General features: G+C 37.7%; 62 protein-coding genes, 1 tRNA gene and 1 pseudogene. 23 read left to right on the forward strand and 41 right to left on the reverse strand.

Features of this window, described 5'->3' with window-relative positions; all coding sequences use genetic code 11:
- Positions 1-366 (forward strand): annotated as a pseudogene (locus ASG01_RS09030) (hypothetical protein); the annotation flags it as partial.
- 624 nt (positions 367-990) lie between these two features.
- On the opposite strand, the gene ASG01_RS09035 reads toward ASG01_RS09030, so the two are convergent.
- Positions 991-1,428, reverse strand: a complete 438-nt coding sequence (locus tag ASG01_RS09035) for a carboxymuconolactone decarboxylase family protein (RefSeq protein WP_055862925.1) — start codon at positions 1,426-1,428, stop codon at positions 991-993.
- Positions 1,429-1,493: 65 nt separating this feature from the next.
- Complete coding sequence (locus tag ASG01_RS09040) at positions 1,494-2,066, reverse strand: Crp/Fnr family transcriptional regulator (RefSeq protein ID WP_055862927.1); 573 nt, start codon at positions 2,064-2,066, stop codon at positions 1,494-1,496.
- 64 nt (positions 2,067-2,130) lie between these two features.
- Between ASG01_RS09040 and ASG01_RS09045 the strand changes: the two genes are divergently transcribed.
- The 3 genes from ASG01_RS09045 (at position 2,131) to ASG01_RS09055 (ending at position 4,395) form a co-directional block, all read left to right on the forward strand.
- Entirely contained in the window at positions 2,131-2,349 is a 219-nt protein-coding gene (locus tag ASG01_RS09045; RefSeq protein WP_055862929.1) for a hypothetical protein, read from the forward strand.
- Positions 2,350-2,535: 186 nt separating this feature from the next.
- Positions 2,536-3,438 (forward strand): SDR family oxidoreductase, encoded by a 903-nt coding sequence (locus ASG01_RS09050; protein WP_055862930.1) that lies wholly within the window; start codon positions 2,536-2,538, stop codon positions 3,436-3,438.
- Positions 3,439-3,477: 39 nt separating this feature from the next.
- Entirely contained in the window at positions 3,478-4,395 is a 918-nt protein-coding gene (locus ASG01_RS09055) for a helix-turn-helix domain-containing protein (protein ID WP_055862933.1), read from the forward strand.
- Between the two features lie 258 nt (positions 4,396-4,653).
- On the opposite strand, the gene ASG01_RS09060 is transcribed toward ASG01_RS09055, so the two are convergent.
- The 4 genes from ASG01_RS09060 to ASG01_RS09075 all read right to left on the reverse strand — a co-directional run bounded on the left by ASG01_RS09060 (position 4,654) and on the right by ASG01_RS09075 (position 7,373).
- Entirely contained in the window at positions 4,654-5,136 is a 483-nt protein-coding gene (locus ASG01_RS09060; protein ID WP_055862935.1) for an SgcJ/EcaC family oxidoreductase, read from the reverse strand.
- Positions 5,137-5,250: 114 nt separating this feature from the next.
- Positions 5,251-6,189, reverse strand: coding sequence for a DUF5996 family protein (locus tag ASG01_RS09065; RefSeq protein ID WP_055862937.1), 939 nt, complete (start codon positions 6,187-6,189; stop codon positions 5,251-5,253).
- A gap of 250 nt (positions 6,190-6,439) precedes the next feature.
- Positions 6,440-6,703: a hypothetical protein gene (locus ASG01_RS09070; protein ID WP_055862939.1), complete on the reverse strand. Its 264-nt coding sequence runs from the start codon at positions 6,701-6,703 to the stop codon at positions 6,440-6,442.
- Positions 6,704-6,830: 127 nt separating this feature from the next.
- Complete coding sequence (locus tag ASG01_RS09075; RefSeq protein ID WP_055862942.1) at positions 6,831-7,373, reverse strand: GNAT family N-acetyltransferase; 543 nt, start codon at positions 7,371-7,373, stop codon at positions 6,831-6,833.
- A gap of 428 nt (positions 7,374-7,801) precedes the next feature.
- Between ASG01_RS09075 and ASG01_RS09080 the strand changes: the two genes are divergently transcribed.
- Both ASG01_RS09080 and ASG01_RS09085 read left to right on the forward strand, forming a co-directional pair.
- Complete coding sequence (locus tag ASG01_RS09080) at positions 7,802-8,599, forward strand: alpha/beta fold hydrolase (protein WP_055862944.1); 798 nt, start codon at positions 7,802-7,804, stop codon at positions 8,597-8,599.
- Complete coding sequence (locus ASG01_RS09085; protein WP_055862945.1) at positions 8,589-9,698, forward strand: PAS domain-containing sensor histidine kinase; 1,110 nt, start codon at positions 8,589-8,591, stop codon at positions 9,696-9,698. Before ASG01_RS09080 ends, ASG01_RS09085 begins: the two co-directional genes overlap by 11 nt.
- Before the next feature lie 794 nt (positions 9,699-10,492).
- Here ASG01_RS09085 and mnmE read toward each other — a convergent pair.
- Both mnmE and ASG01_RS09095 read right to left on the reverse strand, forming a co-directional pair.
- Positions 10,493-11,878: a tRNA uridine-5-carboxymethylaminomethyl(34) synthesis GTPase MnmE gene (gene mnmE, locus ASG01_RS09090; RefSeq protein WP_055862947.1), complete on the reverse strand. Its 1,386-nt coding sequence runs from the start codon at positions 11,876-11,878 to the stop codon at positions 10,493-10,495.
- 276 nt (positions 11,879-12,154) lie between these two features.
- On the reverse strand, positions 12,155-13,924 hold the full coding sequence (locus tag ASG01_RS09095; protein WP_055862949.1) for an aminopeptidase P family protein: 1,770 nt from the start codon (positions 13,922-13,924) through the stop codon (positions 12,155-12,157).
- Positions 13,925-14,193: 269 nt separating this feature from the next.
- On the opposite strand from ASG01_RS09095, the gene ASG01_RS09100 reads away from it, so the two are divergent.
- From ASG01_RS09100 to ASG01_RS09125, 6 genes are all read left to right on the forward strand, one after another.
- On the forward strand, positions 14,194-14,631 hold the full coding sequence (locus tag ASG01_RS09100; RefSeq protein WP_055862951.1) for a DUF6526 family protein: 438 nt from the start codon (positions 14,194-14,196) through the stop codon (positions 14,629-14,631).
- A 27-nt stretch (positions 14,632-14,658) separates the two neighbouring features.
- Entirely contained in the window at positions 14,659-14,826 is a 168-nt protein-coding gene (locus ASG01_RS09105) for a hypothetical protein (RefSeq protein ID WP_055862953.1), read from the forward strand.
- A gap of 11 nt (positions 14,827-14,837) precedes the next feature.
- A complete protein-coding gene (locus ASG01_RS09110) occupies positions 14,838-15,941 on the forward strand; it encodes a DNA topoisomerase IB (protein ID WP_055862955.1) in 1,104 nt (367 codons plus the stop codon).
- A gap of 632 nt (positions 15,942-16,573) precedes the next feature.
- On the forward strand, positions 16,574-18,199 hold the full coding sequence (gene pruA / locus ASG01_RS09115; protein ID WP_055862957.1) for an L-glutamate gamma-semialdehyde dehydrogenase: 1,626 nt from the start codon (positions 16,574-16,576) through the stop codon (positions 18,197-18,199).
- Positions 18,200-18,357: 158 nt separating this feature from the next.
- Complete coding sequence (locus ASG01_RS09120; protein WP_055862959.1) at positions 18,358-18,600, forward strand: hypothetical protein; 243 nt, start codon at positions 18,358-18,360, stop codon at positions 18,598-18,600.
- 68 nt (positions 18,601-18,668) lie between these two features.
- Positions 18,669-18,932: a hypothetical protein gene (locus tag ASG01_RS09125; RefSeq protein WP_055862962.1), complete on the forward strand. Its 264-nt coding sequence runs from the start codon at positions 18,669-18,671 to the stop codon at positions 18,930-18,932.
- Between the two features lie 80 nt (positions 18,933-19,012).
- On the opposite strand, the gene ASG01_RS09130 is transcribed toward ASG01_RS09125, so the two are convergent.
- Positions 19,013-21,283, reverse strand: a complete 2,271-nt coding sequence (locus ASG01_RS09130; protein ID WP_055862964.1) for a polyribonucleotide nucleotidyltransferase — start codon at positions 21,281-21,283, stop codon at positions 19,013-19,015.
- Positions 21,284-21,497: 214 nt separating this feature from the next.
- A complete protein-coding gene (rpsO, locus tag ASG01_RS09135; protein ID WP_047442664.1) occupies positions 21,498-21,767 on the reverse strand; it encodes a 30S ribosomal protein S15 in 270 nt (89 codons plus the stop codon).
- Positions 21,768-21,937: 170 nt separating this feature from the next.
- On the opposite strand from rpsO, the gene ASG01_RS09140 reads away from it, so the two are divergent.
- From ASG01_RS09140 to ASG01_RS09150, 3 genes are all read left to right on the forward strand, one after another.
- Positions 21,938-22,492, forward strand: coding sequence for a hypothetical protein (locus ASG01_RS09140; RefSeq protein ID WP_055862966.1), 555 nt, complete (start codon positions 21,938-21,940; stop codon positions 22,490-22,492).
- 84 nt (positions 22,493-22,576) lie between these two features.
- Entirely contained in the window at positions 22,577-23,899 is a 1,323-nt protein-coding gene (gene mgtE, locus ASG01_RS09145) for a magnesium transporter (RefSeq protein WP_055862968.1), read from the forward strand.
- Between the two features lie 181 nt (positions 23,900-24,080).
- Positions 24,081-24,806, forward strand: coding sequence for an ABC transporter substrate-binding protein (locus tag ASG01_RS09150; RefSeq protein ID WP_055862970.1), 726 nt, complete (start codon positions 24,081-24,083; stop codon positions 24,804-24,806).
- Positions 24,807-24,846: 40 nt separating this feature from the next.
- On the opposite strand, the gene ASG01_RS09155 is transcribed toward ASG01_RS09150, so the two are convergent.
- Positions 24,847-25,296, reverse strand: a complete 450-nt coding sequence (locus ASG01_RS09155) for a GAF domain-containing protein (RefSeq protein ID WP_055862972.1) — start codon at positions 25,294-25,296, stop codon at positions 24,847-24,849.
- A gap of 11 nt (positions 25,297-25,307) precedes the next feature.
- Entirely contained in the window at positions 25,308-26,735 is a 1,428-nt protein-coding gene (locus tag ASG01_RS09160; protein ID WP_055862974.1) for a hypothetical protein, read from the reverse strand.
- Positions 26,736-26,789: 54 nt separating this feature from the next.
- Here ASG01_RS09160 and ASG01_RS09165 point away from each other — a divergent pair, with 54 nt between their 5' ends.
- From ASG01_RS09165 to ASG01_RS09175, 3 genes are all read left to right on the forward strand, one after another.
- Entirely contained in the window at positions 26,790-27,557 is a 768-nt protein-coding gene (locus tag ASG01_RS09165; RefSeq protein WP_055862975.1) for an MBL fold metallo-hydrolase, read from the forward strand.
- A 66-nt stretch (positions 27,558-27,623) separates the two neighbouring features.
- Positions 27,624-27,703, forward strand: a tRNA-Leu gene (locus ASG01_RS09170).
- 98 nt (positions 27,704-27,801) lie between these two features.
- Positions 27,802-28,950 (forward strand): tyrosine-type recombinase/integrase, encoded by a 1,149-nt coding sequence (locus ASG01_RS09175; protein WP_055862977.1) that lies wholly within the window; start codon positions 27,802-27,804, stop codon positions 28,948-28,950.
- A 50-nt stretch (positions 28,951-29,000) separates the two neighbouring features.
- On the opposite strand, the gene ASG01_RS09180 is transcribed toward ASG01_RS09175, so the two are convergent.
- From ASG01_RS09180 to ASG01_RS09190, 3 genes are read right to left on the reverse strand one after another with little or no spacing between them, the layout of a single operon-like run.
- The gene (locus tag ASG01_RS09180; RefSeq protein WP_055862979.1) at positions 29,001-29,366 is read right to left on the reverse strand and encodes a hypothetical protein; all 366 of its coding nucleotides are present in this window, start codon (positions 29,364-29,366) and stop codon (positions 29,001-29,003) included.
- On the reverse strand, positions 29,366-30,031 hold the full coding sequence (locus ASG01_RS09185; protein ID WP_055862981.1) for an SOS response-associated peptidase: 666 nt from the start codon (positions 30,029-30,031) through the stop codon (positions 29,366-29,368). The genes ASG01_RS09180 and ASG01_RS09185 overlap by 1 nt, the downstream gene beginning before the upstream one ends.
- A 58-nt stretch (positions 30,032-30,089) precedes the next feature.
- Positions 30,090-30,413 (reverse strand): hypothetical protein, encoded by a 324-nt coding sequence (locus ASG01_RS09190; protein ID WP_055862983.1) that lies wholly within the window; start codon positions 30,411-30,413, stop codon positions 30,090-30,092.
- Positions 30,414-30,576: 163 nt separating this feature from the next.
- On the opposite strand from ASG01_RS09190, the gene ASG01_RS09195 reads away from it, so the two are divergent.
- Together ASG01_RS09195 and ASG01_RS09200 are read left to right on the forward strand one after the other, a co-directional pair.
- Complete coding sequence (locus ASG01_RS09195) at positions 30,577-30,942, forward strand: hypothetical protein (RefSeq protein WP_055862985.1); 366 nt, start codon at positions 30,577-30,579, stop codon at positions 30,940-30,942.
- A gap of 10 nt (positions 30,943-30,952) precedes the next feature.
- Complete coding sequence (locus ASG01_RS09200) at positions 30,953-31,348, forward strand: hypothetical protein (protein ID WP_055862987.1); 396 nt, start codon at positions 30,953-30,955, stop codon at positions 31,346-31,348.
- 110 nt (positions 31,349-31,458) lie between these two features.
- On the opposite strand, the gene ASG01_RS09205 is transcribed toward ASG01_RS09200, so the two are convergent.
- The 7 genes from ASG01_RS09205 to ASG01_RS09235 are packed head-to-tail and all read right to left on the reverse strand — an operon-like array spanning position 31,459 to position 36,543.
- Positions 31,459-32,106 (reverse strand): glycoside hydrolase family 19 protein, encoded by a 648-nt coding sequence (locus ASG01_RS09205; RefSeq protein ID WP_055862989.1) that lies wholly within the window; start codon positions 32,104-32,106, stop codon positions 31,459-31,461.
- 1 nt (position 32,107) lies between these two features.
- A complete protein-coding gene (locus tag ASG01_RS09210) occupies positions 32,108-32,674 on the reverse strand; it encodes a hypothetical protein (protein ID WP_055862991.1) in 567 nt (188 codons plus the stop codon).
- Complete coding sequence (locus tag ASG01_RS09215) at positions 32,649-33,203, reverse strand: hypothetical protein (protein WP_055862994.1); 555 nt, start codon at positions 33,201-33,203, stop codon at positions 32,649-32,651. Before ASG01_RS09215 ends, ASG01_RS09210 begins: the two co-directional genes overlap by 26 nt.
- A 22-nt stretch (positions 33,204-33,225) precedes the next feature.
- On the reverse strand, positions 33,226-33,738 hold the full coding sequence (locus ASG01_RS09220; RefSeq protein WP_082498336.1) for a discoidin domain-containing protein: 513 nt from the start codon (positions 33,736-33,738) through the stop codon (positions 33,226-33,228).
- 4 nt (positions 33,739-33,742) lie between these two features.
- Positions 33,743-34,396, reverse strand: coding sequence for an SGNH/GDSL hydrolase family protein (locus ASG01_RS09225; RefSeq protein WP_157844186.1), 654 nt, complete (start codon positions 34,394-34,396; stop codon positions 33,743-33,745).
- A gap of 2 nt (positions 34,397-34,398) precedes the next feature.
- Entirely contained in the window at positions 34,399-35,676 is a 1,278-nt protein-coding gene (locus ASG01_RS09230; RefSeq protein ID WP_055863000.1) for a hypothetical protein, read from the reverse strand.
- 3 nt (positions 35,677-35,679) lie between these two features.
- Positions 35,680-36,543 (reverse strand): hypothetical protein, encoded by an 864-nt coding sequence (locus tag ASG01_RS09235; protein WP_055863002.1) that lies wholly within the window; start codon positions 36,541-36,543, stop codon positions 35,680-35,682.
- 132 nt (positions 36,544-36,675) lie between these two features.
- Between ASG01_RS09235 and ASG01_RS09240 the strand changes: the two genes are divergently transcribed.
- Genes ASG01_RS09240 through ASG01_RS09250 form a run of 3 tightly spaced genes read left to right on the forward strand, consistent with a single transcriptional unit; the run spans position 36,676 to position 38,501 of the window.
- Positions 36,676-37,443 (forward strand): Bro-N domain-containing protein, encoded by a 768-nt coding sequence (locus ASG01_RS09240; RefSeq protein ID WP_082498337.1) that lies wholly within the window; start codon positions 36,676-36,678, stop codon positions 37,441-37,443.
- Positions 37,444-37,447: 4 nt separating this feature from the next.
- Positions 37,448-37,657: a hypothetical protein gene (locus ASG01_RS09245; protein WP_055863004.1), complete on the forward strand. Its 210-nt coding sequence runs from the start codon at positions 37,448-37,450 to the stop codon at positions 37,655-37,657.
- A gap of 34 nt (positions 37,658-37,691) precedes the next feature.
- On the forward strand, positions 37,692-38,501 hold the full coding sequence (locus tag ASG01_RS09250; RefSeq protein ID WP_055863007.1) for a hypothetical protein: 810 nt from the start codon (positions 37,692-37,694) through the stop codon (positions 38,499-38,501).
- Between the two features lie 41 nt (positions 38,502-38,542).
- Here the strand turns inward: ASG01_RS09250 and ASG01_RS09255 are convergent, their stop codons facing one another.
- The 19 genes from ASG01_RS09255 to ASG01_RS09330 all read right to left on the reverse strand — a co-directional run bounded on the left by ASG01_RS09255 (position 38,543) and on the right by ASG01_RS09330 (position 56,590).
- The gene (locus ASG01_RS09255) at positions 38,543-41,755 is read right to left on the reverse strand and encodes a hypothetical protein (RefSeq protein ID WP_055863009.1); all 3,213 of its coding nucleotides are present in this window, start codon (positions 41,753-41,755) and stop codon (positions 38,543-38,545) included.
- Positions 41,748-45,290 (reverse strand): hypothetical protein, encoded by a 3,543-nt coding sequence (locus tag ASG01_RS09260; RefSeq protein ID WP_055863011.1) that lies wholly within the window; start codon positions 45,288-45,290, stop codon positions 41,748-41,750. The genes ASG01_RS09255 and ASG01_RS09260 overlap by 8 nt, the downstream gene beginning before the upstream one ends.
- Positions 45,283-45,924, reverse strand: coding sequence for a hypothetical protein (locus ASG01_RS09265; RefSeq protein WP_055863013.1), 642 nt, complete (start codon positions 45,922-45,924; stop codon positions 45,283-45,285). The genes ASG01_RS09260 and ASG01_RS09265 overlap by 8 nt, the downstream gene beginning before the upstream one ends.
- Positions 45,917-46,105 (reverse strand): hypothetical protein, encoded by a 189-nt coding sequence (locus tag ASG01_RS09270; protein ID WP_055863015.1) that lies wholly within the window; start codon positions 46,103-46,105, stop codon positions 45,917-45,919. Before ASG01_RS09270 ends, ASG01_RS09265 begins: the two co-directional genes overlap by 8 nt.
- Before the next feature lie 34 nt (positions 46,106-46,139).
- Positions 46,140-46,577, reverse strand: coding sequence for a hypothetical protein (locus ASG01_RS09275; protein ID WP_185097233.1), 438 nt, complete (start codon positions 46,575-46,577; stop codon positions 46,140-46,142).
- The gene (locus tag ASG01_RS15900) at positions 46,507-46,734 is read right to left on the reverse strand and encodes a hypothetical protein (RefSeq protein ID WP_131725355.1); all 228 of its coding nucleotides are present in this window, start codon (positions 46,732-46,734) and stop codon (positions 46,507-46,509) included. Before ASG01_RS15900 ends, ASG01_RS09275 begins: the two co-directional genes overlap by 71 nt.
- Complete coding sequence (locus ASG01_RS09280) at positions 46,734-47,627, reverse strand: hypothetical protein (protein WP_055863020.1); 894 nt, start codon at positions 47,625-47,627, stop codon at positions 46,734-46,736. Before ASG01_RS09280 ends, ASG01_RS15900 begins: the two co-directional genes overlap by 1 nt.
- A gap of 13 nt (positions 47,628-47,640) precedes the next feature.
- Positions 47,641-48,153, reverse strand: coding sequence for a hypothetical protein (locus ASG01_RS09285; protein ID WP_055863021.1), 513 nt, complete (start codon positions 48,151-48,153; stop codon positions 47,641-47,643).
- Positions 48,150-48,809 carry a hypothetical protein gene (locus ASG01_RS09290; RefSeq protein ID WP_055863023.1) on the reverse strand — a complete coding sequence of 220 codons (660 nt, stop codon included), beginning with the start codon at positions 48,807-48,809 and terminating at the stop codon, positions 48,150-48,152. Before ASG01_RS09290 ends, ASG01_RS09285 begins: the two co-directional genes overlap by 4 nt.
- Before the next feature lie 6 nt (positions 48,810-48,815).
- The gene (locus ASG01_RS09295; protein WP_055863024.1) at positions 48,816-49,055 is read right to left on the reverse strand and encodes a hypothetical protein; all 240 of its coding nucleotides are present in this window, start codon (positions 49,053-49,055) and stop codon (positions 48,816-48,818) included.
- Positions 49,055-50,335: a hypothetical protein gene (locus ASG01_RS09300; RefSeq protein WP_055863026.1), complete on the reverse strand. Its 1,281-nt coding sequence runs from the start codon at positions 50,333-50,335 to the stop codon at positions 49,055-49,057. Before ASG01_RS09300 ends, ASG01_RS09295 begins: the two co-directional genes overlap by 1 nt.
- A gap of 1 nt (position 50,336) precedes the next feature.
- Positions 50,337-51,167 (reverse strand): hypothetical protein, encoded by an 831-nt coding sequence (locus ASG01_RS09305; RefSeq protein ID WP_055863028.1) that lies wholly within the window; start codon positions 51,165-51,167, stop codon positions 50,337-50,339.
- On the reverse strand, positions 51,164-51,289 hold the full coding sequence (locus ASG01_RS16305) for a hypothetical protein (protein WP_262483865.1): 126 nt from the start codon (positions 51,287-51,289) through the stop codon (positions 51,164-51,166). Before ASG01_RS16305 ends, ASG01_RS09305 begins: the two co-directional genes overlap by 4 nt.
- Complete coding sequence (locus tag ASG01_RS09310; protein ID WP_055863030.1) at positions 51,286-52,638, reverse strand: phage portal protein; 1,353 nt, start codon at positions 52,636-52,638, stop codon at positions 51,286-51,288. Before ASG01_RS09310 ends, ASG01_RS16305 begins: the two co-directional genes overlap by 4 nt.
- Positions 52,639-52,700: 62 nt before the next feature.
- Positions 52,701-54,221, reverse strand: coding sequence for a phage terminase large subunit (locus ASG01_RS09315; protein WP_055863032.1), 1,521 nt, complete (start codon positions 54,219-54,221; stop codon positions 52,701-52,703).
- Positions 54,193-54,693 (reverse strand): hypothetical protein, encoded by a 501-nt coding sequence (locus ASG01_RS09320; protein ID WP_055863034.1) that lies wholly within the window; start codon positions 54,691-54,693, stop codon positions 54,193-54,195. The genes ASG01_RS09315 and ASG01_RS09320 overlap by 29 nt, the downstream gene beginning before the upstream one ends.
- 142 nt (positions 54,694-54,835) lie before the next feature.
- On the reverse strand, positions 54,836-54,979 hold the full coding sequence (locus tag ASG01_RS16210) for a hypothetical protein (protein ID WP_238584533.1): 144 nt from the start codon (positions 54,977-54,979) through the stop codon (positions 54,836-54,838).
- Between the two features lie 90 nt (positions 54,980-55,069).
- On the reverse strand, positions 55,070-55,996 hold the full coding sequence (locus tag ASG01_RS09325) for a hypothetical protein (protein WP_055863035.1): 927 nt from the start codon (positions 55,994-55,996) through the stop codon (positions 55,070-55,072).
- Positions 55,997-56,017: 21 nt separating this feature from the next.
- Positions 56,018-56,590 (reverse strand): NUMOD4 domain-containing protein, encoded by a 573-nt coding sequence (locus tag ASG01_RS09330; protein WP_055863037.1) that lies wholly within the window; start codon positions 56,588-56,590, stop codon positions 56,018-56,020.
- Between the last annotated feature and the right edge of the window lie 106 nt (positions 56,591-56,696).

A 56,696-nucleotide genomic window follows, 5' to 3' on the forward strand; every position in this document is an offset into this window, starting at 1 on the left:
GACGGTTTTATAGATAAAAACATATCGATGCCGGTACTCGCTATTTGGGAATGCGCGATAGGAATTGGTCTTTTAAGTGGGAGATTCATGAAAATAACACTTTTTTTATTATACCTCCAGATGATCGGTACACTTACACCTTTAATAATTTTCCGAAACGAAACCTGGTCAGGAGTTTTTCTTGTGCCCACACTTTTAGGACAGTATATTATCAAAAATGTAGTGCTGATTTCTGCGGGCATCGTAATAGGAGCGACTACCAACGGAGGAGCTTTGATTTCAAATCCTAATGTTGCTGTAAAGGCAGTTCATCTACAAACTCTAGGGTCTGGAGTTATACCAACGGTCGCCGATTTCAAATCCTAATGTTGCTGTAAAGGCAGTTCATCTACAAACTCTATATTTTAGATACAAACGCCGTTATAATCAAGATCCTAAGTATAAGATTTAGTGTGCCAAACGAATCTGTTATTTCCTACAAAAGGCTATAAGGTTCAATACTAAAAATATCGTTTTTTAAAACTCAGTTTAATGTTTTGGATTTTTCCAAACCGGAGATATTTAGCATTAATCTTCATCAGAAAAACAAAGCATGAATTTGGCACTTCACTGTCCTGAATTACGAATCCCCGCTTCTTCTGTTAGTGGCTCCCTGTTCTTCTCTACTAATCATTTATAAATGATACAGTATATTCCTGAATTTCCTTTCGTTGCTCATCATTAGCATTATCGTCCATTTCATTATGGGTCGTATTTGCTTATTTTACTATTTTTATTTTATTTTTTTTAGTTTCCTTTCTATTCTTTAAAGTGTGAAGCTACGATTAATACTTAAAGTCTCTTCACACTGACTTGTAATTCATCTTAATTTCCGGACGTTTAACAAAGAAGCTGAAGTTCTCACTTCAGCCCTTGCTGCCCTTGCTGCGCTAATTACGTCAAACTGTAAATAGTGATTATCGTACACACTTAAAAAACTTTTGAATTCATCTAATTGATTTGTAAATGTGTTGAAATGGCAATTCTGTTCCACATGTTAATGGTAATGACCGCCATAATAATACTTTTTATCTGCCCTTCATCAAAATATTGAGTCGCTTTCTCATACGTCTCGTCGGTAAGACCTTTCATACTGATCAGGGTGATTTCTTCGGTCATCGCCAGAATTATTTTTTCTTCTTCTGTAAATAAATCAGTCTCTCTCCATGCATTTAGAAGGAACAACCGCTGAGCCGATTCTCCATATTTAAGAGCGTCTTTAGTATGCATATTCAAACAGAATGCACATTGATTAATTTGTGAAGCCCTGGTTTTAATCAGTTCTTTTTGAATATTATTTAAGGAAGTGGTCTGTAAAGTAGCTTCCAGATTCATCATCGCCTGGTAAGAATCAGAATCTGCATTTAAAATTTTGATACGTGTACTCATTTTATTTTGTTTTAAAATTACAGTACAAATTTCTCCTATTGAAACCCAAAAAATCTTAAGCTGGTTTAAGATCGGAGTTTTTTTCTAATTTCGCTGAGATATTCGGGAGTGAAACCTAAGAAAGAAGCAATAAGATATTGGGGTATTCTTTGAATGAACCAGGGATAGAGGGTACTGAAATTAACATATAATTCTTCCCGGGTCATCTCATATAAATACCGTATTCTGCGTTCGGAGGCTGCATATGCCCGTTGATAGACGATTCTGAAATATCGTTCCATAACCGGATGTTTCTGTAATAGCAGCTCCTGCGAGTGAAAATCAATCATCACGAGCGTCGTTTTTTCAACGGCCTGAATATTAAAAGTAGATTTCGCCTGTTGTTCAAATGCAAAATTATCAGCCAGCCACCAGTTTTCGATGGCAAATTCTGTCGTTTGCTCCACACCTTTTTCATTCACGAAAAATTTTCGAAGGCAACCGCTCAGTACGAAATATTTAAATTTACACAATTCACCGTCGGACATCAAATTTTCCCGCTTTTTGACTTCTAACACCTGAAAAAATGCCGATACTGAGGCAGACTCTTCATCGCTGATATTGATTAATTTTTTTAAATGGCTTTTAAAAGCGTCCATATCTATTGATTGAGATTTTTAACTTTTTTATTTCTTATGGGTCTATAACGCTATTGATAAAACCATGAATCCTTTTAAATCAATCCGTCATACTACGGTCAGAATTTATTTTTCGTCTTTTTCCAACATCACAAATAAGATAAACATATTTACCGCTGTTGTTTTTATTATTATCAGGTTGGTGATGGCAAAAACGGGTAAAGCGCCGTTGCTAGACAATATGCAGTTTTCCGGTGATTATAATATGAAGCGGTTTTTAAATATCGGTCGCATGAAAACATAAACTTTTCTTTAATTTTTTTTTAAAGGCCAAGATCGACTGAAACATTTTACAAACATAGTGATTGCCGAAAACACAATCTCGTATGTTATCTGCGAAAGAATTATTTTTTGGATACACATTAAAGACTTTCCGCTACACAGCTTATCGATTATCAACAGATCTTTGTCGTATTAAAATTATTGAAAAATGAAAGTATTTGTTACAGGAGCAACAGGCTTCATCGGCAGCGCAGTCGTGCAAGAATTACTGGAAAATGGTCATCAGGTGCTGGGACTCGCAAGGTCAGAAGAATCTGCTGAAAAACTGACTATGCAAGGAGCTTCTGCCCACAGAGGTGACCTTAATGATGTGCAAAGTTTAAAATCAGGAGCTTCAATCTGTGATGCAGTAATCCACTTGGGATTTGTACACGATTTTTCGAACTTCGCTGAGATGTGCGCTTTAGATCACCGGGTTATCACTGCAATCGGCAGTGAATTGATCGGAAGCGAAAAACCGTTTTTAATTACTTCCGGAACTGCATTATTTGCAAAAGAGGGAATTACGTATGAAAAAGTTCGTTCGGTTAATAATCCACATCCGCGTATTGCGACGGAAAAAGCGGCAGATGAAATGGCTGCAGAAAACGTAAAAGTGGCAGTCATACGACTTTCGCCATCCGTTCATGGTGAAGGGGATTTGATTGGTTTCGTACCGAGTCTAATAAAAATTGCGAGAGAAAAAGGTATGTCGGCGATGATCAGCGACGGCAATAATCACTGGCCGGCGGTGCACCGATCAGACGCGGCAAAATTATACCGCTTAGCGCTTGAGCATTCTTTTGTGCCGGGGACGAGATTCCATGCCGTTGCAGAACAGGGAATTCCATTTAAGGATATTGCCGCTGCAATTGCTCAACAGTTAAGCATTCCCCTGATATCAATTGATCCCGAGGCGGCTGAAGAACATTTCGGTTGGTTTGCCCATTTTGCCAAATTAAACAATGTGAGTTCCAGTCAAGAAACACAGATAAATTTAGAATGGCATCCGGAAAACCCAACGCTTCTGGAAGATTTAAAAGGATCTGTATATTTTCCTCAGAACAAATAATTTATATTTATTGTCTTATTAACCTTTAAAATTAAATCGATGCCTGACAATAAACCTATCCGATTAAAAACGATTTCTGAATTTCATAAATTAAGGGGTTTGCCCATGCCCAAACATCCTTTAATCAGCGTTATTAATTTTGAGGATATGGCAACTACTTCAATAACAGGAAAGCAGGATTTAATTTTTGATTTCTATACCGTTTCTGTTAAACGGGACATGAGTTACCGGTACAGATACGGGCAGCAGGACTACGATTTTGATGAAGGAATACTGTTTTGCATGGCTCCACATCAGATCTTAAGCGTTATAAGAGAAGAGAATGGGAAAAATCCATCCGGATGGATGCTTATGATTCATCCGGATTTTCTTTATGATACATCACTGCTTTCCAAAATTGCACAATATGAGTTTTTTGGTTATTCGGTAAATGAGGCGCTCTTTTTATCACAAGACGAGGAAGATAAAATCGGGCAGATTATAGAAAACATCAAACAGGAGTATCAGACCAATATTGATAATTTCAGTCAGAAGATCATTATATCTCAAATAGAAACGCTTTTAAATTATTCAGAACGTTTTTATCAGCGCCAGTTTATTACCCGTCATAAGACGCATCACCAGTTTTTGGAAAAGCTTGAACGGTGCTTAAATGAATATTTTGCAGGTGAAGAAATTTTAAAAAGCGGATTGCCAACTGTTCAGTATCTATCGGACGTTCTAAAAATGTCGCCACAATATATGCGAAGTCTTTTAAAGTCGGTTACCGGACAAACCACACAGCAGGTAATTCATGAGAAACTGATTCAGAAAGCCAAAGAAAAGCTTTCCATAACCGATTTATCGGTGAGCGAAATTGCTTACGAACTGGGTTTTGAGCATTCGCAGTCTTTCAATAAATTATTTAAAGCAAAAACACAGCTGTCGCCATTAGAATTCAGAAAGTCTTTCAATTAGGAATGATCAAATTGCTTTAATAAACCGGTGAATAATAAATAAAAATGCCGGAATACTCAATTGATGCGTTTACCGTAAAAGTAGGTAAAAGGAAGCGCTCTAATAATTAAAGTTGCAGATAAATTGTTTTGATAGGTGAGAAAACCATTTCTCATCCTCAAAACTTTACAGATCTTCGTGCATATATTTTCACTTACCCATTCTTTTCATTCTTGAATTTTTTTGACAAACCTTTCGCAGAAGTTTGTGTTGAAAAGATTATTTGTTTAGCATAGGATTCATCTGTGTAACCTGCATCGAAACAATTTTCCACGATTCTGCTTCTTTTTGAAATACTGCAGACACAATTTTTTTGTCAACACTCCCTTTTTTGACCGTTGCACCCGGCACCTGATAGTCTTCCTTAGCCGTCAAGGTTTCATTTACGTAAACAATGGCTGTTTTGTCGTTTACTGATTTTATGCTGATTACCTCAAATTTTACTGAGGTCGGTTTGATGCAGCAATCGTTAATATATGAAAACTGTTCCCTGATCATTTTTTTTCCCTCCCAAACGGATCCTAAAAAATTGATCAGAATACCATCCTCTGAAAATGCCTCTGTAAATGATTGCATATCATTTCTGTTCCAGTCGGTTTCCTGCTGTTTGATTATTTTTGATAATTCTCCCGTCTTATCCTGTGCAGAAACTTGTGCTACTGCAAAGACAGTTAAAAAAAGTAAAAAAAGATGTCTTATCATTTTAAAGTTTTAAAAGTTATTTTAGTAATTGATGCATCCGTCAAATATGCGACATTAAAATTATTTTAGTGGTCATTATTAGATTTGCCACGGAACATTGACTAATAACGGTTACTAAAATTTTTCAAATGATTTTAGATTGCATTGCAAACCTTGATCCCAGTTTCCTGTTACTGAGGCTGCCTGGAATGTAGATTCCAGAAAACTGAGTAAATGCTTTTCCGGTTCTTCATTACTCTGTACCGCTTTGTACGGTAATAAAAACTCACCCAGATCTTTGCTGAAAAATGCTTCTTTTGGCAAAACTTCATAATCTGCAAAACCATCCGGCGCGGGATAAACATAAGAGTAAAAAAATGCTTCCGGAAAATCTTTGCTTCCTGCCCAAAAGCCGCAGCTGCTCACTTCGTGGCTATAGGCTTCCTGCATTACTAATTGAGGCATATTCGGGATTACGCTTTCAATTTTTGGTGCTGGTTTGCCTGAAAATCTGCTTACTGCAAGATCAAAAGCACCCCAAAAAAAATGCACAGGGCTAACTTTTCCGGTAAAACCAGATCGGAAACGTGTGAAAACTTCATGAATCTTAATTAAAGCTTTCCAGTATTTTTGAATTTCTTCCTCATTATATTCCCTTTCCTGCTGATCCTGATCAAATGGAATTGCTTCCTGAAGTTCATTTGGTTTAGCAAAGATTTCGACTTCAATTTCCAGAGAACGTAAAATCCCAAATAAAGCCTGGTAAAAATCCGCAATGCTTCCTGACTGAAGTTTTATGCGTTCTACCTGTCCATTACTGGTGGTAATATTTAATTCATGAGAGATAAAATTCAGTACCATTTCAAAAATTCCAAACTTATAAGGAATGCTGCCAGTCGTTAAACCACTGGAAGAAACATACAATGTCACATGCCACGAATGGTTGATCCAGGGCGTTTTTTTCATTCTTATTTTCCCAATGATCTGAGTCCACAACTGCACGGTATTTAAGGTATTCTCAAGTTTATAAAAATCCAGTGCAGGCCATTTACTGTTGTTTAAAATAGGTTCCATGTAATCTTAATTTTATATTGCGTTATTTTTGAAGTTCAAGATTTGGGACTAAAAATTCCTTTTAAGAAATAATAAAAATTGATATCCCGGCAGTCAAAAATATTGTTGTTAATATTTTCTGAATCGACTCTTTGTTTAGCAACAAATCAACTTTAAGACTTTACCAATCATTGACCAGTAATTTTATCTTTTTAATGTTCTAAAAGTTATTGATTTTTGTTCTGACAATTCCTCTTCTATTTTAGCTACATTAGCTTAAATCGTCTAATTCCAAATCTGACATTTTGATCCATAAAGAATTTTTGACAGGATTATGATTTTCAACCCCAAATTCATTCAGATTTTTATCGAATATGACTAAAACTCTTCCGTCAATAATTTCGGTTTGGCCTATAACTTTTCCTTTTTCTCCAATTAATTTCCAATAATTTTCTCTGTCTTCAACTTTCTCTACAGATTTTAATGTCCCTAAAAAACTTTTTATTTTAACTGGTGTATTTTTTCCAAATCGCATTCGGTGTGATTGTTTTATCAGGAACTGCCAAATTTAATCTTTGCGTCAATACAACCTATCTGAAATTCGCAAAAGATAAAACTTTCGGCTACCACTATTCCCTGTCTATTGCAAGAGCTGTTAGTTGCTACGGTTCCTGTCGTTGGTTTTTTGTCAGTTTTAGTTTCATCATAATGTCGGTCTGTTCGTCATTGCCTAGTTTGAAAATGTGTTTGTCAAACTCCACGAAACCGTCTTTCCTGTAGAAATTAATTGCTCTCGGATTTTCTTCCCAAACGCCCAACCAAATATAGTCGGCATTCTTATCTCCTGCAATTGTGATTGCTTTGTCATAAAGCATTTGTCCAACAGCTTTTCCGTGAAATTCTTTAAGCACATAAATTCTTTCAATTTCTAATGCTTTGTCGTCTTGCAACTCTGTCTGTGACTGTCCAAAGTTTACTTTTAAATAACCAATTACGCTGTTATCAAGTGTGGCAAAATAAAATTCAGTGTTCTTATCGTTAAGTTCAGAAGTCAACTTACCTACTGTAAAACCTTCGTTCAGATATTTTTTCATATTCTCTTCGGTGTTGCCTGCTGAAAATGTTTCTAAAAAGGTCTGTCGGCCAATATGTTGTAATTGATCAATGTCATTTACGGTTGCTTTTATAATTTCAATGTTGCTCATTTTGTAAACTTAATTATTGTCAGCCCGATACGTTTACTACTTTCGGGTCGAACTGTTTCTCCTATCGTCAACTAGTTATTCAGTATCAAATTTTACTCTCGTTACTGCTAGCAATGCTGGTGTGATACCGTTCTGCCAAACATCCAGGTTGGGTTATTCGTTTCGGGTTAACCGGCATTTTTTTTCGATATTTCTGCGCGATTTTAAAAGCAATGACCGCTAACGTTCCGGCACTTGACTTAGCGAGGTTAGAATATAAAGATGCGAGATATTTAGGTTAAACACAAATTTTCAAATACAAAATCAACTATAAATTCAGCTTAATCCCCAATCTGGCTAAATTAAATCAGTCAGCCTAACCATTTGATTCCAGAAAGTTTTTTACATTCCCATCTAAAAATTGATAAATTTGCAAAAACTATATTTTAATGAATATCCTTAAGAGGAATAACGTCACAATAAGCGGAAAGGGTGAAAATGTTATATTTTTTGCTCATGGTTTTGGCTGTGATCAAAATATGTGGCGTTATGTTTCCCCTGCATTTGAGGATCATTATACAACTGTTCTTTTCGATCATGTAGGCGCAGGAAACTCAGATCTTTCTTCATATTCATTTGAAAAATATAGTCAGCTTGAAGGCTATGCTGAAGATATTGTTGAAATTGCAAGAGAATTAAAAATTTCCAACGCAGTTTTTGTTGGACATTCTGTAAGTTCAATAATGGGTATTATTGCTGCAAAAAGGGCTCCTGAACTGTTCAAAAAATTAGTTTTGGTATCACCTTCACCGTCATATATCAATGAAGATGATTATGTAGGTGGTTTCAGCAGGTCAGAAATTGATGAGCTCCTTGATTCCTTAAACGACAACCATCTAGGATGGTCAGCAACAATGGCTCCTGTAATTATGGGAAATCCTGACAGACCGGAATTCGGAAAAGAATTAACAAACAGCTTTTGTAAAACTGATCCTGAAATCGCTAAACATTTTGCACGCACTACTTTTTTAACAGATAAGCGGGATATTTTGGGTGATCTGAAAGTTCCTGTTCTGATCCTTCAATGTAGTAATGATGTCATTGCCCCGGTAGAAGTTGGTCATTATATGCACAGGCAGATGGAAGGAAGTCAATTGGTCATTATGAATGCAACTGGGCATTGCCCTAATCTCAGTGCTCCCCAAGAGACAATTGAAGCAATAAGTGTTTTTTTAAATGACTGGTAGCCAATCAAATAAACTGTCAGAGGACTTTGACGACTTTTTCGAATCTTCATTATGCGGATTTGTAATTGCTGATGCAAATGGGAAAATCACCAGAATCAATACTTGTGCAGCCCGTTGGCTTGGCACAAGTCCCGATCACCTTACTGGGAAACGCATATCTGATTTGCTTTCGGTAGGCGGCAAAATATATTTTGAAACCCATTTGTGGCCGTTGCTTCGAATACAGGGACACTTTGACGAAGTATCAGTTGAATTGACAGATACAGGGAAAGGTAAAATTCCTGTTTATATCAATGGATATGAAAGAAGAGATGAAAACAATCATCCTCTTTTTTTACGCTTCACCTTATTTCAGGCAGCAGACCGGCGTTTGTATGAAGAGAACCTACAGATGTCCAAAAAATTAGCCGAAACAAACTTAAATATTGAACAGCAGCAGGCAGTTATTCGTGAGCAATTTATAGCAGTACTTGGGCATGACCTACGAAATCCGCTCGGAGGTATAATGAGCGCTACTCAATTGCTGACAAGATCTGAATTAAGTGATCGCGACAGAAAATTAATGAATATAGTACATTCCAGCTCAAAAAGGATGTATGAGATGATTAACAATATAATGGATTTGGCTCGTGGCCGGCTGGGAGGCGGAATTTCCATAATACCCGTTACTGTTGATTTGGAACAGCTTCTCATTGAAGTCAGCAATGAATTAAAAGTTTCCTGGCCGGGAAGGACTATCGAATCTCATTTTAAAATTAATCGTTTGATAGAATGTGATCCTGGGCGTGTTTCTCAACTGGTTTCTAATCTTCTTGCCAATGCGATTACGCACGGATTATCTGATACTTCTATCACTCTTGGCGCCGAAGCCACTGATGAATTTTGGGAAATTTCTGTTACTAACAGCGGTCAGAAAATACCGGAAAAATCAATGGAAAACCTTTTTAACCCTTTTCAACGCGAAGGCACGGAATCAAATCAAAATGGTCTCGGACTGGGGTTATATATTTCATCAGAAATAGCAAAAGCGCATCACGGGCTACTATCTGTGACTTCAGACGAAAATAAAACATGTTTTACGTTTCGTGCTCCGTTATAAAATTCTTGATGTGTTTTACGCAGCTTTTCGCATAAAGGATCACTTTTAAATGCTGCATGTATGACAATAATGCCTTCATTCGAATGATTATTGGTACACCTTATTAACAGAAAGACCACCGACAGTAAGCCAATAATTTTATCATCATTATCCTTACTAACCATTATACCTTAATAAATAAAATTCCTGCTAAATTTAAGATTCACTTTATTATTGTAAGCATCAACTCTTTTAGGATCATTATTTTACTTTCTGTAGTCAAACCCAAGATTATCTTTTCCTAATTTAATTTATGTTGCTAAATTGTATTTTTCTTTCGGTTTTAAAGCTCAATGTTCTAGCGTCCCAATAATGCTATTTCTCAAGCAAATATTGAATTCCGTAGAAAAATTTTAAGCCATCTTCTGCAGGATTTAAAAAGTTGTGACTGTACTTTGTTTGAGTATAAAGTAAGGCCGAGTCAATCATATTTTTAAAATATGGCAAACCGTTAAAGGATTAGGAAGTGATATAGAAATCAAAAAGGCAATTCCATCAACACCTTTTGTGATTTTATTAATTGTTTTGGCATCACCTAAATTCGCCAAAACAGGACTTGTTCCTGCATGTGCTAATTTTTAAAAACTCTTTGCTCAGCTGGTGGCTGCAATTACTTCTGCTCCCTTTTCAACGCTTCTCCAGTACATGAATTTATTTGGTATGTGTTCGCACATATCATGAAGATAACTGCGGCTGAAATTCCAAAAATATACTTCACCATGATGTAAAAATTTAAGTATCAAAGAAAAGCTAATTTATTTCCCGATACAAAACTTGGAAAAAATATTCCCTAAAATCTCATCATTTGTGACCTCACCGGAAATTTCACCAAGATGCTCCAATGCGTTTCGCAGTTCATAAGCGAGGAGTTCGGTAGAAATCCGGAAAGTTATCGCTTCGTTTACTTTATGTACCGCATCCAAAGATTTTTTTAATGCTTCAAAATGCCGCTGATTGGTTATTACGACATTATTTTCAGGCGATTTCAAATGCTCAACAAATGAAGACATTTCATCTTTTAAACTTTGAATATGCTGATTCTCTACTGCTGAAATCGGGATAAAATCAAAGTCTGAAGTTAGTTCATTACGAAGTCTGTCTTCCATTGATTCATATAAATCCGGAATGAATTTATCAATTTTCGTAGCGCAGATAATTACTTTTAAATCATCGCGGATGATTGATTTTAAAACCAATAAGTCATCGTTCAGATCTTTTGTAGAAGCATCAAGGAGATAGACCAAAATCTGGGCATTGGCTACTTTTTCTCTCGCTTTTTTTACGCCAATGGCCTCAATTTCATCTTCTGTTTCGCGCAAACCTGCGGTATCGATCAGGCGGAATGCATGACCTTTGATATGCAGAATTTCTTCGATGGTATCGCGCGTCGTACCGGCAATATTGCTCACAATGGCGCGTTCCTCTTTCAGTAAAGCGTTCAGTAACGTAGATTTTCCAGCATTTGGTTTTCCGATTATGGCGACTGATGTTCCGTTTTTTATCGCATTTCCATACTGGAAACTGTCGATCAGCGAAAGCAGTTTTTCATCTATTCTATTCAACAAACTGGTAAGTGCCGAGCGGTCTGCAAATTCCACATCTTCTTCAGCAAAATCAAGTTCGAGCTCAATGAGCGAAACGAAATTGAGAAGGTCTGTACGGAGGAATGAAATCTCGTTTGTTATCCCTCCTTTTAACTGATTTAAAGCTACTTTTCGCGCTGATTCATTATCGGAAGCGATGAGATCTGCAATGGATTCGGCCTGCGAAAGATCGATACGCCCGTTCAGAAATGCACGCATGGTAAATTCTCCGGCTTTTGCCATTCTCGAGCCGTTCGATGTTAATGTTTCCAATATTCTTTTGGCGATGTGCGGTGACCCGTGAAAAGAAATTTCGGCTGAATCTTCGGCGGTAAATGTTTTTGGTGCCCGAAAGACAGAAACCATCACTTCATCGATTATTTCATCACCGTCTTTTATAAATCCGTAATGTACGGTATGCGAGTCTGCTTTCTCAAGATTTTTACCATCAAAAATTGCATTCACTGCTTTGAAAGACTGATCTCCGGATATTCTGATGATGCCGATGGCACCTGTTCCGTTGGCTGTGGCGAGTGCGCAAATTGTATCGTGATTCATAAGACAAAGATAACGGTTTTGGATTTTTTAATCGGGATTGTTGTCTTGCAATTTTTGGAGTGAATACAAACGATTTCAGATTCTCAATTTCTATTTAATGTTTGGAATCTATTGTTTAAAATCTGCTGTTTCGATCTGCGATGTTTTTAGATTCTTTGTTTAGGGGCGGCGGCTTCGCCGCCGCCCCTAAACAAAGAATCATGCACCAAATAAAATTGACAGAATCTAAAGCTTTCATGTACAAAAAAACCTCTGAAAATTTCAGAGGTTCATATTTTACAAAGGAGAAGTCAGTCGTAAAAACCATTCTTTAACGTCACCTTCCAGATGCGGACGAAGTTTATCTTCGCACTGCTGATGGTAATCATTCAGCCACTTAATTTCTTCTTCAGAAAGCAGTTCTTTCACGATCGTGTCTTTGAAAAACGGACAGAATGTAAGCGTTTCAAACTCGTAAAAAGTTCCAAAATCTGTTTTTGCAGCTTCTTTCACAGCGATCAGATTCTCGTGACGGATTCCGTATTCACCTTCCACATAGAAGCCGGGCTCGTTCGAACAAACCATCCCGACCATCAGTTCCTGCGGATTCATATCTTTTCTGATATTCTGCGGACCTTCGTGCACATTCATAAAACTTCCCACGCCGTGGCCGGTTCCGTGGTTATAATCTTTACCCTCCATCCAGAGCGGCAGACGTGCAATCGCATCCAGCTGTACACCGCGTGTTCCTTTTGGGAATTTTACCATTGACAGCTGAATCAAGCCTTTCAGAACCAAAGTTGAATTTCTTTTAAATTCTTCCGAAGGCGTTCCCAATGCAAAAGTTCGGGTTATATCTGTCGTTCCTTCCAAATACTGTCCGCCTGAGTCAACCAAAATGGTGTCTACATTCGTCACTTCTTTGCTGCCTTCTTTTTTGGCCGAATAATGCATGATCGCCCCATTATCTCTGTAGCCGACGATGCTTCCGAAACTTTCCCCGACAAAATTTTCGCCTTCTGCACGGAAGTCTCTGAGCTTTTCCCCGATCGAATATTCTGTCAGAGGTTCTTTTCCGGCGGTATGTTTCAGCCAGTAAAGAAATTTCACCATTGCCACACCGTCGCGCACCATTACTTTTCTGAAACCTTCCAGTTCAGTTTTATTTTTCTGCGCCTTCATCAGATTTCCGGGAACAGGCGCTTTGATGAACTCGTTTCCGATTTTTAATGATTCAAAAATCTGCTGATTGCTGTTTGGGGAAACGAGTATTTTTTCGTTGCTAATGGTTTTAAGGTGATTATAAAACTCTTCGTACGGCATCATTTTCACCCAGGCTTCATCCAGCTGCCGACGGGATTCTACATCAAGCTTTTCAAGATTTGTAAACAGGAAAGCGTCATTTTTTGTGATAATAACGTATCCCATAAAAACAGGATTACTTTCCACATCGCTTCCACGGAGATTTAAAGTCCAGGCTACATCATCGAGACTTGAAATGATATGATATGACGCGCCAAGATCATCCATTTTCTGACGGATTGCACCTAGTTTTTCGTTGACAGACTGCCCTGCACGTTCTTCAGGATGTGTATAAATAGGATTTTGAGAAGGCGCGCCACGCTCTTTCCAGACATATTTCAGCAGAGGAAGATCGATGAGTGTGATATTCTTTTTGGAAAACTTTTCATACATCATTTCCCAGTTTGAATGGGAAGTTGCCAAAGCATTTACAGCCACTTTTCCATTTTCCGGGATTTCAGAAATGATCCAGTCGGTATAAATTGGCGTATCTTCCATTCCGTCTTTAAAAAGATCGATTCCTGAGCCGGCCAATTCAATAGGCGCCTGTGTAAAATATCTTCCATCGGTCCACAGTCCGGCTTTGTCTTTGGTAATAACCACGAGTCCTGCTGAGCCCATAAAACCCGAAAGCCACGCTCTCTCCTGCCACTCTGCAGGCAGATATTCACTCATGTGCGGATCTGCTGAATAAATAATAAATGCGTCGACATTATTTTTCTGCATCTCGTCGCGTAATGCAGCCACTTTTTCCTGTGCGGTCATTGTATTTGATATTTTGTATAAGATAAAGGTACAATTTTTTTGTGCTGCAGTGGTGTTTGGTACCTGTAAAATTTCGCTGAATCTCTCACTAGCCCCGATAGGAGCGGCTACCCCGCAGTGAAGCGTCTGATATCGAATTTTAGATATCAGCCGCCGAAACAAGGAGTAATAGAGAATAGCGGGAACAAGCTCCTGAAAAATAGTTTCTGCCTATAGATTTTGAATCTGACCATTTTTCGGTTTGGAAAGATTATTGATATTAATCGAATATGAACGCGCAAAACTACAAGAATCACCGAAAATTCTATGCTCCGCACCACTTTATCTATCTGCCGGCTTTGCTGGTTTTGTTCGGATACGGAATTTACAAGCGAAGTGCCGACGAAGAAAATGAGCTTCTCTGGACGCTTTTTTCGGGAATTATTTTTCTGATTCTCTATCTCGCTATCATGGTACGACAACATTACGCACTGGTCTTGCAGGATAGAATGGTAGTTATTGAATTCAGACAGCGTTATTTTGAGCTTTTCGGTAAGCGATCTGATGATATCGTTTCGCAACTGAATTTCTCACAGATTGCAGCGCTGCGTTTTGCTTACGATGATGAGTTTAAAACACTTATTGAACGCGCATTAAATGAAAATATTTCAGGCGACGAGATTAAAAAATCGATTACCAACTGGCGCCCGGATCTCAGCAGAGTTTAAAAAATCAACCTTAAAAATTATATTATTATGAAAAAACTGACATTATTCGGTATCACGATGTTTTCTGCAATGATGCTGACCAGCTGTTCTGCAATCGAAACAATTTTCAAAGCCGGTATGTGGTGGGGATTTATTTTGGTAGGTCTTGTAATCGCAGCGATTATCTGGATTTTCTCCAGAAACCGTAATTCATAGATAAACAGAGAATGGATCAGCCCGAACTTGAAATTATTTCTCATCTTAAGCCTTCGAAGATCATCAAGATCATGAAAGATCCTGTGGCGTCTGCGAAGGCTGTTAATCTCATTTATACCTCTGACACCGAGGTTTCCGGGATTACCAGAAAGCGCAGGGGAAAGAAATTTACCTATTATAAAGAAGGTGAGAAAATCAGTGATAAAAACGAGATTTCCAGAATTAATAAGCTGGTCATTCCTCCTGCATGGGAAAATGTGTGGATTTGTGCGATTGATAACGGCCATCTTCAGGCCACCGGCATCGATGTAAAACAGCGTAAACAGTATCGCTATCATCCGCTTTGGAGTGCATTGAGAAATCACACAAAGTTTTACCGAATGCTGAAATTTGGTTATGCTTTGCCTGAAATGCGTCTGCAGCTGGAAAAAGATCTTTCACTCAAAAATTTTGAGAAGAGAAAAATTCTTGCGCTGATCGTAAGTCTGATGCAGCGTACCAACATCCGTATAGGGAATTCCATTTACGAAAAGCTGTACGGATCTTTTGGTCTGACTACTTTAAAGGAAAAGCATGTGAAAGTGGAAGGACAGAAAATCCGGTTTACATTTAAAGGTAAAAAGGGCGTGATGCATGATGTTGATCTTAAAAGCAAACGTCTTTCTAAACTGATTGTAAAATGCAAAGAGATTCCGGGGAAAGAACTTTTCCAGTTTTATGATGACGAAGGAAACCGTCATGGTGTCGATTCCGGAATGGTAAATGATTATATTAAGGAACTTAGCGGAGAAGATTTTACTGCAAAAGATTTCAGAACATGGTCTGGTACTGTGAATGCACTTATTGCTTTTAAAGAAATAGGTTATGCCGAAAACAGCACGCAGTATAAAAAGAAGGTAAAACAGGCTTTGGATATTGTCGCTTCGCATCTCGGAAACACAAGTACGGTTTGCAGGAAATATTACGTTCATCCTTTGGTGATCAATCTTTACGAAAATAATTCCATTAAAAAATATCTGGACGAACTGGAAGATATTGAAAAAGATGACGGAAAAGCTGGACTTACCCATGAAGAAAGGCTGGTTCTGAAAATTCTTGAAACGGAAAAAATGTGAGAATATGAAAAATTTTATTTATTTTCGATTCAAATAAGTTTATGAAATATTTCTGAAAAGTAAAATGTAACAGAGTATTGTAGGCTAAACTACAGTATTCAAAATTTATGAAAATTAGTATTGGCAGGCCTAAACTATTTGCAGCAACATTATGTTTGCTTATCATTTCTGCAATTACAACCTTTACCTATATACCCAATGAGTTTAAAAATCAAGGAGGTTCATGTTATCAGGGAATTGTAATTTTCTTCACAAATATTATTATGATATTTTGCTTAGCGTCTTTTATCATCGCATTTATCCTAACATTTCTTAGTAAATATAAATTTTCAATCTTAATTTCTTCATTATCATTTTTCCTGTGGATATTTTGGGCTTTTGCCAGCTCAATTGATTTCCCCATTGATGGCTTACGCTATTTCTCACTTTTTACTATTGCAAGCTTTCTTTGCGTATTTTATATATTTAAAGTACAGGGTATAAGGACAATTAAAAATGTCTAACAATTTTATTATACTTCGAAAAAATTCACTATTAACTGGCAAAGCAAAATTCACTATTCACATCTCTCTTACCATAAATTTTAAAAGTTGTAAATTTGTAAAACAGCAAAATAAAACAATACAACTTATATGTCAAAAGCAATTTCGCAAGTACCATTTGCAGTAAATGAGCCGGTAACTTCTTACGAACCGGGATCAGCAGAAGTAAAATCTCTTCTTGCAACTTACAAAAAAATGTGGGCAGAAAAGACAGAGATCCCAATGATTATCAACGGTAAAGAAGTAAAAACAGGCGATACTGTTCAGCTTCAGTCACCACAGGATCATGCGCATGATTTCGGTTTTTATCATAAAGGAACAATGCAGCATGTAGATGATGCCATCAACACAGCATTAGCCGCAAAAAAACAGTGGAACGACCTTGGATGGGAGCACCGTGCAGCGATTTTCTTAAAAGCAGCAGATCTTCTGGCGGGTCCTTACAGAGACGTGATCAATGCCGCAACTATGATCGGACAGTCTAAAAATGTTCATCAGACTGAAATTGATGCAGCTTGTGAATTCATCGATTTCTTGAGATTCAACGTTGAGTTTATGACAGAAATGTATTCTGAGCAACCGGTTTCTGACGCAGGAATCTGGAACAGAGTAGAATACAGACCTTTGGAAGGATTCTGTTTTGCAGTTACACCTTTCAACTTTACAGCGATTTCAGGAAACCTGCCGACCTGTATGGCAATGCTTGGAAACGTGGTGGTTTGGAAACCTTCAGACAAACAAATCTATTCAGCTAAAGTAATCATGGATGTTTTAATCGAAGCGGGACTTCCTGCAGGTGTTATCAACATGATTTTTACAGACGGAAAAGAAACTGCCGAAAAAGTAATGGCTCACAGAGATTTTGCGGGACTTCACTTTACAGGATCTACCAAAGTTTTCCAGGGAATGTGGAAAATGATTGGTGACAATATTCACAACTACAGAACGTACCCGAGAATCGTTGGTGAAACTGGTGGAAAAGATTTCGTTATCGCTCACCCTTCAGCAAATGTAGAAGCTGTTGCAACAGGTTTAGTAAGAGGTTCTTTTGAGTATCAGGGACAAAAATGTTCTGCGGCTTCAAGAGCTTATATCCCTAAATCTCTTTGGGCTGATGTAAAAAAAGTAATGGAAACTCAGATTGCTTCAATCAAAGTAGGTTCTCCTGAAGATCCTTCAAACTTTGTAAACGCAGTAATCGATAAAAATTCTTTCGAAAAATGTAAAGGATATATCGACAGAGCAAACGCTTCAGATGTTGCCAACGTTGTAATAGGTGGTAAAACTGATGATTCCAAAGGCTGGTTTGTACATCCAACTGTTATAGAAACTACAGATTCTCAGTACGAAAGTATGGTTGAAGAAATATTCGGTCCTATTTTGTCAGTTTTCGTTTATGAAGACGCTGACTGGGCAGAAACTTTAAAGGTGGTGGATTCTTCTTCGCCTTATTCATTGACGGGTTCAGTTTTCGCACAAGACAGATATGCTGTAAATGAAGCTTTCAAAGCATTGGAAAACGCATCAGGAAATTTCTATATCAACGACAAACCAACTGGCGCAGTTGTGGGTCAACAACCTTTTGGTGGCGGCAGAGCTTCAGGAACCAACGATAAGGCAGGTTCTAAAATGAACTTACTGAGATGGACTTCGGTGAGATCTATCAAAGAAACTTTTGTTTCGCCTAAAGATTATAAGTATCCTTATTTGGGATAATATTTTTTGACGATAAATGTAAACAGCTTTGATATTTTCAAGGCTGTTTTTTTTTAATAAATATCGCAAAAGCCTTTATTAATCAGTATTAACATTAGAAATATTTTTTCGGAATAATATTTGATTGCTCAGCTTCACACCCAAAAATTTTACATATAATGAAAAAGTTATTGTTATTAAGCTTCGCTGTTGGCGCTATTGCTACAAGTTGCGGAACGAAGGAGGCGCAAATGTCAAACAGCACAGATTCTACATCTACTGATGCTGCTATGTCTGAAGCACAGCCAATGACTACTGACACCATGAAGATGTCTACACCAGACACCATGAAAATGAAAATGGATACGATGACTCCTGCAACAGGGACAGCGACTCCAATGAACAATTCTACTACAAAGTAGAATTAAAAATAAAATCTGCTGTTTTTTCAGCAGATTTTATTTTACTAATTAAAAAAACATTAAACACTATGAAAATACTTTTGACATCAGCAGTTGCCGGACTTCTTTTTTTAGGAAGCTGCGCACAGAAAAAAGAAAACCGCGAGGAATATAAAGCTGAACACGATAAAGAATACATGAAAAATTCGCTCGGAGATACGGCAGTGAATCACTCAGAACCCGTTCCTCCAGGTTCGGTTGGTGCGACAGTGCAGCCTAAAGATACGATGACTGAAAAGTCGGTGAATCAGAACAAACAGGTGCCGGACACGGAACGTGGCGGTTACAGATAAATTCCTTTTTACCTTTTTATAATTAATGAAAACAGTCCTGAGAAATTTCTCAGGACTGTTTGTTTATAAATAAATATTGATTAAGCTTCGTTCAAAGGCTTGTGCTCGCCCGGTTGATCTCTTCCCTCAGGATTTACGTTTCCTTCCGGTCTCGCAGGACGGTCTTGTCTGTTGTCCTGTCTGTTTCCTTCCGGTCTTGGACCTCTCTGCTCTCCTTCAGGTCTAGCCGGTCTTTCTGGTCTTGGCAACAAAACTTTTCTTGAGAGTTTCATTTTTTTACGGTCATCATAACCCATAAATTTCACCTCAACCTGATCGCCTTCATTGTAAGGAACTTTATCCAGACGTGCCCATTCGATCTCCGAGATATGAAGAAGACCTTCGGTACCCTTAGCAATTGCTACGAATGCTCCGAAATCCATTACTTTCACTACTCTACCCTGATACACTTCACCTACAGTCGGTACAAAAGTGATCTCGTTGATCCTTGCGATTGCTTCATTGATTTTCTCTCTGCTGACACCGGAAATCTCGATTCTTCCGATTTCTCCAACTTCTTCAATGGCAATAACCGTATCCGTATCTTTCTGCATCTGCTGAATGATTTTTCCACCAGGTCCTATAACAGCACCGATGAAATCTTTAGAGATCTCCAACATCACCATTTTCGGAGCGTGAGGTTTCACATCTTCTCTTGGAGCAGAAATAGTTTCGTTTAATTTATCAAGAATATGAAGTCTGCCTTCTTTAGCCTGAAGCAGTGCTTTCTCCATAATTTCCATAGAAAGTCCCTGAACTTTAATATCCATCTGGCAAGCGGTGATTCCGTCTGCAGTTCCTGTTACTTTAAAGTCCATATCACCTAAATGATCTTCATCACCCAAGATATCAGAAAGAACGGTATATTTTCCGGTTTTAACGTCCGTTACCAATCCCATTGCAATACCTGAAACCGGTTTCGTAATCTGAATACCGGCGTCCATCAGAGCTAAAGTTCCTGCACAGACAGTTGCCATAGAAGATGAACCGTTTGATTCTAAAATATCAGAAACGATACGGATGGTATAAGGATTTTCTTCCGGGATCATGTTTGCCAAAGCTCTCTGAGCCAGGTTTCCGTGACCAACTTCTCTTCTTGAAGTTCCTCTCAAAGGTCTTGCTTCACCAGTTGAGAATGGCGGGAAGTTATAATGTAAGAAAAATCTCTCGTCGTAGTTTACCATTACGCTGTCTACCATGTTCGCATCTTTTACTGAACCTAAAGTTACAGCCGTTAAAGACTGAGTTTCACCTCTTGTGAAGATTGCAGAACCGTGAGCTCCAGGTAAATAATCGATTTCTGACCAGATCGGACGGATTGTTTCAGGATCACGACCGTCAAGACGGATTTTATCATTGATAATCATCTGACGCATCGCCTCTTTTTCCACATCGTGGAAGTACACTTTCACGAAAGGAGTTACTCTTTCAAGCTCTTCAACATTTTCAACATACTGAGCTAAAAATTCGTCACGTACTGCTCTGAATTTTTCACCTCTTTCTTCTTTTCCTGAAGGAGTTTTTGCTACTTCGTATACTTTATCATACGTTTCTTTCCACACTTTCTCACGAATGGCTTCGTCGTGATTTTCGTGGCTGTATTCTCTTTTTGGTAATGATTTGCCTACTTTTTCAGCCAATCTTTCCTGAGCTTCAACTTGTTTTTTGATTTCAACGTGAGCGAACTGAATGGCTTCAAGCATTTCTGCCTCAGAAATTTCTTTCATCTCACCTTCCACCATGACGATAGAATCCTTCGTTGCACCCACCATGATGTCAAGGTCAGCCAATTTAAGATCTGCATAATTAGGGTTTACGGCTAATTTTCCGTCGATTCTCACTACTCGTACTTCAGACATTGGTCCGTTGAAAGGGATATCTGTAATTGCAATTGCTGCAGAAGCTGCCAAACCTGCTAAATCGTCAGGAATTGAAAGTCCGTCATAAGAAATCAATGAAATCATTACCTGAACTTCCGCATGGAAATCTTCCGGGAATAATGGTCTAAGAACTCTGTCTACCAAACGCATCGTCAGGATTTCCTGATCAGATGGTCTCGCTTCTCTTCTAAAAAAGTTTCCGGGGATTTTTCCACCTGCGTAGAATTTTTCTCTGTAATCTACTGTCAATGGCAAGAAATCTACACCATCTTTTGCTTCTTTGCTGGCTACAACAGTTGCTAAAAGCATTGTTCCGCCGATTTTTACGACAACAGAACCGTCAGCCTGTTTCGCCAGTTTTCCTGTTTCGATTGTGATTTCTCTGCCGTCTGCAAGAATAATCGTTTCTGTAATTGCTTGAGGTATACTCATAAATTGTTTTGTGTTGCACTCCGTATTGAGTGCTTTTAATTGTTGTATTTCGTCTAAAAATTCGTTTGCAAAGATACGCTATTCTGATGGTTTTGTGAAAGATTTGCTTTGTTTTCTGATTATAAGGCTAATACATCTTTCAATTCTTATCAATAAAACAAAAAAAAGCAGCTTTCACATGAAAGCTGCTTCCTTATTTTTTCCGAAAAGCTGATTATTTTCTCAAACCCAGTTCGGCAATAATCGCTCTGTATCTTGCGATATCTTTTTTCTTAAGATAATCTAAAAGGCTTTTTCTTTTACCTACCAATTTTACCAAAGATCTCTCTGTGTTGAAATCGTGACGGTTTGCCTTCAAATGCTGAGAAAGGTGGTTGATTCTGTAAGTGAATAGAGCAACCTGTCCTTCAGCGCTTCCTGTGTCCTGTGCAGATTTTCCGTGTTTTGCGAAAATCTCTGATTTTTTTTCTGTTGTTAAGTACATTCCAATATTGTTTAATGATTATTATGTAACGGGTGCAAAATTACAAAAAATTTCCAAACGGCAAAGACTTTTATGGCTTATATATTGATATACAAATCCTGATGTTAAAATTTCTTAAAATATTTTCAGCTATTATTTAAAAAGAATGTAATTTTACCGTCACAATTCCGATGAAAAAAAATCAACTCTTTCTACTGTCTGCCAGCCTCTTACTTCTGGGTTTTACTGCTTTGAAAGCACAAAAAAAACCGGTTGAAAATCAGGTTAAAAAAATCCTATACTTCAATCCGGAAGTAGAACCAAATCTTGAAGAAATAAAGGAACCTACCAATAATGCATTCTTTGGTGCCGTTTCAGACAAAATCAGCAGCCGGCGAAACCGTCTGATGCGTACCGAAACGCAGATGCCCTATGACAGCATTGACACTAAAACCATTATAGAATATGGCAAAAACAATGATGCCGATTTTATTGTCGTTCCGAAAATTAAATATTTTAAAGTCGGACTTGGCAAATACGTATTTTCCAATCAGGTTTTGGTGAGCATGAAAGTTTTTGATGCCAACGGAAATCTTCTTACTTCTTCACAATACGACACATACCGTAAAAATATGCGGCTTTTGGGTTCTACCGAAAATTCAATAAAAATCGGAACCAATGGCGCGATGAAAACCATTTTTCAGGAGCTTAAAAAACTGAAAACGGTCTCTGAAAATACTTTTTAAACTTTAATTATATCTTAAATCTCGGCTCTTCCCACGTTTCCCTGACATTTTTAATTTATTTTTGCATCTGAAAAAAATGAAGGGTTGAAACATCAGGACGAATTTATCTTCAACGATGCCGATATTGCAGAACGTCTCAGCGAATTACCTGCAGATGAACGTTTGCTTGCTTTTCTGAAAGTTCCGAAAGAATTCAAAGCTGAAGTTTTTTCCCACCTCGACCCTGATTTTCAGGAGGAAACCATCCGAAGCATTGGCAGCGATGAAGTTTCTGAAATCCTCAATGCGATGACGCCTGATGACCGTACGGCACTTTTTGAAGACTTTCCGGACGAGCTTATCAAATACTCCATCAATCATCTGAATCCGCAGGAACGGAGAGTCGCCCTGAAACTTCTTGGCTACGATTCAAATTCCATCGCACGACTGATGACGCCTTATTACATCCAAATCCGAAAAGAATGGACCGTCAAAAGATGTCTTCAACAGATCAAAAAAGTTGGAAAACGCGTTGAAACTATCAATCATTTATATGTCGTTGATGAAAGAAACCGCCTGATCGACGATCTTGCGTTAGGAAGTTTACTGCTTGTCGATGACGATACTTTGGTATCTGATCTTACCGATAATCAGTTTGTTGCGATCAGTACAATGACTTCGAAAGAAGATGCAGTAACCTACTTTGAAAAGTACGACCGCACAGCTCTTCCGATTGTCACCGAAGCCGGTGTTCTTGTTGGAATTGTGACGATTGATGATATTTTAGATCAGATCGAATCTCAAAATACAGAAGACATTCAGAAATTCGGTGGTGTGGAGGCACTCGATGACCCATATATTCAGACGCACTGGTGGGAAATGATCAAAAAACGCGGTCTCTGGCTGATCGTTTTATTTTTCCTGCAGCTCATCACCGCTTCTGTGATGGGATTTTATGAAAATGAGATTGAAAAAGCTGTTGTTTTGGCTCTATTTATTCCGTTAATTATTTCGAGTGGAGGAAATTCCGGTTCACAGGCTGCAACATTGATTATCCGTGCGATGGCTCTTCAGGAAATTACAATAAAAGACTGGTGGACGGTGATGAAAAAAGAAATTATTACGGGTGTTATTCTCGGAACTTTTCTCGGCGTCATCGGTTTTTTCAGAATCATGATCTGGCATGAAATCGGTTGGTTCGATTATGGCGATTACTGGTTTTTCATTGGCATCAGCGCCGGAATTTCTTTAGCCATGATTGTACTTTGGGGAACAATTTCGGGTTCGATGGTTCCATTTATTCTCAAAAAATTCAATCTTGATCCTGCGACTTCTTCGGCACCATTTGTTGCGACTTTGGTTGATGTAACCGGTTTAATTATCTATTTTACTATTGCCGCGATGTTTCTGACCGGTAAACTTTTGTAACTCTTTTTTTATTAAAAATACCGTGAAATCAATCTTCCTTTTTTTAATGATTATTATTTTTAATCTTAATTTTTCACAGACATTTAATGAAAGGGAAGGTTCTGCACTCTTTTTTATCATATCGGGAAAAGAAAAAAAAGAAATTGACGAGCTGGTAACACTTTACAACAACCAGTATTAAATGAAAATTATTTCTCTCGTTCCATCCATCACAGAAACTTTATTTGATCTTGGTCTTACCGAAAATGAAGTGATCGGGCGCACAAAATTCTGCATTCATCCTTCAGAGAAGGTGAAAAAAATCGAGATTATTGGTGGTACAAAAAATCTGAATATTGATAAAATAAAAAGTCTGAAGCCGGATATTATTTTAGCCAATAAAGAAGAAAATGTAAAAGATCAGGTTGAATCTCTAATGCAGGATTTCCGCGTGGAAGTTTTTGATACAGAAACTCTTAAAGATAATTATCAGCTCGTAAAAACGCTGGGCAGTCTTTTCGGAAAACAGGAAGCTGCACAGATTTTTAACGAGAAAATTAAAAACGTTTTAGATCAGTTTAAAATAAAATCTCCCATAAAAGCCGCTTATCTGATCTGGAAAAACCCTTACATGACAGTCGGCTCAGACACTTTTATTCATCATGTTCTTGCGGAAATCGGTTTTGAAAACCTTTTTAAAGATCAAACACGCTATCCTGAAATTACAGCTGATGATTTAGCTGATGCTGGTGTGATTATGCTTTCGTCCGAACCTTTTCCGTTTAAAGAAAAACATATTGACGAACTTAGAACGATGTTTCCTGAGAAAAAAATCATGATTGTGGATGGTGAAGCTTTTTCCTGGTACGGAACGCATATCGCAAAATGCGAAGATTATTTTAGAAATCTCATTGCTGAATTTGCATAAAAAACTCCGACATCTGCCGGAGTTGATTCATTATTCTTAATTATAAAATCTTGGAAACTTCATTGCAAAGCCATTCCAGAAGTTCTAAATCTTCTTTCGTAAAAGGATCCACCGTATGAGAATCAATATCGATCTGACCGATGTTTTCTCCGTTTTTAAAGATCGGAACCACGATTTCAGCTTTGGTATCAATCGAACAGCTTAAATAATTATCCTCCAGTTTCACATCAGGAACCACGAATGTTTCGTTTGAAACCGCCACCTGACCGCAAATTCCTTTTCCGTAAGGAATGATGGTATGATCAGTTTCCGCACCGACATACGGCCCGAGTTTAAGCTCATTTTTATCACCGTTTTTAAAGTAAAATCCCGTCCAGTTGTAGTAAGAAATTTCCTGATCAAGCAGTGAGCAGACTTTTTGAAGTTTTTCTTCGGTATTATCTTTCGGACTTTCAAGGATGAAAGAAAGCCTTTTTTTCAGTTCAGACATTTTTTTATTTTTTAAGAAAATTGTTTTAGAGAAAGTTCCTGCTTGTAGCCAAACATTCCTCTTTCTTTTATCATTTCTGCTACACCATTAGGCAGCTGATTTTCCCAGCCGCTGATATTGCAGGTAATTTTACGTAAAATTTCACGAGAATAGATTTCCAGAAATTCCGGATTATAGTTTCTGATATCTACAATACGGTTATTCAGTTTAAAATATTTGTACAGTTCTTTAAGATTTTCCTGCACTTTAAGATTGGATGAATCAAGAAGTTCATGCGTCTCAGGATCTTTGTAAGGATAAAGGTAGACGCGCATTCCGTTTCTGAAAAACTTACCAAAAGCTTCCAGAATTCCACCTGAAAGATCATTGTAATATTTCTCATCAAAAACCATTAAAAGATTGTTTACGCCCATCGCCACTCCGATATTTCCGTTTGTATAATGGGAGAAATAATCGATTAGACGGTAATATTCAGAGAAATTTGAAATAATTACAGTATACCCGAGTTTTCCGAGAACATCCACTCTGTCGAGAAAATCCCGCTCATCAATATCGCCGTCGGCCCGAAGGTTTGAAATGGTGATTTCTATTAAAATTTCGGTCTCTTCGGCAGTACAGATCGCATCTTTCATAAACATATCGATGCCGTTTTTAAGCATATCAATATTTACGTTCGTCACCGGCCTGAAACTTCCACGCACCGCGAAAATATTTTTTTTATACAGAACATCAGCCGGAAGCATATTATTTCCTTTTGAATTAAAAATAACCGCATCTGTCATGTTATTTTTTACCAGCTGCAGCGACATTAAACGGTTGTCGACATATTCAAAAGCCGGACCGCTGAAGTCGATCATATCGATCTCCAGATTGTCTGTTGCGACGTCATCATAAAGAGATTCAATTAATCTTCGTGGATTATCAAAATAGGTAAATGCGCCATATATCAGGTTAACACCAAGATTTCCGAGGGTTTCCTGCTGAAGTGTAGCATCGTTTTCTTTAAATTTAACATGAATAACAACCTCATTGTAATCTTCATTTTCTTTCACCTGAAAACGTAGTCCTACCCAACCGTGACCTTTTACTGTTTTATCAAAGTTAATCGTTGTAACCGTGTTTGCGTAAGAAAAGAACTTCCTGTCTGGGCTGTTTTCTCTGGAAATACGCTCCTCGATAAGAGAAACTTCATAACGAAGCATTTTACGAAGTCTGTTTTGCGTCACGTAGCGGTTTTTAACCTCTTTTCCGTAGATCGCATCACTGAAGTCCTTATCGTATGCAGACATCGCTTTGGCTATCGTACCGGAAGCGCCGCCCGCTCTGAAGAAGTGCCGCACTGTTTCCTGACCTGCTCCAATCTCTGCGAAAGTACCGTAAATACTGGGATCGAGATTAATGGTTAATGCTTTCTGTTTAGGAGTGAGTTTCTGATACATTAGGGCACAAAATTTTTCGTAAATTTACCAAAATTAAAACAACCTCAAAAGAAAATGAAGTTGAAATTTTTGGGGACAGGTACGTCCCAAGGTGTTCCGGTAATAGGTTGTACATGTGAAGTTTGTCTCTCAAAAGATCCGAAAGACAAGCGTTTGCGGGCTTCTGTTATGATAACAGCAGATTCAGGAAAAAAAATCCTGATCGACTGCGGACCAGATTTCCGGCAACAGATGCTGAATAATGACGAACGAGATGTTGCTGTCACACTTCTTACCCACGAGCATAATGACCACGTCATCGGTCTTGATGATATGCGCCCACTGATCTTTAAAAGCGGAAAAAATATGCCGCTGTACTGCAGCGAGAAAGTTGGCAGTGAAGTAAGAAAGAGATTTGCTTATGCTTTTGCGGACGAAAAATATCCCGGAGCGCCCGCTTTTGATCTGAATATTATTACTGACAAACCCTTTACAGCAGCGGAAACATACATAATTCCGGTCGAGGTAAGTCATTATAAAACGATGGCTTTCGGATATAAATTTAAAAATCTTGCATACATCACCGACGCCAGCGAAATTTCACAGGAAGAAAAAGAGAAACTCAAGAATCTTGATGTTCTTATTTTAAACTGTATCCGGAAAACCGATCCGCATCCGGCGCATTTTATTTTGCCGGATATTTTTAAACTTCAGGAAGAACTAAAACCAAAAAAAATATTTCTTACGCATATAAGTCACCACTTTGGTTTGCATGAGATAGAAAATCAGCAGCTTCCGCGGGGAATCGAGCTTGCCTTCGACGGTTTGGAGCTTGAATTTTAGATTAATTTTAAAAAATAATTTTGAAGGAACAGAAAAGTTCTTATATTTGCACACCGATTTACACAAGCCCAGGTGGCGGAATTGGTAGACGCGCTGGTCTCAAACACCAGTTCTTAGGAGTACCGGTTCGATCCCGGTCCTGGGTACAAACTTCTGCAAACGCACATCCACACTGCGTTTGCAGATTTTAATTTTCTTTTTCCTCTGCGCTTGATTTTACAAAACGTGTAAAAAAAAGTGTAAAATGAAAACATATTCCGAAATCAAGGTTACACCGCGTACGTGGGAGAAAAACCTTAAATCCAACCTAAATAAGACGTGGGAAGTATATTACACGTTTTACGACAAAAATCACCGAGACGGTACTGTAATTCGCTTCAAAGGCATGAATCGCTGTAAAACTCTTCATGAGAAGCAGCAAACAACACGCTTTTTGATTGAGGAAGAAATCAGAAATCTAAATCGTGGCTTCAATCCCATCACAAAAATATTTGAAATTGAAGATGAAAATCTAATTACAGATTTTACTCCCTTCCTTACTGCGTGTAAAATAGCTTTTAAATCTTTCAAAGGTGTTTCTTCGACCTTATCTGACGTAGAAAACAGCATGAAGCATATTACCAAGTATGCTGAAAAGCTCCGTATTGAAAATAAAGAAATAAAAAGCATCAGCAAGGGCGACATGAAACAGCTTTTACTCCGGATGAGCGCTGATGGACATTCTAATTACAGAATAAATAAAACTCGCGCCCATCTTTCCCGGTTCTTTTCGCATTTTACTGAGCTTGATATTTTCGACGTTAATTTTATTGAAGGTATCAAAAAGCTTGAACACACATCGGCGGCTAAAACTATAATCAGAAGCGATGATGACTGGAAGAAATTCCATAAAATCAAAGATCTAAATTACGACGTTTATATTTTCCTGCAAATATTTCTTTATTCCGGATCTCGTTTTACGGAATTGGCGGCAGTGAAAAGAGAAGATGTAAATCTTGAGAAAAGCTTCTTTTGGATAAATCTGAAAAAAGGTGGAAAACACAGCCGTGCAATGCGGCCTATCAATATGAGTGTATGGAATTTCTGGAAAAGCCTTTATGACCGTGCATTAAACGATCAATATTTATTCAGCTTCAATTGCCTTCCTAATGATGAGCCAATACAGCCAAATAGCATGTATGATCTATCTGCGAAGTATTTAAAATTGGCTGGCTTAGAAATGACCGGTTATGGCTTAAAACATACATTTTTAAATTTAGTATCAAAACAGTTCGGAATTTCCAAAGCTGCAGAGATCGCCGGACATACCAATACAAAAACAACGGAGCGTTACGCGATTGATTGGCAGGAGCATCAGGTAGAACGAAATATAAAAATTGATATTAGTATTTAAAATTTATTCCCCGCCAAACAGTGGGGATTTTTTTGTGCAGTACCTAAATATTAAAATGTAACGCCTTTTTCTTCCAATAAATATATTTCGCGGCTCAAAATATTGTCTGTAAAAATCTCACTGTAAACGTTTCTCCATACATACTCCAGCATTTCCCGAATTTCCTCATTTACTTCTGCAGCTAAATACACATAGAGATTTTGCCGGTCTTTTTCATCAAAATATTCACAGTCGAACTCCAGACCGTTGTACGTCATTTCATATTCGCACTTTGCTTTATAATATCCCTGAAAATCAATATTTCTTTCGGTTGTGGCAAATCGTAGAAACTCCATCGCATCGTCGAAAAATCCTGCCATATCATGATCTCTGTTGTCAAGATATTCTCCCAATATTTGATTTTCAAAGGCAGTCATCAGAACAAAGTATTTGGCGTTTTCTCCGGTTCTAAGTTTTCCAATACGAGATTTACATCGTAATTCGGATGTGCAAATTCAAGATAATTTGTATCATTAAGCCATCGCGAATGATCTCTCTCATTCAATACAACCGGCATACGTTTTTTTGAGTTGTGAATATCTGCCATTAAAGTATTTGCTTTCGTGGTGCAGATCGAAAATGTGGTAATGTTATTCCAAACGCTGTAAATTCCGGCCATTGCAAAAGGCTTGTCTCCGTTATCCAGTTGAATACGGTGAAGCTGCTTTACTTTCCCTTCAGGATCCGGATTTCCAAACTTATCGAGTGAGCGCCATTCGTAGAAACCATTCACCAAAACAAGACACCTTTTGTTGATGCTGTTTTTGTAACTGTTTTTAATTTCCAGTTCTTCGATAACAGCATTCAAAGTATTCTTCTGAAACGTCCGGTCTTTTGAGAAGAAAGGAAGTAAACCCCAGTCGCCGATAACTGCAGTGTCCGGATTTTCATCAGTGATGATCGGCATTGGCTTATCGAACGTTCCTTTTGCGCGGAAACCTGCCAACATTTTTTCACCTTTCCATTGTCCGAAATCAGTTTCGACATTAAAAATCTCGCGGACTTCTTTGGCTGTCAGTTTCGAATCTACGTAGTAGCACATATTTTAGTTTATACTCAAACTTACAAAATTTGTGCAATAGAATTTTATGTTTTCAATCTCACAGCTTTGAGGCTTTTTTGCTTTTGTATAAAACTTTCATTAATTCAGCAACCCGATAAGCGGCAGGAAAGCAACTGTTTTCGGGATTCATAATCGGCGGACTTAGGATGTAAAGGAACCAGAGTTTCGCAAATTTATATCCGTCCTTTTCGTATTCTTCCGGCTCAACCTGTATCGTAGTTCCCATGTGTGGCTCATAACGCGCCTTCATCGCTTCCATCTTACTTTCAGGAAAAAAGATGTCGATCTCCTGTCTTTTGCTTACGGTTTTAATTCTTAAAAATTCATCAGTGATCTTTACAACATTTCCGGTGATTTGCATATCATTTAGTTTTTTTCAAAGTTGTTTATTTTCTTAACAATTAAAAAATAAATGCTGTTACAAATTATAACAATATTATTTTTGCGAAAATTGAATGCTTGGTGCGACAAAACTTGACGTAGCAAATACTTTCGTAATTTTGTAAATTAAAAATAATAAGATAATGGAAAGATCGACAATTATTAGATACACCAATACATTTCGGAAAATAATAAGCCAATACTTAAAAAATTCTATAGGCATAAAAATCGAAATTTATAATTGTGGGAACGAAGGTGCTGTATTAAATATTAAGCTTCAATCAAATCAGCTATCAGGGGATGTAGAAAAAGGAAATTACAACAATATACTTTACGTTCTCAATCTACTTGATCAGAGACATATTACAGGAGATTTGTCTAATGTTAGTTTTAAAGGTACAAACACAATGATGGAGCGGGATCGAGTGATAATAATAAAAGACTGCTCAAATTCTGAATGGTCAGAATTTGCCGCTAAAAAAGATGTCATGAAACTTGTAAACGCTTAATGAATTTGATATGAAAATTGGATCTTTTGAGGGAACACCACAGGAGTTGAAGGACATTTGCGAAAATCATGGATTTAAACCAGAAGATTTTTTTGAAAAACCTAACAAAAAAGATAAGCCATATCTAGTTTATATTTTTGTATTATCTAGTATTTTGACCGCTTTATTCACAATTTTATGGACCGCTGGATTAAATGAAATTTATTCTAAAATATTAATAATCATATCTTTGATTTTATTAATATTTCTCGTGATTATATGTCACTTAAGATTCAATAATATTTATATTACTGTGATAATATTATTAAGCGGGATCACAATTTTATCGTTATCAGTAAATCTTATCACTATCCAAGAAGCGTTGAAAGAAATGAGAGATTTGCGCTCTCATCCACTCACTAAATAACTGTGATATTTATATTTTTATACATGTTAACAAAAAATCCCACGATCAGATCGCGGGATAAGTAAAACTAATGTTATGAAAAATATTTTGAATAACAAATATATAAAATTCTACGTTTGCGCAACATTCACATTCTTCAATTTATTATACCAGGTTTGCACTTCATGAAATCCAAACGGACTTGCAGAATAATTTCCGGCAATTACCTGACGAGTGGCGAGCAGTGAAGGTTTTGCAGACAGTTTATGCGTTTTCCAAAAATCGAGTGCAGAAATAAATTTATACTGATCAGATTCCAGCCATTGCGGATTTTTAATGAAATCAATTCCGGTTCTTCTGGAAAGCTGCGCGTAATTATTACGTCCTGTTACTTGAATGGCGCCACGCCCTTTAAAATTCCAGCCGTCACCGTCGTAAAGATTTCCCAGACCTTTTTTAAATTTCCGGTCATCATAAACCAGGTTAAAAAGTTTCTTTTCGTTTCGCAGATATTCTGCCGGATTATATTTTCCTTTCGTTCCTACTCTACCGAATGCAGATGGGAAAACCTCCTGCAGTCTTTTTGCGGTGGTATAATTTCCGTTTTCAGCAAAACGGGTAAATCCACCGGTTTCATTCAGGCAATTCGCTAAAAACCGTTTACAATCTTCGACAGCAATCACGCCGTATTTTTCCATTGTTTCGGCAAGGTTTTTCGGAACGCGCGACGCAGCAACTCCGGCACCGATCAGCATTTTATTTAAATCTGGCTGCTTCATCTTACTTTCTTTTAAAATAGATTAATAATGCGATTAAAACCAGCGCGACTGCCCCCAGCCCGCCGATCAAACCGAAACTCCAAAACGTACCGGTTCGTGTCGTGACTTCTTTTGCGCTTTTTTTTATTTCCTTTCCTGTTTTTTTCAGGTTTTCTTCCTTCACAATATTTCGGGCAAACTCTTCTACTTTGTTGGTGAATACAGAAATATTATTTTCCTTTTTTATCTGCTCCGATTTTGACGTTTTAGCTCTGATCGATACATCTGCATTACCGGTAATTTTAATAGCCTGCAGAGTGTCGCCGTTTTCAATATTGTAGACTTCAAGTGGTTTATCAGTTTCAGCCTTACCCTTAATTTCAATGTCGGTCTGGCTTTCTTTTTTCTGATCAACCTGATCTCTCTTTTTTTCTTCCTGCTTTTGTGTAGATTGTTCAACTTGTTTTTCTTCTGTTTTTTCGGCGGAAATTTGTACAATTTCAGTTTCCGTTGCCGTCGATTTTAAAACTTTTTTTGTTTTGCAGCCACAGACGACTAAAAAACTAAGGATTATCAGTAGTGCTTTCATCTTCTTTATTTTTAAATTGGTTTACATCTAAATTTTCCTGAAACCTTTCCAGCTTTCGCATCCAACCAATCGGCGGAAACTTGCCACCGGTGAGAATACTCATGTTTCCCATTGCGGAGCCTGCCGGCCAGATAAATACAATGAATTGAATAAGAATTTTAAAGTAGTCAGGAATGAATGGTACACCTTTCAAAATCTCGTGTATCATTACAAAAAGAGAATATCCAGCGATGCACATTCCTACCTTCATTACAATTCCTTTGATGTTTTTTTTGAAAGTAAAATCTTTTTTAACAAAAGCGTGAACTATAGTTCCAAGAATATGATCAATGGCAATAGCAGAAAAAACAAAGATCATAAATGATTGATTTACGATATACCATTTACCTAATCCTTCAAAGATCGTTACGAAAACAGCTGGTACCGTCGCAATTTTTACCGCTGCAAATATTTTATCAGCATACACACCATTATGCAAAACTTGCATATTATTAACGATGAATCTGCATATGTTGAGAATTGTTTTCATCTGTATAGAGTGATGTTGTTCATTATAAAGTTATTTCGTGACCTTGCGGTGTTTCTGAGTACCCGCCACTGATCGCGCTATCAAATACCGTTACCCAATTTACACCGTCTGCGGAAACTTGTGTTTTTGTTCCGTGATAGGTTCGCCCATCGCCGTAATAATGCCAAACTTTTACGCTGTCGATTTCGTACAGTGCGCCTAAATCAACCAATATAAATTCGCCGATATTACCGGCGCCTTCATAATAATCGTATGTGTTAGGGTCTCCGTCAGTTAATTGAGCGTTAATTGGTTTTTCTCCCGTGACAGCTTTATTAAAAGCGACGTTTTGCCCCGCAGAAAATGCCATTATTTCAACCCAATGATTGCCGGGGTTCGCCGTACTTCCGCTAAGAAAATCACGGATATATCTATATTTCGGTGCGGTTGGCGGCGTACTGCCTTCCTCGAAGATCACATTTCGGTACGACTTGCCATTGTACATGACCTTGCTGTATGTTTTGCCTCTTCTAATAGCTTTATTGTATGTGGGCATGGCTTTAAAAAATAATGTTTCTAATTCCCTGAATTATTATATCTGCCCCAGCTTGATTTTGGTGAATGTAATCCCCACAATCATAAATCGGATTCAAATTTCCGTTTACATCCGCTAATAAAGTCACATGGTAATCATTTCTAAAATCAACGCCCGAAATATTCGGAAGCGATGAATTTTGATTCATAATTGCTTTATTTAAGTCTGTCCAAACTTGCTGCGACTGCACCGGGTTATTCGGTAAAATCCCGCTGTCATTCAGATAAGTCCAACGGTACTTGCAAGGGAGCATACAAGAAAGAATGATCTTCGCATCTGCATTCTTCGTTGCATTCACGTCATTCACGTAACTTTGAAGTGCCGCTATCACTACTGATGAATTGCCGTTGGCACAGTTATTTAATCCAACTTGAATGAAAATAAAATCGAAAGATTTTTTTTTATCGGATGTCAGATTGTTCCAAATCGTGTTTTGCTGTTGTATTGTATTTCCGCCGACTGCAATATTTTCAGCAAAATATCCTTCGTTCTTTTCAGAGTCAGTAAAAATAAAATTTGAGATCGGCTCACTCCTACAAGCTTGTGAAGTAATAGTACTATCGCCTGAAATAATAATTCTTTTTGGATTAGAATCGCAACTTATAACCATCAATAGCATAATTATAAATTTAAAAGCGTTAAAGATTCTGTTTGTGTAGGTACGTCTGATACTGAGCATAATTTTATGTATAAATTACCGGATATTGAATTTGAAAAAGTGTAAATATCTGTAAAAACATTACCACTTAATAATTTTTGTAAAGTAACCGAGTTTCCAATTCTATTAAGTCTGTATTTTGTAGCATCTTTGTTTCCTTGTAACATAAGATCAGCCGCCTGCATTCCTGCATAATTTGTGTAAACTTTTCCGTCTGTTGAAAGAAAAACAAAGCATTTATAATTAACGTTTCCACCATTGTCACCGTATGAGTTTGCTGTATTATTTGTATCAAAGCCAAAAATCATAGCTTTGGTAGTATTTGCCCCAAACTCGATATATCCATCACCATTTAATGTTTCGTTGGAAACTGCTCCACTCATTGGTTGTGTGTGTTTGTAAACGCCCGGGCTTATCGTTGAGAATCCCGCCATTGCATTTGTGAAAGTTGGAATAATTGGAAACACAGGCACAGGTAGATTTGACTGCACAACATTCGGATTCACAGAAAACATGATTTGTGTCCCTATAATTACATAACCAATTAGTGTTTTTTTATTGGGATTCAAATTAATATTCAAAACTAAACCCTCCACTGTCAGCGTTCGACCACCAATTGAATCTTGCGTAGCCAATAAATAAGCGTTTTTTATTTCCTGATTTACGCTCATGATTGTGTTTCCAGACAAAGTCAGAAAATTATCGCCATCCCATGATGTTTGGTAAGGTTTGAAATCAATGCCCTCATTTACTTCACCTTCCACAAAATACACCTTATCATTTTCAACATTTCCGGCATTTTCAAGTACTTCATATTCCGCAGCAGTAACAAATTTGCGCTTCGTGTCGATCTCGTTTTTAACAGCCAGCCACGCCGATCCGTCAAAATAAAACAGCGTGTCAAAACCTTGAACAGCTTTCAAGTTTCCTGCGTTTGGGTAATTTGTTCCCGGATCTTCTGAATACGTTGTTGGTTTGTACCAACCCGCAACAGTCGGCGCCGGCGCATCCGGAGCCAAAGGTTTTGCCAATCCACCGATCAGCTGAAAGAAAATATTAATCGGGATTTTCTTCAGATCACCATCTGCATCTTCAAATGGAATAAAGCCGTTTGCCGGATTCATCACGGTAAGTAATTCGCTCACCGATTTTACATTGATGAATGCTAAAAACTTATTCAGTTCTTTAACCTGTGCGTCTGTCAAGCCTAACTGCTGCGCTATCTCTGGTGTTATGATCATGATCTATGCTTTTATTGCATCTACACCTGAAAAGGCGTATATAATTGTTTTTAATTCGTTTCCTAAAACCTGTTTCATCACATCTGCGAAAATCACTTTTTCATCTAAAAAGATGTTCATTCCGTAGCTGTCTTTCTGGTTTGCGAATTTCATCACGACTTTTGCCGAAAACTCTTCAGCTTCCGGTTTCTCTTTTCGTACGCGCTTTGTGCCGTCGATATAAAATTCATTGTTGGTGCTGTGGACCGACAGAAAAGTCAGGATGTTATTGTCACCTTTTAAGTCAAACTCATAACTCACATTTTCTTCAATCCAGGCATCATTGATTATAGAATTACTTCCGTTTTTAGCAATATCCACATCTTCATCAATATCGAATATTCCCATGCAGTACGCAGGTAAATTGGTGATCATCCAATCATAATCATCACCGTAGAAAGTGAAAAGGTTTCGGTTGTAATAATGCTTTGTAGCGATCCGGATATACTTTCGGCCGCAATCATCGGTGCTCTCAAGAAAGCGCACACAGTTAGAATAAAAAAGTGTTTCTCCACCGCTTCTGATTTCGAATCGACCATGTAAAGATTCAAAGGAAATGAAAGTGATTCTGGTGAGTTTATTATCACCAACGCCAAACTGACAGGCAATTTGTGTTTCAGTTTCACCGATCAGCCATAATTCAAGATCTTCACTTTCGATCTCATTCTGGTAATCAGGTATTAAAAAGCGGTGATATTCGTTTACTTCAAGAGGATAAGGAGCATTTGGTGTTCCGAAAAACTGTGTATTTTGCGGATTGGTCATATCCTCCAATTCTTCAATGGTTTTGTAGAATCTAACGGGTGAATGATACCAGAAACGCTGCATAAGATGACATTATGCACAAAAGTAAACCGTGTTTTTTCTGGTCTTGTTGATTATGCCTGATGCAGTAGACTTTTTGTATTGTAATGTTTGTATATTCGGGAAACTAAAATACTAACCATTAAATAATTAAACATGCAATTAGAAATTTTTAAGTTTCAACTTCCTGAAGAAGAAATGTTAAATGAACTAAGAACCATTGAAATCGACGGAGAGATATGGTTTTCGGGTGCTGATGTTGCAAAAACATTGGGTTATTCTAATCCCCGTGATGCTTTGTCTAGACATTGCAAACCGAAGGGTGTCGTAAAACACGACATCCCCACCGCAAGCGGCTTACAGGCCCTTACGTTTATAAATGAATCTAATGTTTACAGACTTGTTATTAAATCTAAGCTACCTGCTGCAGAACGATTTGAGGAATGGATATTTGAGGAAGTTATTCCTTCTATAAGAAAAAAGGGTTTTTACGGAAAAATAGACAGAACCCAAGCTCCAAACTTTTATTTACGATATCAAGAGAACTATCATAAAATAGACAGAAATTATTTTTCTGTGATAAGCGAACTGTTTGTAACCTTGAATGTAGAATTTGAAAAAGTAGGCTATACAATTCCTAACAAAGGAATCGACGATAAAGGTATGTATCCAGATATTTCTGTTGGGAAAATGTTTTCATCATATTTAAAGAAAACCAATTCAGTACATTTAGATACTCATAAAACATATCCTCATTCATTTACTGACGGAAGACCAGATGTTGACGCAAGAATGTATCCATTGGAAGTTTTGCCAGAATTTAGAAAATTTGTTTTTGATGTATGGTTACCGGAACAAGCTCCGAAATACTTTAGGGGTAAAGATCCTATTGCATTGGATTATTTACCTAAATTATTAAATTAAAGAAATGACACACGAAGAAGCTTTACTAGAAAAAAGGAATTTCATGTTGCAAAGTAATGGCCTTGCAAAAGAAAATATGATTTATATAATTCCTGAAATTGTGCAGGAAGGTAACGCGTTTTTGCAATTAGTATTTCGAAATAAAATCAAGTATAGCGATTACTCTTGCAAAGACTTTTCTAGTAATGGACAATTCTTAGTTTTTTACGGATAGAAACTTTCATAAATAAAATTTTTATTAAAAAAGTATGGAGTTAAATTTTGATGAAATTATAAAAATCTGCGGAGGGGTATCAGTTGTTACAGCAGCATTATTCACTGTTTTTTGGCAATTAATACAAAATCGATTAAATGAAAACTGGCGCAGAAAAACTGAGACTAAAATTAAGGTGTTAGAAAATAATCTCAGTGAAAAATCTAATTTACTCAGTAATTTAATTGATGTTCAAAAATCAAATTATAGTTCAAGTCAAGAAAGACGAATTTCTTCTGTTGATAAATCATGGACCCTTTTAGGTCAACTTAAAGTAAGCGTCTCGTCTGCAATCGATTTTATTTACAACAGTTTAACCACAAAAGAAATTGAAGAATTAAATACATCTGAGTCTGACTCTTCACTCTTTTTAGTACCAGAATTAGGCAGGATAAACTATGAAAAGTTTTATACTGATGCTAAAGAATTTGAGCAAATAATCTTTAAAGAGAGACCTTTTTTAGGTGTTGATTTAGCTCTATCATTTACTGTCTATGCAAGATTTTTGGGTAGAATTAATCATCTGACTCAATATGGTATAAAAAAAGGAAATTTAACTCATTGGAAAAATGACAAAGCTATTGTTCACATACTACAAAATTTTCTCAATACAAGTCAGGTCGATGCGATTATAAAGCAGGAGATGCATACTTTTGATATCATATGTCATATGTTTGAAGAAAAAATTATGGAGCAAATCAATGATGTTATATCTGGAAAAACTGCTTCCAATCACTCTTTTGAACATATTAAAACTATTAAAGAAAGTCTTTCAGATATTGATATTTTTAAACAAAATAAATGATTATAACAAAAAAGCCAGACTAATAATCTGGCTTTATTATTTTACACTCCCGAATTTTCTACCGGTTGCGTTGGGTTCGGCGGTCTGTTTAAATACCGCTTCATCGTTTCTGCTGTCAATAAAAAGCTTTTCTGTTCCTGCGAGACCGTTTCTGTAACAATCAATTTCAGCGAAGCGTAAACATAATATTCTGCGTTTCCGGATGTACAGTTCAGAATTTTACCGAGATCCGTTTTATTGCTGTTATTTAACTGAATAGTAATCTGCTTTGTCTCATTGGCAATAGCTAAACTTCCGGTCTGGGTTTCGATATGCTCAAAAGTGTAATCAGGCAGGAATTCAGCATACGTAATATTGGCTGAAACATCTTTTACTTTGGCAGCGCCGCCGCCTGGTTGCGAAATAAAATTGAACTGCAGATCGAAATTTCCGGTTCCTTTAAAATCAATATGCAGATAAGAAAATCCACATTCTATATTTTCAGTCCGGAGAAATTCTTTGATCACATAATCATTAAACTGCCAGAGGACATTTTTGGTATTAGAAATCTTATTATAGAAATCTGCTGTCGTAACAATTACCCGGAAGTAAATCGTTTCTCCGGTCATGATCTCGCCAAAAATATCAGATTCAATCTCCAGTGTTTTTAAATCTGCAATTTCCTGAAGCGTTTGCCAGCTTCCACCATCCAATGAATACTGAAGTTTTGAAATCGGATTGATATATTCTTCGTTGAAATCCCAGACGAAATTCACTTTGGTTTTATCAATCTGGACGACTGAAACCAATGTCGGACTGTCGACTGATTTTCCTTTCACCTTTCCTTTGATCGTTAATACATTTCTACGCTTGCTGTGTGTGAAAGCACCGTCGCCAAATGGGTACACATCAAAAATACCTTCAGGTGTGTTCAACCGGAGAAAACCACGGCTATTCATTCTATTGCCATCGATGCCGTATCGCCAGGCTTCATAAATCGCTATGAACTCACCAAAACTGATTTGAGCATAAGAAATCGTAATCTGATCACCATTAAATAAAGTCGCTTCATACGATCTTAATCTGGAAAGTGGTTCATCCGCTCCCACGGTTACGAGATCGGGCAATTCATTAGACAAGTCAGCAGAATTAATGCGCATCTGAGCTGTTGAATTGTTTTTATAATTCGTGACTTTAATTTTTTCCTGATTGCCTTTCTTCCGCAATCCGGAACCAAACCACGGAAACCATCTTGCCATGTGATATTTGGGATTGTGGCGGATGTTGGTTGACGTCTCAAAATTGCGGATAGCGAAAGGATCTGTAAAGCCGTCATTCGTCCGGTTTTTAATCAGTGATGATATTTTATACCGCAATGGTGTGTCGATAATTCCCTCCTCAATTCCGGAAGATTTATCGAGTTTCATTTTACTGTCAATAATACTTAATACGGTCCACTGCCCGATGTTTTTTCCCTGTGTAATTTCTACGACGGTACCGACTTCGATCATTGTTGTATCAAAGGGTGTAATATTGCATGAAAGAAGTAATTTTCCGGCATCAATTGAATGTACGCAGTTTTCAAAAACTCCCTGATCATACAGATCAGTAACGTTCACCATATCGATCAACACAAGATCATCATCATTATCGCCGGTGGCCGTTGTTTTATCCTCAATAAGTTCCTGTATTTTAAACTCATCAATAATAAGATCCGTTTCCTTATCCAGTTTATTTTTGACCGTTTTTATTGGTGTGGTGAATTCTGCAGATGTCGTGAAGTTCTTAATATCTTCCCGCACATTGGTGGAATACTTTTTTGAACCAAATAACAGGCTGTTGAAAATTACTTCTTTGTCGCTCTGCTGCTGATATTCATCGGTAAGATATAATTTCTGCGAGAGATCATATACCAATAAGTCTTTAAACCAATACTTTAAATCTTCAACAACAACTGAATTATCCACAATATCAAATCCAAGTGTAAGCAATTTTGCGGCACCATCAGCAAATATTTTTTTGAATGATGTTTTTATTTTCTGATTCAGATAAACGGCCGGCAATCCACGCAAATACATTCCGGTAGAAATTGAAGTATTATAATACGTACCTCCTTCCCCTATCACATTGCTGACAACCGACAATCCTGATGCTGTATAATTTTTAGTGATCTGGTCCAGAGCATTGATCAAACGAACGCCTTTTGATTTTACCAAAGGTGATTCCAGATTTGTCGTAATTTCAATACTTGTGTTTGTATTAACAGGAACCGCCGCGATCGGTACATTCTCATCGGAAGAAATATCGAAGGTCAGACTTTCGCCGGCATTCATGTTTCCAAGTTCATATTCTCCATATTCAATCGTGATTATTCCATCAGTACCGCCCGATACAGGATAAGAAACCGTAGATGCGATCTTTACTGTGCGTACCGCCGTTTCACCAACGCGGAAAATGGCATACAAAGAAGCAGCCGGAAATGTGTGCCCGGATTTCGCCACACCCATGCTCAGATTGCTTATTTTAACTTTCATCATTGGCAGACTGATATTCGTAAAGAGGAAATCACCCTGCCATTTTCTTGCAAATGAACTGTAATTTATCCAGCTGGCAAATTTGTTTGTATTATCACCGATTTCGGAATCTTCAGCCTTTAAAAAAGAAAAGAATTTGTTTTTGTAATCAAATGCTATGGCTCCGTATTGTGGCTGCGAGATATCAAAGGTGTAAAAATTAGTTAGTACCTTATCCCCTTTCTTGTAGCCGATATCGAAAGTTTGTACCGGATCGATCTCGTTTTCGTCTATATCTTTTGTCTCAAAAAGATTCACGGTGGTTTCTTCACGCGTGAAAAACTTGTTTTGCGCTTCCGATTTTATAATTTCAATCTCTATTTTGAACATTGATTTACCGAACTCGTGAACGTATTTAGAGAAATTCAGATCGAAATCATCTTTCAATATATCATACTCCACTCCATCTTTTACTCCAATACATTTAAAATGTACCAAGCCGTCGATCTGCTGCTCATTATAAACATCTTTTATAAGTTGATAGGCTTTTACATGCCGGTATTGAGTAAACTTTAATTTCTCGGTATCGCCGATGATAAAGTTTTTAACGAAGAAATGTTCACCATCAACGTTCACAATAGAATCTACTTCATCCCAACCATTAGGCTTTTCAATATCATAAGTTCCCGCGTACGCTCCGAAAGGAACGATCAGCCGGAATATCTCTTTTACTCCCTTTTCGTATAAAATATGTTTAATCATGGCTTCTGTTTTTTTGGTAATCTTCAAAGCTGATTTCTGCACCGGTTGTGATGTCGTAATAACCTATAACTTCCCCGAAATTAGCACCACGGTGACGGATGATCTTGCCGTTTACGCGCTCTGTTACTGGCTTATCGTATTTTTTAAGATACTTTTCAAACTCCTTTCCTACCTTCACCGCAATAGCATCAGAATTATCAACGGTTTTATTGATAACAATCGGCGCTGGTGCCATCAAACTCTGCATGGCAATCTTCTGAAAGATCTTATCACCAACTTTCGGTAATGCGCCCACTCTGCTTAAAATTGCCTTCGTTTCCTTTGCCGTGTGTACATTATCACCTCTGTCAAGAAATGTCAGCGTGTCACCATTATCAGAACCTAAAGATTTGATTTCTCCTTTGCTGTTGGTAATCATTTCGCGGCCGCCGTCCTGGGTGATTGCAAATTCAGATTTTCCCCCTTTTCTACCTACACGATATTTCGGTACCGGATCTTTCGCCATGATGGCGATTGATTGAGCTAAACCAAAACCGAACGCTGCTGCCGCCGGAATTACACCTGCGGGAAATCCTAATTGTGCCATCGTTACAGTAGCCGCTAATGCTCCATTGATTAAAGCCTGATTTGCGGCCGCTTTCTGTTCCGCACGTGCCTTTTGTGCTTCAATAAGTTTTTCGCGTTGGAATTGCTGTTCTTTGTATGTTCTCGCTTCATCTTCCAACCTGTTACGTTCGGCGGCCTGCTCCTCTGTTAATGTTTCCAGAGAATTAAGACGTTCCAAACGCTCATTTATAAATCCGATCTCCTGTTCTGTTGTTTCCTGAGTATATTTCAACTGTTCGTCAAGTGCTGCAAACGTATTTTCTTTCTGGCGGGAATTTATAGCAGTCAAACCATCAGAAATAGCGGAAGCTGCCAAAACCACGGCATCTTTTGCTGAAAAACTTCCGTCGATGATCTTTTTGAACATCTCATCGAACTGATTTGCCACATTGGTCAATCCCAAATCATTTAAACCATTTCCAACGAGATCGCGAAGCGGTTGTAAATCTTCCAGAAAGCGATCGAGTTTTATCTGGTCAAGATTTTTTGCTGTAATATCCAATTGAGAATTAATGCCGGCAACTTTTGATTCAATTTCTGAATATTGCTTCTCCTGATCTTTGGTTAGTTTTCCGGCTTCTTTAAGTGGCTCCAGCTGATTCTTTTTTAATAGTAGATCGTTTCTTTGGTTTAAAAGGCTTATTCTTTCAAATTCCAGATCAAGTTGATTCAAAGCAAACTCACGGTCACGCAAAGACATTTTCTTTTGCAGAATATCCAATCTTATCTTCTCGTAATCTGTATTCTGCATGTTGGCAGAGATTTCCGAAATACGATCTAAGTCTTTATTAAACGCCTCTGGTAAGGCTCCAAGCTTTTTCAGTCTTGCATCTTGAACTTTGCCAACTTCTTCATCACGTTTTCTTTCAATTTCTAATGTTTGCTGATTCGCATTTTTCGCCAAATCGATTTGATCAGAATAGTATGAAGTGAGTTCTTCTATAAGTTTATTATCAGATTCAATTTGCTTGTTTAATCGGTCCGTATCAGTTAGATTTTGATCTTCTGAAATTTCAGCGGAATAGCGATCAAATTCAGTCATTTTAATTTTGTGGTTCTCTTCCCGCTCTTTATAATCTATATCAAAGATTTTCTTTCGTGTATCTTTTACGAGTTTAGCCTGATCTAATTCAGCATCAGCACGCTGCTTTCTTTCTTCCGCATTATTGCCTTTCAGAAGATTCATTTTTTTCACGAAGAATTCAGAATTTATTCTCAGATTTTCTTCAAGGTATGTTCTTTCATTTTGCAGTCCGTCTACGAACATTTTTTCATTCACAGCAAGCATCGTATCTCGGGTTGCTTCCAAATCTTTAATGGCATCTTTTTGCTCCGCTGAAAGTTTCGATGCACCTGGCGTTTTCAATGGTTGGTCTTTTGCTCCAAACTTATCACCTTCATAAGCTAAAACACTTTTGCTATTTTCTAATCTTACTTTCTCATTCAGTAAAGTAGCACTGTCTTTTTCTCCTTTGGTTCGAATATCGTTCAACTGTTTTTGATATCCTGCCTGTAAATTTATGCTGCGACTTAATAAATCAGTTGCCTGAACCTCCTTTAAAATTAAACCACCCTGACCATCGCGGCGATATTCCGTCTGTGTGCCTTGTTTCTGTATTTTTAGGCCATTGGCTTTCTCTTCGTTCAGTCGACGTTGAATTTCCTCTTCTTTCAAAAGTTGCTCTTCCATTCGCTTTTCGAGAATGGTTCCGATGGCTCTAGCGCGGGCAGAATCTAAAATCGCAGCTTTCAATAAAAGATACTGATCCTTAGCCTTACCAACCATAATTGCTTCATCAGAAAGGTTTTTAAAGAATGAAGGATATAAAGACTGTAACTTATTTATCGCACGAATTCTCGCTTCTTTGGATGCATTTTCATTTGTAGCAACACGGTATAAGATTTCAAGCTGTGAGATCTCGGCAGCAGCTGATTTGGCTGCACTTTTCCGTGCTTCATTCAGATCCGTAGTGTTTTTTGTAAGCATCGCTGTGGCAGAACTTCCGGCGAAAAGGTTTTTTAGCCATAAACCGATCTCTTTTCCATAAACAGTAAGCAAAGTGATACCAATTGACATTAAAGTATTCCAGCTGAATAATGCAGCGCCTAACTGTTTCCACACCGGAACAGTAGCCGCGCCTTCAGTTCTCAATCTTACATTTTCCTGTCGCGCAGCTCTCATGCTGTCAAAGAAAATCGGTAAGTTATTGGATATAGCCATGAAACCGGTTTGAACGGAATATGTAAATGCAGGAGCTTCACGCGCCAACTGTGCAACAGACATATTTAATCCATTGTATGCACTCGCATAATTACCAACGTTTCTCTGGTGTCGGCCCATGGAAGCATCAACAGCTTTTAGAGTTGAATCATATCGCTGTATTGCACGTTCAAGCCTTTGCATTCTCGCGATCTCAGCTTCAGTGAGATTCATTCCTAACTGCTTTGCGGTAGCTAAATTTCGATATTCAGCCTGTAATCGATTTAATTTTTGCTGTACGGAATTATAGATTTGCATTGTATTGCCAAGTCTTGAACGCTCACGATCACTTAATTGCGCTAATCTTTGTTCTGTATTTGCACGCTCTCTTTGGGCAGCTGTAAGCATTCTGGTTTGAGCAGAAACATTTGCAATCTGGCCAGCTTGATCAGACTGAGCAATAGCAAGCTGACGTTCCACGGCAATTAATCTACGTTCAGCATCCGACAACTGATTTGTAACATCGCGCAAACCGGACTGTGCAGTTTGTGCCTGCTGCATTCCTCGAATGAACTCTCTCGGTGTTCCACGATTAAAAGCTGTTGATGCTTGATTTACTACTCCCATAAGTTCACGAAACTTAGTGATGGTAATATCTAAATCCGTATTCACCGCGCGAAGTCCGGCAACCGTTTTTTCTTCGTCGTATATCGCTAACTTTTCAGCCATTTTTATTCAATTTGTTGATTTGTTCAATCTTATTTAAAAGTGCTTTGATGTAAAGCTGGTATTGGTGTAGTGAAGTCGTTTTTTCGTCAAAATCGATCTCCAAACCTATTTTCACATTGATAATCTGTTCGTCAATATCGAAATCCTCGCTCTCCGGATCTTCTTTTTCCATATTCTGAAGACTGCTTTGCATGTCGTTTTCAAGCTTTTGAATCTTTTCCAGAATAATTTCCTTTTGCTTTTCCAGATCATCGCCTTTCGGCATTCTTATCTCTGATAAAAGAGAATTGAGATCATCATTATTGAAATCAATATTTAGCTGATCACAGAGTGTTTTTTGCTTTTGTTTAGTCTGAATCACTGAGATAAGGCTTGCATAAAGTGAGATTTGGATTTTACACCGTTCAATATGTGAATGCTTTATCATATCCTCATTTTTTTCATTGATATCGACCGACATATTAGATTGGATTTCGGCGAATAATTCTTCAAGTGATACATCTTCCGGAAGTTCAATTTGCTCATGGCCGTCGTAATCAGATATCATGTAAAAAAAATTCCCTGTCTGAAGTATTCTTTTATAATTCCAGATAGGGAGTTCTTTATGATCTCGGTAAATTTTCAAGTTATTCATATAAGCAGGGATGTTCTTTTGTTGAAAACCATTCTATTTTTCCATTGGTCATGAAACTGTTTTTAACTGCGATATCGTTAGGGTTTTCGCCTTTCGGAACTATCGCTGCACGTAATCCGTTTTCGTTGATATGGTAAATAAAGAATCGCTTTTCAGGATCAGCATTTAGTTCGCGGAGCATATCGCATTCGCTTTGTGTTATTGGTTTGCTACAGTTACACATTTTTACCGGCGATTATATCTTCAATTTTCTTTTTGATTTCGGGCCGCTTTTCTTCCAATAATCTCGTTATTTCTTTTTGAGGAATTCCCATCGGTTCGCGGTTGGCAACTTCCATTTTCCGCATGATCGATTCAAATTTTTTCGACCGCAGTTTGTTTTTGAAAGTGACATAGCTTTTGATCTTGTGAGTGAAAATATTCTGATGAAACTGTCCGGTATCTTTCAAATCCCATCGCCCACGGTTCCGCGGATTCCGTTGCCTTTTATTCATACCGTATTCTGATAAAGAATAGAAGGGCATATCATTGCCCTCACTATCCTTTCCCTGCAACAGATTTTCTCTGTTTATTTCTTCAAGTTTAAGATCTTTTACGGTCTTTTCTATCAGTTTGGGCACCGACTGAATTGCTTTCTGAATGTTCTTTTTCACGTTTATCGGATTCATGTTCAATCTGTGGTCTCAAATGTTCTACAATCTCATCACGGCTCAGTTCCGGATGTCTTTCTTGTATAAATTTCACGGCTTCATCATTCGTTTTGAATGGTTTTGGCACATTGAAATTATACGCTCCTACCTCGTAATTCATTACGCTACAACATTTTTAGTGACTGATCTGCCGGCATAATAGTTCGTATCAAGTACGATTACCGGATTTCCGACCGTATTGGTTTTAAAATACACTGACTGATCAGCCGCTAGTGCTGCATGTGTCAGCGTATATACATTTCCAACAGATGACATGCTGGTGATCGCTTCAGGAACTTCATTTCTTACCAATTGGAATTTCGTTGCATCTGTAAGACCTGTCACCGGAGAATCAGCGCATAAATGCGAGATGGTAACAGTCGTAGTAGTTGCACCGGCAGAAAGAATCCCGATTTTTAAGTCTAAAGCTGCGACCGGTTGAATTTCCATGAAATCAATTTCCGGAGATTCATAGATCGCAGATGATCCCTGCCATGCTGCCATTGCAGAACGTGTAACATCAATCATCAGCATTGATCCACCGCCTTCTGTTCCTGTTTTTACTTTCTTCACACCTGTGAACAGTTTCACGTCAAAACCTTTGATTTTTCCATCCTTCAGCTGTTGAGCCAGAAAAGAACCATCTTCATAAACCAAGATGATTCCGTAATTTTCGGATTTATCAAGCTTCTGAATTTGGTTTTGGAAACAGCTTCCCTTGAAGAAAGTAATGTTCCATCCTTTTCTTCCAATTGTATTCTTATTACGGTCGCCATTCTGCAGGTCGGTATATGCCGGATCTACATCAGCATCTTCCGCATTGAAGTCTTTCAGTGTTCCGATGATCTTATTTGAAGCAATCAAACCGTCCAAAGTAGATTTCACGAAGTTTGCAGGATCGATTCTCACGGACCGGTCAACAAGCATAATTCCTAATACCTGTTTTTCGTCGCACATAATACCGCCCAGGTAAGCGACTGCAAGCGCAACTGCGCATTTTTTTAAATTTAACATTTTGTATTATTTTTTATTTGATTAGATATTGAGGATAACAACCATCAGAGATCGTTAATCCTGTTTCGAGCAACAAAGCATCCCATGTATCCGTGACCGTTATTTTCTGCTCCCCTTTGTTGATATCCGTAGAATCATTGTAAGGAAACGTGGTGAAATTGTCTGTGTTGGATGCTGATATTCCCTTAGTTTTCCGAATCAATTCGTCAAACCTTACCAAAAGCGGATATAAAACATCCTGATACGTGCTGTCATAGCGTTTTTCATATCGGTCTATCGTGCTTCCTTTGGTGATAAAGAAGATTTTGCAGCTGTCGATCTTCGTAAGGACCGGCGCGATACTTCTTTCAACACTGTATCCTGATTGTAGCCAGATGATCGGATATTTAGTGGTCGAATCATTCAGTTTCCGGGAAAGTTCCGATAAATCGCCTTCTGTATAATTTACGACCCATTCAGCACCGTTAAAGGTTGCTTTCAAAGTTTTGTCAAGTAAATCGTACAGTAATGTATTATGATTTATCATATCCCGAATTCATTTTGAAACTCACCAAATCTCCTGTAATTAGCATCAACAAGCGGATAAGCATCTTTATTATCCAAAAGAAATTGAACCAAAGAAACTTCGCCATATTTCGCATTTACGCCGTAATAATCTCTGCCACCGCGAACATTCCAGTAAGGTTTTCCTTCCATTGTAAATCCGTTCGGGTTTGATCGTACACCGCCGTGAAGCTTTTCAATAAAGCGGTTCCATACTTTGGTGATCTTTGGTACCGATGATACTTTTCTACCGACTTTAGCATCCAGAATAGTTTCTCCGAATTCTCCGGTCTGAGTTACATTCTCTGTATGGTACACACAGTAAACATAATCAGCTAAAAGGCTTTCCTTTGTATCTTCCTGAATCAGACCTTGCCAGAAGCAATCCTTGCCATCTATCACATAGTCTTTACCTTCGATGATGTCGCGGTAAATTTCAGGTGTCGTATCAGAAATGCCGTTTTCGATGAACGGTTTAAAGTCTCTCCACATTTTAACGCCAAAAGCAAAAGACAGCACTTCCTTCTCTGCTCTGGCAATCATCAAACTCAGAACATTCGCCATTTTTGAATCTGGGTCCGGTTCATTGGTGTTCGCAATGATATTGGAGTTTTGAAAGTATGTGCTGTCGATTAACATTTGATATTATTTATCTGTTAGATACTGTACGAGATCATCTTTTTTCAAAGCCTCCCACTCTTCTTTTGGCAATTCTTTTTCGACTGCCAAAGCTTTCAGTTCATCTACTTTAAAGTCGGACAAACTTCTCTTTTTGTATTCAATCACACCGGCAGCTCCCCAAGCTTCCAAAACGGTTTCGTCAAGGATGTCAAGTTCTGCTCCTTCCGGATGATCTCCTACTTTTCTAAGCAATGTAACTTTCATTATGCTGCAGGTTTTGTAATTGCTGTTTTGATTGTAGAAATGTTATCGTACAAGAATGCCGCTTTATCCAATTCTTTAGTAAATAAGTGAAATCTTGATTCTCCCAATAAAACAAATTGGTTCTTGATGAAATCATCATTTACCCAACCGATTTTAACGGTGTAAGGCAAATAATTTGAAAGCATGATTTTTTTCAAATCTGCAATAAGAATCTTACCTACCGGAATCTCCCAACGTTGCTTAACGATAGTATTTCCAATCACAATTACCCCAAGTGGAGCTGTCGGATATAAAGGTCTTCCATCTTTATCTTTTGCTGCTGTAAATTCTTTGAAGAAATCAATAGGATTTACATACGCAACGTTAGGATTAAACCTTGGAGCTCCAGGATAGTTTGTTCTGCTTCTCACTGAAAGAATTCCAGCAGATATAATATCCATAAAATTAGGATCAGTTACGGAAGCTGCTAGAGTTCCAGCCGTGAAAGGAGTTGCAGTGCCTACGATGCCATCGATGTCATATGTTTCATTTCCGAATACAATAGCCAAAGCTTTATCGTAATCGTGACGGTCTTTAAGATACCCTCTTGCAACTGAAAGCAAACCTTTAACATCCTGAACCGCTTGCTCTGTTAACTTTTCCCATGCTGCAAATGTTTTCACATCTGAACTTCCATTCTTCCATGTGAAATCAATTTGAGCCTTTGTAGCGCCTTCTGATTGGAAATCAAACTTTCCATCCTTTGGAAGTGCATAAGTGTAGGTGTAGATAGCATTGTCGGTCTGAAAGGTTGTAACCTCGCTCTCGATATCCATTACATCTAATTCAATACGCTGTAAAGGGTTTAATTGAGTAGCTAACAAAGCGTCCATTCCGGTAATTGTTCCGCTGGCAGTCGTCATTGTTCCTACGGCCTTGTTCACGTTAGGAACTACCATAATTTCAATTTGTCCGGTACCAGCTTTGTACATTGCTTCGATTTCCTTTTGCTTTTCAGCAATAGTTTCCAAAAGCTTTTCTTCATCGACAACTAAGCCGTTAAATCCTGCTTTCATTTTTTCAGTCATTACACTGATATTCTCTGCAAGATCCTGAATGTCTTTCGTAACATTCTCTTGTTCTTTTTTGATTGCGGTAACGTCGTTTTTAATTCCTTCGGTACCTTTCTCAATTTCTTTCTTTCTCTCTTCGGCTTCATAAGCCTTCATTTCAGCGTGATACTTATTAAGTTCTTCCGCCGACATTTTCTCTAGATCTTCCTGACTTTTGTATTTAAACATTTTAGTAAAAGTTTGGGTTTAATAATTTCTTTGTTTGTTCACTTTTCGGAGTGGCTTCCACCGGGTCCGCTTTCGTTGAAGTGTCGGCGACGGGTTCAACTGATATTGTTGGCGTGGCGGGATTGCTCCCTTTTAATACCGCACTGTTTTCTATAATCTTCTGCTCAATTACTGCGAAGAAATAACCATAGTTATCTACATCATCTTTATTGACAATATCCGGGTAATACTTATCCCAGATTTCTTTTTCTTCTTTTGCCCAATCAGCTTCGCTATTAACAGCCATTTCAATTGATACATACCTAAGTCCGGATGAATGGTTTCTTACTTTTCCTTTGATATATTTACCAAACATGAAAGGATTAGTTTCTTTTTCTACATTCGAATGCATTACCAAACAATTGGTTGATCCTTCGTAATCAAATCCCAGTTCTTTCCATGTCTTTTTCTCTACAGTAAAGAAAACATCATCTGAAATTAACTTGTCAAACCTCATTTGATGCTCCTGTAGGTGGAGTCCATCCTTAGTATTTTTAGCTGTTCTATTCCAGCTTTCAGATATTGAAACATCATTATGAGAATCAAAATAAAAACATGCATTAGAAACAGCTACAACTTTAATTTTACTATAACTTGATAAGTCTATAATTGTATCAGCTTTTACAACTTCTTTATTTTCATTTTCAACCGTACCGAAATATTGAACAGCATCAGCGTATTTGATTGCTGACTTCTTTTTTTCAATAATGAATTTCTTATTTAAAATCAATTCTTTAAACGCTTCTTCTGAAGTGCTAAAGGTTTTATCTGGAAATTCTTTTAACGTGATCATTTTCGTACGGTTTTATCTTTGGAAATAATTTCTTTCTTTTTCTGTAGGTCAGCTTTCAATCGCGGATCGATGTTGTCATCTTCTTTCAGAATCTTCTCAATGTCTTTTACTATATTTTTCATGCTTTAATCATTAAATGGTCATTAAACTGATTTACTCTGATGAACTCTTCCCAGGTTAGTTGTGGTTTGATTAAAATCATTTGATTGAAAACTGTGATCGCTTTCTCCAAGGCTCCGGCTCTCATCAAAAATCCTTCGTTTTCCAACTTCTTTTTCGTTTCGGCTACAGATGGTATGTGATCGTATCTGCCAACAAGTTTTGTTCTGCGAGAAAGGAAATAAGATTCTGCTTTGTTCTCAAGTGAGTTGAGCCAGTTATCAGTAATACTTTTTACACCACCGAGAATCAGCCGTGCTTCGCTGAACTGTTTATTTTCGTAGGTAGAATCGCCGAAAAAATCTTTTGGAATTAAATAGCAGTTTCTAATATCTTCCTTTGCAGATTCTTTCATCTCGATCATCTGCATTTTCTTATTATCGCGGGTAAGATCATGAAGATCTAAAGGTTCAGTGGTCACGACAATATCACCGACTTTACCAGATTTCATTCCGTAGCGACCGTGACCGTTTAATTTATACTCTGTATCATTTTTCTGATCTCCGCTCAGTGGTGCAACCGCTCCGGCTAAAGGCTGTTTTTTCGATAAAACTTTATTAACGTTATTCCCAGTCATGTGTTCCATTGAAGACTGTGCATTCAGCACTGTGTTCACAGATTTAATGATTGAAAAAATTCTGGCCATCGGCTTAAAGAACGTAGATTCGCTGTAACCTTTTTCTCCCCATCCGGCATTTGGTATTGTATCATAGAAAAAAGCAAGATCACCGAATTCGATGTTTCTGTGTTTATTATCAGCGAGATATTCTTTGATCTTTAATTCCTTAATATCTTTTCTTGAAAGGCTGTATTTGTTTTTGATAGCCGGAAAAGAAAGGTTTGTAAATTCCAGATTATACAGCAGTGGATTTACTCTAAGATTGCCGTTTTTAAAGAAATTACCGTGCTGATATACTACACCGGAAGCAAGGCAGTTGATCGTCATTTCCTTTATAAACTCTGTACGGCTCTGGAAAGGGTTCGGATTATTCAGCAATTTGATAAAATCAGAATCTTCTATCTCATTACCCTTTTCGTCTACTTCCATGATTTGCACCTGCGAAGCGAAATCAGCGTACAGGTTAATACAGTCCTGGAGAAATAAAGTATTTGCGTAGTAGTATTTGAGATTCTCTTTAGGTCTGGCGTAAGTATCGCCGATGCCTAATAATGAAAGCGGACCATGTACATTATCAAGGAACGTATAAGCGTGGGTGCCGTCTTCAAGACGTTCATATGCAACGCTGCTTCCACTTTTATAGGCGGTTTTAGCAGCAGAAAAAGCATTATCGATCTTAGTAAGAATTCCCACACAAATAGTTTGTGTTCAAAACTAATTCACTTATTTTCTGGTCTTGTTGATTATAGGTGATTTTAGAAACTTAAACCTAAATATTCTTTGATTCCCCACACACAATATTCAAGAGCGTTCATAAAGTGATCATTCTTTTTGATCGGCTTTTCGGTAGATTTATCGTTGATATATTCCCACTGATAGTTATCAAGTTCAAATTCAAACTGACTGCTTAGCGATACGCCTTCCGAGTTCTCCGGAAGATCAGAGACAAAACAAAACCGTGCATTACTCATGAATTCAAACCTTGCTTTGTAGGTTGGTTTTGATGTTGGTATTGCATTGATGTTGTAAAGTGTTCGCAGATCGTTGGTCATCGATATATTACTTCCGGCTTCCTTGTCGGCAGAATCTGCCCACAAATAGGTTACAGCTCCCACAATACAGCCTTTAGAGATCAGGACTTCACCGAGCGGTGCGGTCATGTCATTCATCGGCTGATATAAACAAGGTTTGACGTAGAAAGTACGGTCACCGTCAAATTTAACTTTTAGAAATGCTGAAGGTCTGGCAGAACCATAATCGAGACCCTGATATTCGCGACCGCTGATTCTGTCGTATGTTTCTAAGCTGCACGGTTTGAAATTGTGATGTATTTTGCGCGGGTTTTCTGCTTTTAATCCTAATCCATAGGTAATCCATTTAAAAACATTGATCGTTCCGTTTTCCTGATTGGATTTATGTACAGGTGGCTGATGCTTTTCGGTTACAGGTTTACCTTTGTACATAATCACACCGTCTATTACTTCATAGCTTCCAGATTCCCACGGTTCGTAACCAAGGATCTTTCTTTTCTGCTCTGGTGGACAGAATGGATTTTCTTTGAAAGTGGAATAGATAATTTTGCAGCGCGGGTTTTTCTTTACTTTCTCCGCCCAGCGTATGCCGAGCGGGTTTACATCGACAATGATCTGGTTTGCTCTCTGGTCGATCTGGTCAAATTCATCCTCGCTGATGTTATACGGTTCATTTAGCCATGCAATATCCTGACTGGTTCCGTGAGCGTTTGTCTGATCGGCTCCTTTAGGAGAAATGATTGAGCCGTTGGAGAAATGTATTGGTGCGGTATTCTTTGCGAGTTTGATATTCCTGCCGGATAATGGAATCAGTTTCCGGAAGTCGTTCCAGATTGAAGCGGTCAAAGCTTCACGCGTATCTCTCCAGATATTTATGTGAAGATTTGGCTTTGTCTCACATTCCCGCAAACACCATTCTTCTAAACTCCAAGATTTTGAACTTCGGGAAGTACCTTCGTGAAAGATGTATTTGTAACGTGGGAAAGCTCCGTAGTCTTCATCATTGCAGTAAGCATAGAACAGATCACATTCGTAGGGAAGAATTTTTGTTTTGCCAGTTCCGGCAGTATATTTCTTTTCAGGAATTTTAATCAAAACTTCTGTTGCAAGAGCCGAATCACCGTCATCAATGAAAACACGCCCACTTGAATCAAATAGGCGTATTCTTAACGATGCGAAACGGTCATGTCTGACAAAAACCCATGTCACACCGTATTTACTCTTCTTCTTCAGGTTTGAGTTCATTTTTTAAGTCTTCATAGGTTTTGCCATCTGGCATCACCAAAGGAATGGAAGTATTATTAAGCTTCTGGCCATCCGTAGTAACATCGAGTTTATCGCCGTATTTTTTAGGATTAAGTTTGGATACTAGCCACTTTCGGGCATCATATCTTAATCGGCTGCGCTGAATTAATTCGTAATTAGGTTTTTTATCTAAAACAATTTCAGATGCTTCTCCTTCGCCGATATCCATTCCTACGTAATCGCACGATGTATCATCGACAATATCAAGCATTTCATCAAGTAAGGCTTCTGCACGGTCTTCACACGCGCGCGCGTATCGTTTTATTTTCTCTGCATCAGCATCTAACCATTCATAGAAAGTTTTCGAAGATGGCCCTATTTCCTTCAATGTTTTACGTAATGATTTTCCTTCCTCAATTGCATCGAGAATGGAATCAAACTTCTTTTCTATTTCTTCTGGTGAGTAAGCCATTACTTTTTATTTACTGTCTTTCGCTATTACTTTAGTTTTCGCTGCTTCCAACGACTTTAATTTTATTTCGTATTCGTTATCTCCGTAGATAGCATCATCTGTCTTTGTCCAATTGGATTTTATTTCTTCTAAACTCAAAATATTATTTTTTAAAACTTGATGTAAATTGATCTAATGATTTTTTAAATCCTTTTTCACAACAAAACATTTTTTTGCCTCCTTTAATATTCGCTTCGTAACGCTTGTTGTCACATTCTTCTTTTTTACAAACTTTATATACTATCATCGTCTTTTATTTTTAGGTTTAATAAATTTAGGTTTCAAATTCTTTTTGCCGTTGGGGAGTAAGCCGTATTTCTTCATCGGGAATTAGTTATTAAGTGAAACATTGACAAGGGAATAAATCCTCAATATCCATTTTTGTAAATCGTTTTGCTGACTTCCAGAAAATATGAGCAGGGATATGTTCATTTGCGGGAATTCCTGCCATTTTCATTTTGCTGAAATCACTTTCCCAATCATTCAGAAAGCCTTCCTTGTGGATTGAATAACCTATTGTTTCTTCTGATTGTATTCCACGTTGAAAGGTTTCGTAATCATGAACATAAACGCAGTACCAATGTTGTTTTCCAGCCTTCAACCATCCAATGCAATTCGCATGTTTCCATACCGTGTATGTATTTGGCGGCTCAATTCCGATTTCTTTTGTTGAAACTATCGTACGCTCCCAAGAATTGAGGTCAGTATAATTTTCTATTTGCGCAATCTTTTTAGGATTTTTCGCACCAGATTTTTGTAAATAATTTAAAAGGGCTTCAAATCTTCCATTACCCCATAAAGCAAGTGGGTAATCAGAAGCTATTCCGCTGTCATTAAGAATTGTTTTTCTTCGATCAACTCGGTCTAATTCTTCTGCATCAAAGCCATAATAAACGCAGATAAATTCCTTTTCAAGCGTCTCTAAATATTCGTAAAAAGGCTCTGTTTTTAATCGGCTTGTGCAAATAATCTGGCGACCATATGGATTAACAAAAGTTCCCGCTTCCTCACAAACTTCAAATTGGTTCGGAATTAAATTTTCATCTTGAATACCTTTGATATTAGCAAACGTAATTTCTAAACCTAAATAATCAGCAACCTCTCTTTTAAACCTTTTAATGTCTGCATTTTCGTATCTGGGATTAATGTTATGATTAACCAAAACAACGTTTTCATTGCCATATCTGCGCACCGCTTCAATAGCAACGATTGCTGACGAGTGACCACCAGAATAGCAAATTATATGTTTGATTTGAGATTTCATATCCTCTATTATTCAAGCCTCTCAATTAATATTCTTCCAAGTCTTACCGCTCACTATTTTCTGAATGGAAACCTGTGCTACGCCATACTGACTGGCAAGATCTTTCTGCTTTATTCCTTCACCGAAGCTTTTTCTTATTTCAAGAACTTTAGACGGTGACAGCTTTGCCATTCCATTGAGATCTCCGGTTCCATGATTGGCGGGAAATCTTCTGTTTGCAAATGCTTCCTTTGTGCTGTCTTTTTTTGAAGTCCACCGAAGATTTGATACGACATCAAAACGGCAGTTTCCATCGAGATATCTAACTACTTCATTCTCTTCAGGTGGTCGCAGGAAAACCGTTGCGCAGAGCCTTCCGCATAATGGATTCTTTCTCTTTCCGCGTTTGCAGATAAGCGTGACTTTGTATTTTCCCGATGAGTAACTCTTTTTGATGATATTTACCTTTCCGGATCTCTCGTAGATGATCGATTTCACTCTCGAATAATTGGAGATCATGTATCGGTCTTTATATCCGGGAATATCTGACCATATCTCGCCTGGGAAAGATTCTATATTTGTGCTAAGCGTATCTTTTATAGTGGGTTGGTACATCTGGAAAATTTAAAAAACCCGACCGACAATCTGCCAGTCGGGATAACCATAACATAAAATATCACATGAAAACTGTAGAAACAAATATACGAAATTTGTTTATAAA

The sequence above is a fragment of the Chryseobacterium sp. Leaf180 genome (assembly GCF_001424585.1).
Taxonomy (GTDB): Bacteria; Bacteroidota; Bacteroidia; order Flavobacteriales; family Weeksellaceae; genus Chryseobacterium.

Bases quoted from the DNA above. Each gene is read 5' to 3' on its own strand.
- rpsO (WP_047442664.1), bottom strand. From the start codon at position 21,767: ATGTACTTAACAACAGAAAAAAAATCAGAGATTTTCGCAAAACACGGA.
- ASG01_RS09070 (WP_055862939.1), bottom strand. From the start codon at position 6,703: ATGCGATTTGGAAAAAATACACCAGTTAAAATAAAAAGTTTTTTAGGG.
- ASG01_RS09110 (WP_055862955.1), top strand. From the start codon at position 14,838: ATGGATCAGCCCGAACTTGAAATTATTTCTCATCTTAAGCCTTCGAAG.
- ASG01_RS09060 (WP_055862935.1), bottom strand. From the start codon at position 5,136: ATGATAAGACATCTTTTTTTACTTTTTTTAACTGTCTTTGCAGTAGCA.
- ASG01_RS09175 (WP_055862977.1), top strand. From the start codon at position 27,802: ATGAAAACATATTCCGAAATCAAGGTTACACCGCGTACGTGGGAGAAA.
- ASG01_RS09095 (WP_055862949.1), bottom strand. From the start codon at position 13,924: ATGACCGCACAGGAAAAAGTGGCTGCATTACGCGACGAGATGCAGAAA.
- ASG01_RS09055 (WP_055862933.1), top strand. From the start codon at position 3,478: ATGCCTGACAATAAACCTATCCGATTAAAAACGATTTCTGAATTTCAT.
- ASG01_RS16305 (WP_262483865.1), bottom strand. From the start codon at position 51,289: ATGAAAAATATAGTAAAAGACATTGAGAAGATTCTGAAAGAAGATGAC.
- ASG01_RS09290 (WP_055863023.1), bottom strand. From the start codon at position 48,809: ATGTTAATCGACAGCACATACTTTCAAAACTCCAATATCATTGCGAAC.
- ASG01_RS09270 (WP_055863015.1), bottom strand. From the start codon at position 46,105: ATGCTCCGCGAACTAAATGCTGATCCTGAAAAGCGATTCTTTATTTAC.
- ASG01_RS09245 (WP_055863004.1), top strand. From the start codon at position 37,448: ATGACACACGAAGAAGCTTTACTAGAAAAAAGGAATTTCATGTTGCAA.
- ASG01_RS09125 (WP_055862962.1), top strand. From the start codon at position 18,669: ATGAAAATACTTTTGACATCAGCAGTTGCCGGACTTCTTTTTTTAGGA.
- ASG01_RS09140 (WP_055862966.1), top strand. From the start codon at position 21,938: ATGAAAAAAAATCAACTCTTTCTACTGTCTGCCAGCCTCTTACTTCTG.
- ASG01_RS09205 (WP_055862989.1), bottom strand. From the start codon at position 32,106: ATGAAGCAGCCAGATTTAAATAAAATGCTGATCGGTGCCGGAGTTGCT.
- ASG01_RS09120 (WP_055862959.1), top strand. From the start codon at position 18,358: ATGAAAAAGTTATTGTTATTAAGCTTCGCTGTTGGCGCTATTGCTACA.
- ASG01_RS09050 (WP_055862930.1), top strand. From the start codon at position 2,536: ATGAAAGTATTTGTTACAGGAGCAACAGGCTTCATCGGCAGCGCAGTC.
- ASG01_RS09160 (WP_055862974.1), bottom strand. From the start codon at position 26,735: ATGTATCAGAAACTCACTCCTAAACAGAAAGCATTAACCATTAATCTC.
- ASG01_RS09065 (WP_055862937.1), bottom strand. From the start codon at position 6,189: ATGGAACCTATTTTAAACAACAGTAAATGGCCTGCACTGGATTTTTAT.
- ASG01_RS09215 (WP_055862994.1), bottom strand. From the start codon at position 33,203: ATGAAAACAATTCTCAACATATGCAGATTCATCGTTAATAATATGCAA.
- ASG01_RS09195 (WP_055862985.1), top strand. From the start codon at position 30,577: ATGGAAAGATCGACAATTATTAGATACACCAATACATTTCGGAAAATA.
- ASG01_RS09045 (WP_055862929.1), top strand. From the start codon at position 2,131: ATGAATCCTTTTAAATCAATCCGTCATACTACGGTCAGAATTTATTTT.
- ASG01_RS09130 (WP_055862964.1), bottom strand. From the start codon at position 21,283: ATGAGTATACCTCAAGCAATTACAGAAACGATTATTCTTGCAGACGGC.
- ASG01_RS09240 (WP_082498337.1), top strand. From the start codon at position 36,676: ATGCAATTAGAAATTTTTAAGTTTCAACTTCCTGAAGAAGAAATGTTA.
- ASG01_RS09280 (WP_055863020.1), bottom strand. From the start codon at position 47,627: ATGTTAAATTTAAAAAAATGCGCAGTTGCGCTTGCAGTCGCTTACCTG.
- ASG01_RS09190 (WP_055862983.1), bottom strand. From the start codon at position 30,413: ATGCAAATCACCGGAAATGTTGTAAAGATCACTGATGAATTTTTAAGA.
- ASG01_RS09105 (WP_055862953.1), top strand. From the start codon at position 14,659: ATGAAAAAACTGACATTATTCGGTATCACGATGTTTTCTGCAATGATG.
- ASG01_RS09295 (WP_055863024.1), bottom strand. From the start codon at position 49,055: ATGAAAGTTACATTGCTTAGAAAAGTAGGAGATCATCCGGAAGGAGCA.
- ASG01_RS15900 (WP_131725355.1), bottom strand. From the start codon at position 46,734: ATGAATTACGAGGTAGGAGCGTATAATTTCAATGTGCCAAAACCATTC.
- ASG01_RS09285 (WP_055863021.1), bottom strand. From the start codon at position 48,153: ATGATAAATCATAATACATTACTGTACGATTTACTTGACAAAACTTTG.
- ASG01_RS09155 (WP_055862972.1), bottom strand. From the start codon at position 25,296: ATGTCTGAACTGAAAAAAAGGCTTTCTTTCATCCTTGAAAGTCCGAAA.
- ASG01_RS09330 (WP_055863037.1), bottom strand. From the start codon at position 56,590: ATGTACCAACCCACTATAAAAGATACGCTTAGCACAAATATAGAATCT.
- ASG01_RS09220 (WP_082498336.1), bottom strand. From the start codon at position 33,738: ATGCCCACATACAATAAAGCTATTAGAAGAGGCAAAACATACAGCAAG.
- ASG01_RS09305 (WP_055863028.1), bottom strand. From the start codon at position 51,167: ATGATCACGTTAAAAGAATTTCCAGATAAAACCTTTAGCACTTCAGAA.
- ASG01_RS09225 (WP_157844186.1), bottom strand. From the start codon at position 34,396: ATGCTATTGATGGTTATAAGTTGCGATTCTAATCCAAAAAGAATTATT.
- ASG01_RS09035 (WP_055862925.1), bottom strand. From the start codon at position 1,428: ATGAGTACACGTATCAAAATTTTAAATGCAGATTCTGATTCTTACCAG.
- ASG01_RS16210 (WP_238584533.1), bottom strand. From the start codon at position 54,979: ATGATAGTATATAAAGTTTGTAAAAAAGAAGAATGTGACAACAAGCGT.
- ASG01_RS09080 (WP_055862944.1), top strand. From the start codon at position 7,802: ATGAATATCCTTAAGAGGAATAACGTCACAATAAGCGGAAAGGGTGAA.
- ASG01_RS09075 (WP_055862942.1), bottom strand. From the start codon at position 7,373: ATGAGCAACATTGAAATTATAAAAGCAACCGTAAATGACATTGATCAA.
- ASG01_RS09260 (WP_055863011.1), bottom strand. From the start codon at position 45,290: ATGGCTGAAAAGTTAGCGATATACGACGAAGAAAAAACGGTTGCCGGA.
- ASG01_RS09185 (WP_055862981.1), bottom strand. From the start codon at position 30,031: ATGTGCTACTACGTAGATTCGAAACTGACAGCCAAAGAAGTCCGCGAG.
- mnmE (WP_055862947.1), bottom strand. From the start codon at position 11,878: ATGAATCACGATACAATTTGCGCACTCGCCACAGCCAACGGAACAGGT.
- ASG01_RS09040 (WP_055862927.1), bottom strand. From the start codon at position 2,066: ATGGACGCTTTTAAAAGCCATTTAAAAAAATTAATCAATATCAGCGAT.
- ASG01_RS09325 (WP_055863035.1), bottom strand. From the start codon at position 55,996: ATGAAATCTCAAATCAAACATATAATTTGCTATTCTGGTGGTCACTCG.
- ASG01_RS09180 (WP_055862979.1), bottom strand. From the start codon at position 29,366: ATGACTGCCTTTGAAAATCAAATATTGGGAGAATATCTTGACAACAGA.
- ASG01_RS09250 (WP_055863007.1), top strand. From the start codon at position 37,692: ATGGAGTTAAATTTTGATGAAATTATAAAAATCTGCGGAGGGGTATCA.
- ASG01_RS09315 (WP_055863032.1), bottom strand. From the start codon at position 54,221: ATGAACTCAAACCTGAAGAAGAAGAGTAAATACGGTGTGACATGGGTT.
- ASG01_RS09230 (WP_055863000.1), bottom strand. From the start codon at position 35,676: ATGATCATAACACCAGAGATAGCGCAGCAGTTAGGCTTGACAGACGCA.
- ASG01_RS09200 (WP_055862987.1), top strand. From the start codon at position 30,953: ATGAAAATTGGATCTTTTGAGGGAACACCACAGGAGTTGAAGGACATT.
- pruA (WP_055862957.1), top strand. From the start codon at position 16,574: ATGTCAAAAGCAATTTCGCAAGTACCATTTGCAGTAAATGAGCCGGTA.
- ASG01_RS09300 (WP_055863026.1), bottom strand. From the start codon at position 50,335: ATGTTTAAATACAAAAGTCAGGAAGATCTAGAGAAAATGTCGGCGGAA.
- ASG01_RS09265 (WP_055863013.1), bottom strand. From the start codon at position 45,924: ATGAATAACTTGAAAATTTACCGAGATCATAAAGAACTCCCTATCTGG.
- ASG01_RS09150 (WP_055862970.1), top strand. From the start codon at position 24,081: ATGAAAATTATTTCTCTCGTTCCATCCATCACAGAAACTTTATTTGAT.
- ASG01_RS09100 (WP_055862951.1), top strand. From the start codon at position 14,194: ATGAACGCGCAAAACTACAAGAATCACCGAAAATTCTATGCTCCGCAC.
- ASG01_RS09165 (WP_055862975.1), top strand. From the start codon at position 26,790: ATGAAGTTGAAATTTTTGGGGACAGGTACGTCCCAAGGTGTTCCGGTA.
- ASG01_RS09320 (WP_055863034.1), bottom strand. From the start codon at position 54,693: ATGGCTTACTCACCAGAAGAAATAGAAAAGAAGTTTGATTCCATTCTC.
- ASG01_RS09085 (WP_055862945.1), top strand. From the start codon at position 8,589: ATGACTGGTAGCCAATCAAATAAACTGTCAGAGGACTTTGACGACTTT.
- ASG01_RS09210 (WP_055862991.1), bottom strand. From the start codon at position 32,674: ATGAAAGCACTACTGATAATCCTTAGTTTTTTAGTCGTCTGTGGCTGC.
- ASG01_RS09255 (WP_055863009.1), bottom strand. From the start codon at position 41,755: ATGATTAAACATATTTTATACGAAAAGGGAGTAAAAGAGATATTCCGG.
- ASG01_RS09235 (WP_055863002.1), bottom strand. From the start codon at position 36,543: ATGCAGCGTTTCTGGTATCATTCACCCGTTAGATTCTACAAAACCATT.